This window comes from Paenibacillus agilis (assembly GCF_007786455.1).
In the GTDB taxonomy this organism is placed as follows: Bacteria; Bacillota; Bacilli; order Paenibacillales; family Paenibacillaceae; genus Paenibacillus_B; species Paenibacillus_B agilis.
In genome coordinates this window covers 2,872,344-2,930,014 of the sequence record NZ_VNJK01000001.1, presented here as the reverse complement: position 1 = coordinate 2,930,014, position 57,671 = coordinate 2,872,344, and the positions used below count along the sequence as shown (strand labels likewise).

56 protein-coding genes and 1 riboswitch (2 of these 57 cut by a window edge) are annotated in these 57,671 nt (G+C 42.0%); of the genes, 43 read left to right on the top strand and 13 right to left on the bottom strand.

All coding sequences use genetic code 11. The features are described 5' to 3' along the window. The 11 genes from FPZ44_RS12830 to FPZ44_RS12780 all read left to right on the top strand — a co-directional run. Positions 1-1,224 carry the 3' portion of an ATP-grasp domain-containing protein gene (locus tag FPZ44_RS12830; protein WP_186786040.1) on the top strand. 75 nt of this gene lie to the left of the window's left edge, so 1,224 of the gene's 1,299 nt are visible here — the last part of the coding sequence; its start codon lies beyond the left edge, outside the window; it ends in the stop codon at positions 1,222-1,224. Next, positions 1,221-2,333 (top strand): glycosyltransferase family protein, encoded by a 1,113-nt coding sequence (locus FPZ44_RS12825; RefSeq protein WP_144990753.1) that lies wholly within the window; start codon positions 1,221-1,223, stop codon positions 2,331-2,333. The genes FPZ44_RS12830 and FPZ44_RS12825 overlap by 4 nt, the downstream gene beginning before the upstream one ends. Positions 2,334-2,486: 153 nt before the next feature. After that, complete coding sequence (locus FPZ44_RS12820) at positions 2,487-3,596, top strand: radical SAM protein (protein WP_144990751.1); 1,110 nt, start codon at positions 2,487-2,489, stop codon at positions 3,594-3,596. A 1-nt stretch (position 3,597) separates the two neighbouring features. Then, a complete protein-coding gene (locus FPZ44_RS12815) occupies positions 3,598-4,623 on the top strand; it encodes a Gfo/Idh/MocA family protein (RefSeq protein ID WP_144990749.1) in 1,026 nt (341 codons plus the stop codon). An 11-nt stretch (positions 4,624-4,634) separates the two neighbouring features. Then, positions 4,635-4,889 carry a phosphopantetheine-binding protein gene (locus FPZ44_RS12810; protein ID WP_144990747.1) on the top strand — a complete coding sequence of 85 codons (255 nt, stop codon included), beginning with the start codon at positions 4,635-4,637 and terminating at the stop codon, positions 4,887-4,889. Positions 4,890-4,940: 51 nt separating this feature from the next. Continuing rightward, entirely contained in the window at positions 4,941-6,113 is a 1,173-nt protein-coding gene (locus FPZ44_RS12805; RefSeq protein ID WP_144990745.1) for a radical SAM protein, read from the top strand. A 29-nt stretch (positions 6,114-6,142) separates the two neighbouring features. Then, a complete protein-coding gene (locus FPZ44_RS12800; protein ID WP_186786039.1) occupies positions 6,143-7,114 on the top strand; it encodes a 3-oxoacyl-[acyl-carrier-protein] synthase III C-terminal domain-containing protein in 972 nt (323 codons plus the stop codon). Next, a complete protein-coding gene (locus FPZ44_RS12795; RefSeq protein ID WP_144990741.1) occupies positions 7,115-8,143 on the top strand; it encodes a hypothetical protein in 1,029 nt (342 codons plus the stop codon). A gap of 391 nt (positions 8,144-8,534) precedes the next feature. After that, complete coding sequence (locus FPZ44_RS12790; protein WP_144990739.1) at positions 8,535-9,728, top strand: MBOAT family O-acyltransferase; 1,194 nt, start codon at positions 8,535-8,537, stop codon at positions 9,726-9,728. A gap of 26 nt (positions 9,729-9,754) precedes the next feature. Further along, complete coding sequence (locus FPZ44_RS12785) at positions 9,755-10,915, top strand: hypothetical protein (protein WP_144990737.1); 1,161 nt, start codon at positions 9,755-9,757, stop codon at positions 10,913-10,915. Then, the gene (locus FPZ44_RS12780) at positions 10,896-11,084 is read left to right on the top strand and encodes a hypothetical protein (RefSeq protein ID WP_144990735.1); all 189 of its coding nucleotides are present in this window, start codon (positions 10,896-10,898) and stop codon (positions 11,082-11,084) included. Before FPZ44_RS12785 ends, FPZ44_RS12780 begins: the two co-directional genes overlap by 20 nt. Before the next feature lie 89 nt (positions 11,085-11,173). Here FPZ44_RS12780 and FPZ44_RS12775 read toward each other — a convergent pair whose 3' ends face one another. Next, positions 11,174-11,722: a stage II sporulation protein M gene (locus FPZ44_RS12775; RefSeq protein WP_144990733.1), complete on the bottom strand. Its 549-nt coding sequence runs from the start codon at positions 11,720-11,722 to the stop codon at positions 11,174-11,176. A gap of 100 nt (positions 11,723-11,822) precedes the next feature. Further along, the gene (locus FPZ44_RS26470) at positions 11,823-11,990 is read right to left on the bottom strand and encodes a hypothetical protein (protein ID WP_186786038.1); all 168 of its coding nucleotides are present in this window, start codon (positions 11,988-11,990) and stop codon (positions 11,823-11,825) included. 342 nt (positions 11,991-12,332) lie between these two features. Here FPZ44_RS26470 and FPZ44_RS12770 point away from each other — a divergent pair, with 342 nt between their 5' ends. Beyond that, entirely contained in the window at positions 12,333-13,514 is a 1,182-nt protein-coding gene (locus FPZ44_RS12770; protein WP_144990731.1) for a cation:dicarboxylate symporter family transporter, read from the top strand. A 162-nt stretch (positions 13,515-13,676) separates the two neighbouring features. Here the strand turns inward: FPZ44_RS12770 and FPZ44_RS12765 are convergent, their stop codons facing one another. The 3 genes from FPZ44_RS12765 to FPZ44_RS12755 are packed head-to-tail and all read right to left on the bottom strand — an operon-like array spanning position 13,677 to position 14,919. Continuing rightward, entirely contained in the window at positions 13,677-14,048 is a 372-nt protein-coding gene (locus FPZ44_RS12765; RefSeq protein WP_272482989.1) for a DMT family transporter, read from the bottom strand. 26 nt (positions 14,049-14,074) lie between these two features. Further along, positions 14,075-14,389 (bottom strand): DMT family transporter, encoded by a 315-nt coding sequence (locus tag FPZ44_RS12760; protein ID WP_144990727.1) that lies wholly within the window; start codon positions 14,387-14,389, stop codon positions 14,075-14,077. Further along, entirely contained in the window at positions 14,389-14,919 is a 531-nt protein-coding gene (locus tag FPZ44_RS12755; protein ID WP_144990725.1) for a TetR/AcrR family transcriptional regulator, read from the bottom strand. The genes FPZ44_RS12760 and FPZ44_RS12755 overlap by 1 nt, the downstream gene beginning before the upstream one ends. A gap of 187 nt (positions 14,920-15,106) precedes the next feature. Here FPZ44_RS12755 and FPZ44_RS12750 point away from each other — a divergent pair, with 187 nt between their 5' ends. Continuing rightward, positions 15,107-15,814, top strand: a complete 708-nt coding sequence (locus FPZ44_RS12750) for a DsbA family oxidoreductase (RefSeq protein WP_144990723.1) — start codon at positions 15,107-15,109, stop codon at positions 15,812-15,814. A 143-nt stretch (positions 15,815-15,957) separates the two neighbouring features. Beyond that, positions 15,958-16,758: an aminoglycoside adenylyltransferase domain-containing protein gene (locus tag FPZ44_RS12745; protein ID WP_144990721.1), complete on the top strand. Its 801-nt coding sequence runs from the start codon at positions 15,958-15,960 to the stop codon at positions 16,756-16,758. Between the two features lie 229 nt (positions 16,759-16,987). Here the strand turns inward: FPZ44_RS12745 and FPZ44_RS12740 are convergent, their stop codons facing one another. Continuing rightward, positions 16,988-17,317 (bottom strand): hypothetical protein, encoded by a 330-nt coding sequence (locus FPZ44_RS12740; protein WP_144990719.1) that lies wholly within the window; start codon positions 17,315-17,317, stop codon positions 16,988-16,990. Between the two features lie 386 nt (positions 17,318-17,703). After that, entirely contained in the window at positions 17,704-18,342 is a 639-nt protein-coding gene (locus FPZ44_RS12735) for a metal-dependent hydrolase (RefSeq protein WP_144990717.1), read from the bottom strand. A gap of 224 nt (positions 18,343-18,566) precedes the next feature. On the opposite strand from FPZ44_RS12735, the gene FPZ44_RS12730 reads away from it, so the two are divergent. Further along, positions 18,567-20,198 (top strand): Na/Pi cotransporter family protein, encoded by a 1,632-nt coding sequence (locus FPZ44_RS12730; protein ID WP_144990715.1) that lies wholly within the window; start codon positions 18,567-18,569, stop codon positions 20,196-20,198. A 71-nt stretch (positions 20,199-20,269) separates the two neighbouring features. On the opposite strand, the gene FPZ44_RS12725 is transcribed toward FPZ44_RS12730, so the two are convergent. Next, positions 20,270-20,575 (bottom strand): hypothetical protein, encoded by a 306-nt coding sequence (locus FPZ44_RS12725; RefSeq protein ID WP_144990713.1) that lies wholly within the window; start codon positions 20,573-20,575, stop codon positions 20,270-20,272. Positions 20,576-20,642: 67 nt separating this feature from the next. Here FPZ44_RS12725 and infC point away from each other — a divergent pair, with 67 nt between their 5' ends. From infC to FPZ44_RS12705, 4 genes are all read left to right on the top strand, one after another. Then, entirely contained in the window at positions 20,643-21,119 is a 477-nt protein-coding gene (gene infC / locus FPZ44_RS12720; protein ID WP_144990711.1) for a translation initiation factor IF-3, read from the top strand. Beyond that, complete coding sequence (locus FPZ44_RS12715) at positions 21,116-21,763, top strand: response regulator transcription factor (protein ID WP_144990709.1); 648 nt, start codon at positions 21,116-21,118, stop codon at positions 21,761-21,763. Before infC ends, FPZ44_RS12715 begins: the two co-directional genes overlap by 4 nt. After that, the gene (locus tag FPZ44_RS12710; protein ID WP_261378311.1) at positions 21,744-23,141 is read left to right on the top strand and encodes a sensor histidine kinase; all 1,398 of its coding nucleotides are present in this window, start codon (positions 21,744-21,746) and stop codon (positions 23,139-23,141) included. Before FPZ44_RS12715 ends, FPZ44_RS12710 begins: the two co-directional genes overlap by 20 nt. Positions 23,142-23,271: 130 nt before the next feature. Further along, a complete protein-coding gene (locus FPZ44_RS12705; RefSeq protein ID WP_144990707.1) occupies positions 23,272-24,171 on the top strand; it encodes a metallophosphoesterase in 900 nt (299 codons plus the stop codon). Positions 24,172-24,292: 121 nt separating this feature from the next. On the opposite strand, the gene pdaA is transcribed toward FPZ44_RS12705, so the two are convergent. Then, the gene (gene pdaA / locus FPZ44_RS12700; RefSeq protein WP_144990705.1) at positions 24,293-25,108 is read right to left on the bottom strand and encodes a delta-lactam-biosynthetic de-N-acetylase; all 816 of its coding nucleotides are present in this window, start codon (positions 25,106-25,108) and stop codon (positions 24,293-24,295) included. A gap of 73 nt (positions 25,109-25,181) precedes the next feature. Beyond that, on the bottom strand, positions 25,182-25,964 hold the full coding sequence (locus FPZ44_RS12695; RefSeq protein ID WP_144990703.1) for a polysaccharide deacetylase family protein: 783 nt from the start codon (positions 25,962-25,964) through the stop codon (positions 25,182-25,184). 301 nt (positions 25,965-26,265) lie between these two features. Beyond that, positions 26,266-26,410: riboswitch (FMN riboswitch) on the top strand. A 139-nt stretch (positions 26,411-26,549) separates the two neighbouring features. Here FPZ44_RS12695 and FPZ44_RS12690 point away from each other — a divergent pair. The 12 genes from FPZ44_RS12690 to FPZ44_RS12640 all read left to right on the top strand — a co-directional run bounded on the left by FPZ44_RS12690 (position 26,550) and on the right by FPZ44_RS12640 (position 39,246). Beyond that, positions 26,550-27,470 carry a DMT family transporter gene (locus tag FPZ44_RS12690; RefSeq protein WP_144990701.1) on the top strand — a complete coding sequence of 307 codons (921 nt, stop codon included), beginning with the start codon at positions 26,550-26,552 and terminating at the stop codon, positions 27,468-27,470. Positions 27,471-27,675: 205 nt separating this feature from the next. After that, positions 27,676-32,562, top strand: a complete 4,887-nt coding sequence (locus FPZ44_RS12685) for a COG1361 S-layer family protein (RefSeq protein WP_144990699.1) — start codon at positions 27,676-27,678, stop codon at positions 32,560-32,562. Positions 32,563-32,829: 267 nt separating this feature from the next. Then, positions 32,830-33,015, top strand: coding sequence for an aspartyl-phosphate phosphatase Spo0E family protein (locus FPZ44_RS12680; RefSeq protein ID WP_186786037.1), 186 nt, complete (start codon positions 32,830-32,832; stop codon positions 33,013-33,015). Between the two features lie 248 nt (positions 33,016-33,263). Next, positions 33,264-33,392: a hypothetical protein gene (locus FPZ44_RS26865; protein ID WP_261378310.1), complete on the top strand. Its 129-nt coding sequence runs from the start codon at positions 33,264-33,266 to the stop codon at positions 33,390-33,392. Between the two features lie 227 nt (positions 33,393-33,619). Beyond that, a complete protein-coding gene (locus tag FPZ44_RS12675; RefSeq protein ID WP_144990695.1) occupies positions 33,620-34,270 on the top strand; it encodes a DUF2306 domain-containing protein in 651 nt (216 codons plus the stop codon). Positions 34,271-34,372: 102 nt separating this feature from the next. Then, on the top strand, positions 34,373-35,350 hold the full coding sequence (locus tag FPZ44_RS12670; RefSeq protein ID WP_144990693.1) for a quinone oxidoreductase family protein: 978 nt from the start codon (positions 34,373-34,375) through the stop codon (positions 35,348-35,350). 164 nt (positions 35,351-35,514) lie between these two features. Beyond that, a complete protein-coding gene (locus FPZ44_RS12665; RefSeq protein ID WP_261378309.1) occupies positions 35,515-35,898 on the top strand; it encodes a GNAT family N-acetyltransferase in 384 nt (127 codons plus the stop codon). A gap of 170 nt (positions 35,899-36,068) precedes the next feature. Next, complete coding sequence (locus tag FPZ44_RS12660) at positions 36,069-37,301, top strand: hypothetical protein (RefSeq protein WP_144990689.1); 1,233 nt, start codon at positions 36,069-36,071, stop codon at positions 37,299-37,301. 50 nt (positions 37,302-37,351) lie between these two features. After that, positions 37,352-37,828 (top strand): GNAT family N-acetyltransferase, encoded by a 477-nt coding sequence (locus FPZ44_RS12655; RefSeq protein WP_144990687.1) that lies wholly within the window; start codon positions 37,352-37,354, stop codon positions 37,826-37,828. Positions 37,829-37,881: 53 nt separating this feature from the next. Next, positions 37,882-38,430, top strand: coding sequence for a GNAT family N-acetyltransferase (locus FPZ44_RS12650; protein ID WP_144991826.1), 549 nt, complete (start codon positions 37,882-37,884; stop codon positions 38,428-38,430). 137 nt (positions 38,431-38,567) lie between these two features. After that, complete coding sequence (locus FPZ44_RS12645) at positions 38,568-39,014, top strand: MerR family transcriptional regulator (RefSeq protein ID WP_144990685.1); 447 nt, start codon at positions 38,568-38,570, stop codon at positions 39,012-39,014. Next, positions 38,989-39,246 carry a glutaredoxin gene (locus tag FPZ44_RS12640; RefSeq protein WP_144990684.1) on the top strand — a complete coding sequence of 86 codons (258 nt, stop codon included), beginning with the start codon at positions 38,989-38,991 and terminating at the stop codon, positions 39,244-39,246. Before FPZ44_RS12645 ends, FPZ44_RS12640 begins: the two co-directional genes overlap by 26 nt. A 117-nt stretch (positions 39,247-39,363) precedes the next feature. Here FPZ44_RS12640 and FPZ44_RS12635 read toward each other — a convergent pair whose 3' ends face one another. Further along, complete coding sequence (locus FPZ44_RS12635; RefSeq protein ID WP_144990682.1) at positions 39,364-40,713, bottom strand: lytic polysaccharide monooxygenase; 1,350 nt, start codon at positions 40,711-40,713, stop codon at positions 39,364-39,366. 872 nt (positions 40,714-41,585) lie between these two features. After that, complete coding sequence (locus FPZ44_RS12630) at positions 41,586-42,149, bottom strand: carbohydrate binding domain-containing protein (RefSeq protein WP_186786036.1); 564 nt, start codon at positions 42,147-42,149, stop codon at positions 41,586-41,588. A gap of 475 nt (positions 42,150-42,624) precedes the next feature. On the opposite strand from FPZ44_RS12630, the gene FPZ44_RS12625 reads away from it, so the two are divergent. Continuing rightward, positions 42,625-45,180, top strand: a complete 2,556-nt coding sequence (locus tag FPZ44_RS12625) for a metallophosphoesterase family protein (protein WP_261378308.1) — start codon at positions 42,625-42,627, stop codon at positions 45,178-45,180. A 100-nt stretch (positions 45,181-45,280) separates the two neighbouring features. After that, entirely contained in the window at positions 45,281-47,092 is a 1,812-nt protein-coding gene (locus tag FPZ44_RS12620) for an S-layer homology domain-containing protein (RefSeq protein ID WP_144990678.1), read from the top strand. Between the two features lie 141 nt (positions 47,093-47,233). On the opposite strand, the gene FPZ44_RS12615 is transcribed toward FPZ44_RS12620, so the two are convergent. Further along, on the bottom strand, positions 47,234-48,670 hold the full coding sequence (locus FPZ44_RS12615; RefSeq protein WP_144990676.1) for an aminotransferase-like domain-containing protein: 1,437 nt from the start codon (positions 48,668-48,670) through the stop codon (positions 47,234-47,236). Positions 48,671-48,799: 129 nt separating this feature from the next. Between FPZ44_RS12615 and FPZ44_RS12610 the strand changes: the two genes are divergently transcribed. From FPZ44_RS12610 to FPZ44_RS12565, 10 genes are all read left to right on the top strand, one after another. Next, the gene (locus tag FPZ44_RS12610) at positions 48,800-49,750 is read left to right on the top strand and encodes a DMT family transporter (RefSeq protein WP_144990674.1); all 951 of its coding nucleotides are present in this window, start codon (positions 48,800-48,802) and stop codon (positions 49,748-49,750) included. A 156-nt stretch (positions 49,751-49,906) separates the two neighbouring features. Further along, the gene (locus FPZ44_RS12605; protein ID WP_144990672.1) at positions 49,907-50,347 is read left to right on the top strand and encodes an SRPBCC domain-containing protein; all 441 of its coding nucleotides are present in this window, start codon (positions 49,907-49,909) and stop codon (positions 50,345-50,347) included. Positions 50,348-50,443: 96 nt separating this feature from the next. Then, entirely contained in the window at positions 50,444-50,950 is a 507-nt protein-coding gene (locus FPZ44_RS12600; protein ID WP_144990670.1) for a hypothetical protein, read from the top strand. 119 nt (positions 50,951-51,069) lie between these two features. Next, positions 51,070-51,423 (top strand): hypothetical protein, encoded by a 354-nt coding sequence (locus tag FPZ44_RS12595; protein ID WP_144990668.1) that lies wholly within the window; start codon positions 51,070-51,072, stop codon positions 51,421-51,423. Between the two features lie 97 nt (positions 51,424-51,520). Then, the gene (locus FPZ44_RS12590) at positions 51,521-53,275 is read left to right on the top strand and encodes a M20/M25/M40 family metallo-hydrolase (RefSeq protein WP_144990666.1); all 1,755 of its coding nucleotides are present in this window, start codon (positions 51,521-51,523) and stop codon (positions 53,273-53,275) included. A 185-nt stretch (positions 53,276-53,460) separates the two neighbouring features. Beyond that, complete coding sequence (locus FPZ44_RS12585; RefSeq protein WP_261378307.1) at positions 53,461-55,212, top strand: M20/M25/M40 family metallo-hydrolase; 1,752 nt, start codon at positions 53,461-53,463, stop codon at positions 55,210-55,212. Between the two features lie 248 nt (positions 55,213-55,460). Next, complete coding sequence (locus FPZ44_RS12580) at positions 55,461-55,769, top strand: antibiotic biosynthesis monooxygenase family protein (RefSeq protein WP_144990664.1); 309 nt, start codon at positions 55,461-55,463, stop codon at positions 55,767-55,769. Positions 55,770-55,839: 70 nt separating this feature from the next. Beyond that, positions 55,840-56,196 carry a hypothetical protein gene (locus tag FPZ44_RS12575; protein WP_144990662.1) on the top strand — a complete coding sequence of 119 codons (357 nt, stop codon included), beginning with the start codon at positions 55,840-55,842 and terminating at the stop codon, positions 56,194-56,196. 391 nt (positions 56,197-56,587) lie between these two features. Beyond that, positions 56,588-56,863 carry a hypothetical protein gene (locus FPZ44_RS12570; RefSeq protein WP_144990660.1) on the top strand — a complete coding sequence of 92 codons (276 nt, stop codon included), beginning with the start codon at positions 56,588-56,590 and terminating at the stop codon, positions 56,861-56,863. 230 nt (positions 56,864-57,093) lie between these two features. Further along, positions 57,094-57,671: the 5' portion of an inositol monophosphatase family protein gene (locus FPZ44_RS12565; RefSeq protein ID WP_144990659.1), read on the top strand. 223 nt of this gene lie beyond the right edge of the window; the window shows 578 of its 801 coding nt (coding positions 1-578); its start codon is at positions 57,094-57,096; its stop codon lies off the right edge, out of view.

Below are 57,671 nucleotides of genomic sequence, written 5' to 3'. Positions count from 1 at the left end.
ATGAATGATGATCAGGCGTGGAATACGAGCAAATATTTCCCGGTTTTAAATGATCCTGTGCAAGCACAGCTAGTCATCCAGCAGGAACAACAGCTGCTCTGGATTGCTGAGCATGGGGATACGGTGTTATTCCATCATAAACCTGAAGATGAATTTGTAGCCTATGTTGAAATGGTGCGAGGACAAGGAACGTTGCCCCACATTCATCTGTCGTTTATCGACGATTCAGATTTCAGTGCTGTACAGCATAAACAGGATAAAGAACCCGTGCTTCTTCCATTTCTATTAACAGAGCAAGTTCGACAATGGTCACAGAATAATGGCTGGACATTGCGGTATGACGATGCTGACTATGTTCGTAAGCTGAATGACAAATATCAGGTTCGGAGATTCGTAGAGAAGAACGGATTTGCTGTTACAAAGGGTTATTTCTGTCATACACCTGAACAATTAGAAGAAGCTTACCAAATGATTCGTGAGCAAGGTTTCACCCAGGCAGTCCTCAAATCGCCGCATGGTTCATCTGGGAAAGGTTTATCTATTATTGATAGCGAGTTGGCTTTTAAAAAGATGATTGCTTTTATTCGCAGGCGAGCTGCTACATTTGAGCTTTTGATCGAAGCTTGGCACCCAATCCAACGTTCCTTGAATGCGCAAATTTTCATTCAGCTGAAAGAAGTACATTTGTTGGCGATTACAGAACAGCGCATTCAAGAGCGCGGCGTATATGTAGGTACGGACTATGCCCCGCAAATCCCAACAGAACTGCGTGAAACCTATGAGAAAGAAATGCTGAGATTAGGTCATCTGCTCCAGCAGCAAGGATATACAGGAGTTATTGGCGTAGATTCGATTGTTGATGAGCTAGGAGATTTGTATCCGGTCATCGAGATTAACGGACGTTTCACGCAGGTGACGTATTTGCTTCCATTTGTGGATACGCAACTTCGCACGTATGCTTTCGCTGAAAGCCGTTATATACGAGTTGATGCCGAGCGTCAATATACATTTTCAGAGATGAAAGCATTGCTGGATGAGGCACTAGAACCAGATCCTCGTCATCGCTACGTCATCTATACGTATGCAGCCCATCTACATGCTGAACGATGGCACTATAGAGTGTTTCTACTATTTCTGGGACAAGATGCTGGTTCATTTCAACACATGATCGATCGATTCGAGCGGTTTACACTTACTCCCTTAGAAGGGGTGAATGGAAAGTGAGTGCATTCGTTACGGTACTGAGTGCAGCTAACTCCTTAGGCATTTATGTTCCTGCCAAGCTGCTGCAGCATCAGTTGAGATCTCAAGGGTTACAGGTTCAAATAGAAATGTTGGAGCAATTGTATCCGGCGGTAACGCGAGACAGCATCCCTCGCTATCGCAAAGCCTTCCATCAGAGCTTTCGAGTCGCAAAGACAGGCTATCACTTGGCAAAGAATTTGGGCGATACGTTGGAAACTGTTAAAGTTGAGGCTCTGCTGACTAAATGGAAGGATGAAGGCAGAAAGCATTTCATTGTGATGACGGGTTTCTGGATCCCTGTAATTGAGCGATACAAAGAAATAATGGGGGACACGCTTCTTACTATTCAATTGATTCGACTTGATGCAGGAGAATCTGCTTCTTATGCTGTGCATAAAGGGCTCGGAGACACTTATCGCAATGTATGGATGTTCGAAGGGAACGAGCAACAGCAGTTGTATCGGCAGCTACTTGTAAGTAAGGAAGCACCATTACCTTTTGAGTCACGTGCTGATCGCTATACGATTCATGGTGGGGGCTGGGGAATTGGCACGTATCAAAATATAATCGATCCAGCAAGACAGCAGCAGCTTGCCTTAAATGTAATCGCTTACTATGTCGACGACATTCCGGATAACCGGGATCTTCATCGCTACTATATGATCGATCCTGCCTGGAATCCTTGGGACATTAATGAACATGGTGAACATGGTTTTCCGCCATTTGCGGAGGTTGATGAGCAGGGGAATGCTGCCTTTCAAACATCCAGCGGCCGCTCTTATCCTGAAGTGTTCGATCTCATTCGTAACAGTCGTGCTGTTATTAGTAAGCCAGGCGGTGCAACTTTGGTAGATTCCTTGTCGGCGGCAACGCCCATCATTATGTTAGAACCATTCGGTAGTCATGAGGTAGCCAATATGAAGCTGTGGGAATCAGCAGGATTCGGCATTCGTTATGAGCTGTGGAAGGAAGCAGGATTTTCTAATGATTTGTTAAGAGAGATGCATGACAACTTAATGCGGGCACGCGAAAAAGCGATAGATGTTGTAGAAGAGCTTGTTGCCCATTTACAAGTACCTATAAATTAAATAATCCCCTGTCAGCGGCGTAAGTGTAAGCAGCCATGAAAGGAGGTGAGGATGAAAGAGACTGCAATTCGGATGTGACGTAGTATCGTTCGTTGTCTTGTCAGTAATATGTAGTTCAACCAACCTACTTTTATGATGAGGAGGAGATACAAGATGGCAATCCAGATAAACAAAGAAGGGGTACCGTCTGTAATCAACACGTCAACACCTCGATGGATATGGCTGCAATTGTTAGAGGCATGTAACTTACGCTGCAAGATGTGCTACGAATGGGGCGACAATGGTGCTTATAAAGAAAGACCGGTGCTCGCTCAATTAGACATTAATGTTGTGAAGCAAATTATCGAGGATTGCAGTCATGCGAAGCCGTACTATGATTTGTTCGGTGGCGAGCCTTTAATGTACAAGCACTTTGATGAGGTGCTTGAAACCTTAAAGTATTATGGCAGTCAGGTGGCCTTCCCTACCAATGGCACCTTGCTGGAAAAGAAAGCGGAAACGATTATTGAGCATGGGGCGCATCGAGTATGGGTTTCTATGGATGGACCAGAAGAAATCAATGATGCGCAGCGGGGCCCAGGCGTATTTAAGAAGGCTAGACGGGGCATAGAGAAATTATTTGACCTGAGGGAAGCAAAAGGCTTGGAGTTTCCTAAAGTAGGCATTATTTTTATCATTACCCCTTTAACTTATATGCATGTGGAGCGGTTGTTCTTCGAGCACATTGATATTACGAAGCTAGATCATATTAGTCTAGAGTTCCAGTCGTTCATTACTCCTGAAGATCATGTTGAATACCGTAACATACTGAAAAACAACTTCAATCTAGACACGAATGCGCAAGTTTCCAATGGATTTGTTCGTAAATTGTCTGAATTTAGTGAAATGGATAGAAAAGAGCTGTCTCGTCAAGTACGCAATATCGAGCGCTATTGCCAAGAAAAAGGCGTTTATTTCAACGCTTACCCACAAAATATGACCGAGGAAACGATCGAACTCTATTTCAGCGGCAACAGCCACGAGCTATCGCATGCGAAGAAGCGGTGTGAATTCCCTTGGCTCAGCACGGAGATTAATGCGCGCGGCGATGTTACCTCTTGCCACGCTTTCTACGACCTTACTTTAGGAAATGTAAATGAAGAGCGCCTTTTAGACATATGGAAAGGGCCTCGCTACAAGGAATATCGCAATTACTTGAAACGTAATTCTTTTCCTATTTGCCAAGCATGCTGTTTGAATTTCAAAACGAAGACGGAGAAATAAGATGAGTAGTATACAGATGAATGGTGGGCTTCGTATTGGCGTACTTGGCTGTGCTCGTATTGTGGGGAGAGCGCTGATACAACCATTACGAAGTGTGCCTAATTTAACGGTTCATGGAATTGCTAGTCGTTCTCTTGAGCGGGCTGAGCAATTTGCTTCAAAATATGCCATACCGCAAGCGTTTGGCAGTTATGAGCAGTTGTTAGCTTCACCAGATATCGATGTCGTCTATATTGCTTTGACCAATGAACAGCATGTGGAGTGGGTAATACGTTCTTTGCAGGCGGGCAAGCATGTGCTGGTTGAGAAGCCAATGTGCTTGACGATGAAAGAGTATGATCGTATTGCAGAGGAACAATTACGGAGCGGGCTTTACGTATTGGAAGGTGTTATGATTCAACATCATCCATGGCAATCGACGGTGAAAAGGTTTGTTGAGTCTGGTGAGTATGGTAAGTTGCATGCCGTGGACATGAATCTCAGTGTTAGGGTGGATAGAGAAGGAACGGATGATTATCGCATGTATCCAGAGCAGGGCGGTGGAGCTTGGTATGATTTCGGCACGTACTGGCTTCAAACGCTTCAAGCTATCGTTGGATTGAACATGGCACAGGCTGAAGCTAGCTCTAATTTCGATGGGCCTAATCATACGGATTGGACTTTTCGCGCAGATGCAACGTATGAGAATGGCTTGAAGGCCACTTTTAAAGGTTCGTTTGAGGAGCAGTATGAGGCAAGTGTTATCTTTCAATTTGAGCGCTGCAAGGTTGTGCTGCAAGATATTTTCCGCCCAGGTATTGCGCCCTGCAAGCTGGCTATGCATGTAGAGCACATCGAAAGTGAAGATGTTGAAAGTATTGGTTATGAGAAGCAGTCTTATTTCTCGAATCAATGGCAGTATTTCAGTGATGTAATTATAAATCGAGTTCCTAGTGATGCTTTCGCGCTCACAGGTGAACGAGTAAGGATTCTCGAGCAGCTGTACAATCAAGCGCGCATGCTATCAACGACGATCGTTATAGATTAGGAGGAGTCAAGGTGAATGATAAAATTATTGCTATCTTAAGTGAAGTGAAAGAAGATCCAGCTCTATTGCAAACGCTGCAGCCAACTTCAGATATTGTGAATGACGCGGGTCTTGACTCTTTGCAGATGATTAACTTTATGCTGGCTATAGAGGACGAGTTTGATATCCAAATTGACTTTGATACGTTTGATTATGACCATTTATCATCGATTGAAATTTTTTCAGCTTTCTTGCGAGTATCAAAGGCAGCTCAACCACAGACCTAGAGAGCCGGACTGTGTAAAAATAACACGTAGTAGTTGGGAAGGAGGAAGACGATGCAACCACGTACGCATGTTAAATTTGACCGAAATACGTTTCAAAATGTAAAACGAACCATTCGCAACATGTCGGTGTCTCGCAGAGCTCAGCGGCATGATCCTACCTTTGCACTGGATGTGCCAGATGATATTGGCATTAAGTTAAACAATGGTTGTAACTTACGCTGCAAACATTGCTTCGAATGGAACAGTGATGGATATCACCATGATATGTCGCGAGAGGTGAAAAACGCAGAGATTGATTTTGATCTGCTATGCCAATTGTTAAAGGATACGCAGCATCGAAGTTCACGCTTATTTCTTTGGGGTGGCGAACCGCTATTCTATACCCAATTTGAAGCATTGGCGGATTATTTAGCAGAAGATCCTCGTACGACAACGATTTGTACGAATGGTTTGCTTATTAAGGATAAATTAGATTCGATTTTGAAAATATCAGAAGGACTTACATTGCTAATCAGCCTTGAAGGGTTCGAGGCAGAAAACGATGCGATTCGAGGCAGAGGAACGTTTCAAAAAGTCGTTGAGCAAATGAATATGCTGCTCGAATTGCAAAAAGCGGGCACGTATAAAGGTCGGATTTCGATCAGCTTGACGATTAACGATGCAATGATCGGCAAGCTGTATGACTTTATGGAATATTTTGAGTCACTAGGTATTGATACTGTTTATTTTGTATTCCCATGGTACATCCCAGAAGATGTTGCCAACAAAATGGATGACTACTATCGCGAGCGCTTCAACTGGCTTGAGGCGGCGAAAATGCAGCAGCGATATAGTTGGCATTCATTTACGTTCCGCGTGTCTGAAGAAAATATTGAGCCGCTGAAAGAAGAGATGAAGCGGATCAATGCGCGAGTGTGGGACAGTCGTATACGTTTCCAGCCTGCACTTGAACCAGGAGAAGTGAGAGATTTCGTACTTGGCTCTGAAAAACCAGCCATGAAACGAACACAATGTCTATCCATCTCGAATCGCATCGACATTATGCCGGATGGAAAGGTTAATCCATGCAAGTTCTTTCCTGAATTTACGCTCGGTGATTTGAGTAAAGATGATCTGCAAGATGTCTTCCACAGTGATTCATTTCGACGTCATCGTGAAGTATTGGGTGAAGGACTAACTCCTGTCTGCTCCCGTTGCGTTCTACTGTATAATCATGGTAGATGAACGGTTTGTCGAATGAGGAGGTGTGGACGATGACAACCGAAACCGTTCATATTTCTGCATGGTCCTTGTATCAACCTGATAATGAGCCAATTCGTAATGTGATACAGGAGGCTAAGAGGGAAGGTTACGTCTTTACAAGGGACGAGGCAGAGTTCAATCAAGAAGGCATATACACGGTTGCGATGGAAAAGCATTTGACCCATCTTCAAATGATTGAGCGAGTAGTGGAGCCTTTGATCGAAAAATGCAGAAAAAAAGGAACCACGATAGCTGAAATATGGTTTGCCCAAACTTCCATGGTTGCCTGGCATGATCGGAACTTTTTTAAATCGGCATTAGCACGGTGGGGGCTAGAGCATGTGCCCATTTATGCGTTGGAGGAGTACTCTTGCTCTAGCTTCCATTCTGTGCTTAAAAATGCAAAAATCATGCTTGAGCATGCTCCCAACGAAGCCATTCTATTTATCGGCTGTGATAAAGGCAGACATCCGCTTGATTACGTAACCGATTATGTGTTCGTTGGTGATAGTTCATCTGCTTGCATTCTAGAGTACGGAAAAGGAGCGCATCAGCTTCTTGCCGTAGATTCCAAGCATGATAAAGTCATCTACGATAATGACGAAGAGAAGATTAAGCAGGCTTATCAATTGTACTATTTGCATATCCGGCAATTTGTTATCAGGATGATTAAGCAGAATGGATTAAAGGTTGAAGATATTAAACTCGTATTTTGCAACAACATGCCTAACTTCGTATGGGAGACGGTGGCGCGTACAACAGGCATACCACTCTCTAAATTTTATAGGCCCTCCTTGCATACTGGCTGCCATATGACGAACTCGGATGTTCTATTCAACTTGGAGCATGCGGTTATGCACGAAGCACTCGCTCCTGGAGACTATTATTTTTCTTTAACAACTGGGACAGGCGGAAGCTTCGGATGTGCTCTACATCGATATTGTCCACCCAATCATACTGACCAGAACCAGGGGGATTACTAAATGGTGCAAGAGCTTTCCTCACGCTTGTTTCTAAGCGATCTTTCCATAAAGAAACCTAATAGCTTCAAAACATTTGAGCAGTGCGGTGAAGCCATGGAATACGAGCTTGATAAGATGGCTGAAGAAAGGGAGCATTTGTTCCAAGCTTCTGGGGTTCCACCTTTGTGGCCTCCAGGTGCGGAAAGTCGTGTTCATGTTCATCATGCTAGTTCTGGCAGCACGAACCATTCAATGGTAGCAACGATAGCAACCCCTGTTCTCGTTCCTGCCTTTTATGAACTGCCGTACGATTCGATATGTTCGGAGGCGATTCAATCAGGACGTTACAATAACGCATCCTATTTGTGCTATTGCCATGAAACCGTCGTTCCAGCTATCATCTATATGCCTAGCTTTCAGCTTGCACAAGCGCTGGGGCATGCGAGGACAATGCCTTTGGCGATTGGTCAGCATGGTAGTCTAGCATGTATTCTAGGTTTGCGATGGCTGGAACGCATGCTGCTGAAAGATGAGTCAAGTCACGCGGTGCTTACGATCATTGACCAAATGGTTTATCCATTTAGCAGACGTCATTGGAATGGATATTTGAAAGCGGATATGGCTATGTGGTGTCGTGTATCCTCACAGGGCGGTGAATTTGAAGTACTGTCCTATGAGGACAAGCCTGCTTATCTGGCAACGGATATGTTTGATTGGACAAGCGAAGATTACGATCAAGCTATTGATGGCTTGGTTCAACAATTAGAATCGTCGATTAAGCAGAGAGAACATGTGCGGGCGGATTTAATGATCGTTCAGCATGTCTCAGCGAACTGGATGAGCGAGGTTGAACGTATAGCCGATCAAGCTGGCATAGCTCTCTATATAAGATCGGAATGGACAGAAGTGAACGGTCTCGGAAGTGATCCCTTTTTGACCCTACAAGAAGCTGTTAATACAGGCATGCTTGTATCTGGTCAAACAGCTTTGCTCGTATTTGCGAGTGTTGATTATGGAATAGGGCTCGTACGAATTAAGAAGGTGCGTTGAACTAGATTGTAGCCAAGTTTATAAATAATAAGTGTGAAGGTTCCATTACTCCTTATGGAGGGGCATGATAAATGAAACCTATTTACAGCTATCGAATGATAGATAACAGAGCTATAATAGCTTACTTTGAACCACAGTGCGGCTAACCGCTTGTGGTTTTTTGTTGCTTATTCATACAAAATTATCTAATACAAAAATTACAATTTACAAAACTTTTGGACGTTTCATGCATCTAACAGGTATACTCATATTTATGTGTATAAGTGGATTCCAGATTCCAAATCGATGTTAGTAGAGAGATTCAAGTGTAAATCTGTACTGATAAGGTGAATCTCGAATTACATAACAGTGGTAAAAATAGATTACAAAGTGGATGGTGGTAGCTGAGGACATGATCTATACAGATTGGCTATACTGGTTATTTGTACTTGCAACATGTATTTTATTTTATGTTGTGCCTTACCGAGTGAGACCTTACGTCCTGTTCGCAGGTGGAGTTACGTTTTATACGTATTACGCAGGCTCCTTTATATTCTTACTATTAAGTGAAGTTATCATTGCACTCTTGCTCATTTATTGGGCTTCCAAGAAATCTAGCAAATGGATATATCCTGCAGCTATACTAGGGGCTGTCCTTGTACTTGGTTATTTTAAATATAGTGGCATGCTGATTGAAACCTTGCAGGAGTTATTTTCGTTTATAAATCAGCCGTTTCTACCAACGGTAGAACAATTGATTTTGCCATTGGGTATTTCTTACTTCACATTTGAATTAATTCATTACTTGGTAGAGCGCAAGCGAGGAAATCTTCCCGAGCATAAGCCGATCGGGCTGTTGGCGTTCATCTTCTTCTTCCCGACGATGGTGGCAGGTCCAATTAAGCAATTCCAGGTGTTCTATCCACAGTTGCAGGCTCGCTTCCAATGGGAGAACATTCCCTATGGCATTGGGCGCATCGGAATTGGATTGTTCAAGAAACTTGTTCTAGCAGAGAGCATTAAGCTGATTGCAGCGCCTATATATACGGAGGCAGGAATTGCACAGTCGGATTTGTCCACGCTGTGGATTGCACTCATCGCGTACACGTTCGTTATTTATTTTGATTTCTCAGGATACTCAGATATTGCGATCGGTACGGCTAGACTGTTCGGTATCGTAGTACCGGAAAACTTCCGAAATCCATACATGGCCCGTAGTATTGCGGAGTTCTGGAATCGTTGGCATATCTCGCTCGGCGCATGGTTGACACGTTATGTGTATTTCCCGCTTGGGGGCAGCCGAGTGTCGCAACCGCGTGTTTACTTTAACTTGATGTGTACAATGACCGTGTCAGGGTTATGGCATGGTGCAGCATGGAACTTTGTCGTTTGGGGGATGTTCCACGGGGTCATGCTCTGTATTCATCGTTTCTTTGTGAAGGAAGTCAAGCCGAAGTTCCCTCCTGTTCCGAAATGGTTAAAACCGGGTACTACCGTATTGTCGATCGCGATTACATTTTTTGGCGTCACGATTAGCAGGGTATTCTTTGTTTTACCTATATTGGCAGGGTGGGAATTGACGCTGCGGTTGTTCGGCTTAAAATAATGGACTAAAGGAGTGAATGTTTAGCAATGGGTAACTTTTTTCCCTGGAAGTCGCTGTCGGTGTTAATGGTATCTATCGCAACGCTTGGTGTTGTTGGCATTAATCAGTGGGCAATGCCTATCGTAGACGATATGCAAAAGGAAGTCGTAAGCCATGCGAAAAAGGAACTACGTGTGCCTGCATATGATTCTATTGTCTATATGCCGCTATGGATCGAGCATCTGAAAGAGCAGCCAGATAATGGCCGTAAAAAAGTTGGTGTATTTGGACCATCAACGGTATTTGGTACGACGGTTAAGGATGGTAAGAACACGACAGCTGGGGTACTCCAGCTGCATATGAAAGACAAAACCGTTTATAATCTAGGGCTTACAGGTGGTCGTTTTACAGAGACATACGCTATTCTTGCATCGATGATCGATGAAATTGATTATGTCGTCTATGAGGTGAACTATGGTATAGCTGTCGTTACTGAGAATGAGCCTGATGTGATGGTTTATCCGACAATGGTTAGCAAGCTTGGTCAAAGCATTCCTAAAGATTGGTTGGATGAATTCCCTACAAAAAATAAAAGCTCTCTTCCAAGTGATGCGCATAACTGGATGACAGCAAATGTGTTAAATAACTGGACGCTGTTCCATGACCGTGATGCGCTTAGCTATAAATTTTTAAAAACACGTACACCGATGGAGAAAATGCGTCGGGAGTTGAAGAAACAGCAGGATGCCAAGAAAGGCGTTAAGCCGGAACCAGCTGTTTCTCCGTATCGTGCCTATGATTCATTCAGCAGCACCTATAAGGCAAAGGTAGATAAACACTTCAAGTCTCTCTATACATGGAAAAAACCATTTGACCCTAACAATAGCTTTGGCTTGTTCATGATGGAGAAGACGTTGGACTTACTTAAAGAGCATAATAAGAAAGCCGTTTTCTATTCGGCGCCGTTAGACAAGACGTTGATAACGAAAAGCAAGCTGCTGGATTGGAAAGATTACAACAAAGTAATGGGCTCTTATAAAAAGCTGATAGAATCTCGTGGATATCCATATATTGAGTTCAACGGCGGAAAGAATGTCGTGGATCATAAATACTATCACGATCCTTCGCATATGACGGATGCAGGCAATAAGCTGTTTGGCGAAATTCTATACAAGAGGTTGAAACAATATGGAATCACCAACAAGTAGTAGAGTAGAAAAGCATAAGGCCCAATCATTGCCGTTAGGCCAACAAATAGCTCGTTATTTGTTACTAGGGCTCGTTACACTTGCTGGTGCTGCAATGATGATTATCGTCGTATTAGGAGTCCTGTTCTTTTCGGGTGAAACAGCAGAATTTATTTATATGAATTTTTAGTAGAGCAGAAACTTAACAGATTAATAGATAGAGATCTTTTAAAATTACTCAGAAAAGCTTGTGGCGTATAACGCTGCAAGCTTTTTTTGTTAACGAGTCCATTCCATAATGTGCGGGGTAACATATGCCTCAATGAAACTCGCGCCAATGAGCAGAGTCGTCATGATAGCTAACAATAAGGTAATTCTGGTGCCTTCTTGTTTCCAGTTAACACGCTGCTTAAGTTTAATGAAGCGAGCTGCCCAGACTAACGGCTTCAAACCGATTGCGCCAGCAATGAGCAAGGCTGGAATTTCTAATATGCCATGGGGCAGCAAACCTGCCAAAATCGTTTCGACGGAGCTAAAGGAAGAGGCTAAAACGGAAACAAATCCGATCATAATCCCGTTAAATAACAAAAACATAATCGTCGGAATGGATAGTAAAATACCGCTAGCAGCAATAATGAGTCCCGTTACGATATTATTAAACGCTAGCGTATACCATTCAGGGTACTGCGGATTATAGTACGTTTTTGGATCGATATCGACATAGTTGCCCAATGAGATACCAAGTAGTAAACCAGCTATTAGGAACAAAGCAGCTAGTATAAGGCGTTTCTTTTCTTCTTGCCATACTTGTTTTAAGTTGATTTTCATGCTGTTTTTCACCTCATGATGTATTTTAATAGCTTTACTTTACATAAATGTACATAAGTAAAAGTACACCTAAATCTATCAGGTGTACTCATATAGGGGATTACAGAGCAACAGCAGTATCGATTAATCCAAGATTAATAAGGGTCTCAAGAAGTCCTCTAATTGGCTCGAGCTGAGGAGGAAGAATACCCGTATCGATAAGATTACGGATAATTTCAAGTGCTACCGAAAGATCAACACCAAGTAACTGCGCAACATCCAACATCATAGTTTTGCACCTCCTTTTCTGTGGAACTAAGACCAATCTATGAGGATTCTACTAGATTGGTTCCAAATTTAAGCAGCTCGTCCCATAGATTTAGATATGTCGTCCATGTCATATTGGACAAGTATCAGCTAGCTTAATCGTTATGCTTAATAGCTATGGAATCTGATCTGCTTTTCATGTGTTGAGTACTAGCTGGAGGGAATGTATGTATTAAATTGGCAGTGAAATTTTCGGGGATTTATGCTAATATCATTTTTGTTCTTGTTAGAAGAACAACTGTATTCCTACAGGAGACAAAATAGTGATTTTTCCATGAATAGAACATGCTAAGGAGATACAGCTATGAAACGGATTGGACTTTTTATGCGGATTATTATTGCGATAGCCCTCGGGATTGGACTTGGACTTGTGGCGCCGGACTGGTTTATTCGCATTTTTGTTACCTTCAACAAAGTATTTGGAAACTTCCTAAGCTTTATTATTCCACTTATTATTATTGGATTTATTATTCCTGGTATCGGGGAATTGGGGCGTGGAGCGGGTAAATTAGTAGGTTTAACGGCAGTCGTTGTCTACTTGTCAACGGTTGTTGCAGGCTTCCTGGCTTATTTCGTGGCTTATTCAACGTTTCCGAAGTTTCTTAGTGCCTCAAATGTTAATCAAGCGACTCATGGCACGGGGCAAAAGTTGTTAGTGAGTTATTTTGACATTGGAATGCCGCCTATATTTGATATTATGACTGCATTGCTGCTTGCTTTCCTGATCGGGATTGGGATTACAGTTGTACAGGCAGATGGCTTAATGAAAATATCGCTTGAATTGAAAGACATCGTTGGTAAAGTCATTTCCGCGATTATTATACCGCTGCTGCCTGTTCATATTGCGGGTATTTTTATGAACATGACGCAAGCAGGCGAAGTGGCAATGATTTTACAAGTGTTTGTTAAAGTGTTTGCAATCATTCTAGTACTGCACTTGATTATTTTGATTCTACAGTTTTCGATTGCAGGGGCATTAAATAAACGTAATCCGTTCCGCATGCTGCGTACTATGGTGCCTGCATATTTTACAGCACTAGGTACACAATCGTCAGCAGCGACGATACCGGTGACATTGAAGCAGGTAAAAGAGCTAGGTACAGATGAAGAAGTTGCTGACTTTGTTGTTCCACTATGCGCAACGATTCATATTACAGGTTCAACCATTACGCTTACCTCGGTGTCTGCAGCGATCTTGCTGTTGAATGGACATGCACTGTCACTTGAAGTGATGGTTCCCTTCATATTGATGCTGGGCATCACGATGATTGCCGCTCCAAGTGTCCCAGGTGGTGGGGTGATGGCTGCGCTGGGTTTATTTACATCCATGCTCGGCTTTGATGAAGCGATGATTAGCTTGGCGGTTGCGTTGTATATCGCGCAGGATAGCTTTGGTACAGCAACGAACGTTACGGGGGACGGAGCAATCGCACAAGTTATTCATTACTTTAAGAAAAAGGATAAGGTAACTGCTAGTAAGAGTTAAAGTTTTTACGAGTCAATTATCTAGTTATGTTGCAAATACTGCGACGTAACTAGTTTTTTTATATAGAAAATATAGGGTTAGGGGAAATAAGTTCCCCCAAACAATGACTGTTGCAAGGGGGAAGATATGAGTCTTTTCACGTAAATCGTTTTACTAAGGGGTTTAAACAACGTTGGATGTGGAGGATGCCGCTTCTTCGGAACTCTGATCACTTCTTGTTGTGCCTTTGTTCAGCATCATAATACCGACGACAACCAGCAGCAGGGCCACAATTTTCAGCATACTAATTTCTTCTTGAAAGAAAATAATACCGAGCACGACAGCTAATGCGGTGCCGATCCCTGACCATGTCGCATAGGCAGAAGACAGCGGTATTGTTTTTAACGAAAAACTCAAGAAGGTGAATGCCGTCAAATAACATATAGCAAAACCGAGTGTAGGATAAATAGCTGTGAAACCATTTGATAGTTTGAGCATCACAGTGCCTACGGCTTCTGAGATAATAGATATAGATAAGAAAAATATACCTCTCATAATTCGAACTCCTTACATAAATAGCGTTATTTTGTCATGTTCAACAGTATAAGACCCGTTACGAGCAGCACGATGCCGATAACACCTGTACGATTGATTCGCTCTTTAAAAAATAGAACGCCAACAAGCACGGTTAATATCGTCCCAAGTCCGCTCCAAGTAGCGTACACCGGACCTAAAGGCAGAAATTGAAGTACATTAGATAGTAGATAGAAGCATAGCCCATAACCAGCAACAACGCCGACGACAGGCCATGCTCGTGTAAATCCGTTGGAAAGCTTCAGCATAAAGGAGCCGAATACTTCAAATACAATTGAAAACAGTAATAAAACATAAGGCATTACGATAGTTCCTCCCTCAATAATTTCATCATATAATCGAACACGATCTGCTGATCCACATTAGCGACAGGATAGAGCTGAAACATAGATGAAAACCACAATCCATCACATAAGGTGCGAAGCACGACAGATTTCTCTTTGGACAACCCTTCTTGTTCCCAAGCTTGATGAAAACGCTCATATTCTTCGGCCCACAAATTCAAAAAATCTGAGTTGTTAGAAACGGCGGCTATCAAACTGGAGTTGACTAGAAGAAAGTCGGGATCAGCGGATGTTTTTATAGTTGCTTGTAAATAGGCCTGGCTGTAAGGGATGCCGGATTCCAACTCAGCTTCAATCATGTTACGGAAACAAGTGATGACATGAATGTTCAATCCTTTTATTAATTCGTCTTTGTTGGGGAAATGATACAGCAGACCACCTTTGCTAACACCAGCTTCTGCTGCTACAGCATCAAGCGTGAGTTGATTCGCCCCTTTGGTGGCGATAACTTGTGAAGCTGCATTCAAAATCTGTTCGCGTTTGGACATGTTTGCAACCACCTAACTGTACCGTCTGGACGGTTAATTTAAATTATTATAGTTGGTATGTTATGAAAATTCAACCTAGTTACGTTGCCAGATGATGTTCTGATTGGGTTTAAGGTTACATGAATATAGTTGCTTTCATATTAACAGTGTGATACTTTAAAGAAACAAGATGATAGGAGGGCTTAACATGCAAATCGAAATTTGGTCAGACTATATGTGCCCATTTTGTTATATTGGGAAGAAACGTTTAGAGACGGCCTTGCAGCAATTTGAGCATCGTGATCAAGTGGAGCTGGCGTATCGCAGTTTTGAGCTGGATCCTCATGCACCCCGTAATTTGAACCAGCGTGTAGTGGAAATGCTAGCGGCGAAATATGGCATGAGTATAGAGAAAGCGAGTGCCATGCAAAATCAGGTTGCAGAGCAAGCGCTCACAGTTGGTCTTACGTTTAATTTTGATTCGATGATCCATACCAATACTCGTGATGCTCATCGACTTACTCGCTATGCTTCGAATAGAGGCAAAGGAGCTCAAATGACAGAGCGATTATTTTATGCGGCATTTACGGAATCTCTACATGTCGGTGATCGTGCTGTGTTAACGAATTTGGCTGTTGAAATTGGACTTGATCGCGAGGAAGTAACACAGCTGTGGGAATCTGATGAGTATGTACAAGAGGTGCTGGCAGAAGAGCAGCGTGCTCAAGCGATGGGCGTTCGTGGAGTTCCTTATTTCTTAGTGGATGGCAAACTGGTGGTTTCAGGTGCACAGTCTAGTGAACATTTTGCAGAGGCGCTGCAATATGCTTGGCAGCATCGTGAGCAATCTAAAGAAGTTGCTTCGAATGAGGAATCTACTGGTTTGGGCTGTGTTGATGGAACTTGCTCCATATAGTGAATATAATAAAAAGTATCCTGTGCCGTTTTACTAGGAGCAGGATACTTTTTTTGTGCATGTAACGGATTATTTAGTAGATTCTAATCGCAGTTTGTTTGCAAAGTAGACGAATATTAGAGTGAGGTAATAGGAGTGATATCATGAGCCTGCCCACGAATCTTCCACGTGAAGTAGAAACATTACTCTTTGCATTTCAGCAAAGGTTACTGGCGGAGCTTCCTAATCAAATCTGCGGCATCTATTTATATGGATCGATTGCGCTAGACGCTTATAATTCTATGAACAGTGACATTGATATTATCGTGCTATTTGATACTAACCCAACAGAGTCAACTATACAAACGATTACCGATATTCATCAAGAACTGGCATCCACTCATCCATTAGCAAAGCGTATGGATAGCATGTACATTCCTCTTGATTACATAGGCAAACAGAATGATGATGTTCCGCCTTATATGTATGTTACGGATGGAAAGGTACGGCAAGGAAAGTGGGATCTAAATGCAGTGACGTGGTGGGTGTTGAAGCATCATGGCATTACGCTCTGCGGACCTAAGTGTATGGAGTTGAATATCAATATTTGCTGGGACGATGTCTTACAGACATTGGATTATAACCTTAATCATTATTGGAAGCGTAGATCAAACAGTAGGCTGTTGTTCATGCTGGATAGTGTTCGTGCAGACGCTGTATGTACGATGTGCAGGATTATGTACAGTCTAAAACAGCAACAAATTGTCCCAAAAGTTAAGGCTGTAAATCTTGTAATGAGTGAGCTTCCAGAGGAATGGCATTCACTCCTGTTGGAATCCATTGCAATTCGTGAGGGACATAGCAAGTCTCAGTCTATTTGGGGGCGCTGGAATAGGGCGAAGCAGACTCAAACTTTTCTCCGCTCGATGATTGCCAGAAGTTCGCAAAACTATTTACATAAGTGATCTACTATCAAGATGTAAGTAGGGACAACTGATACGTTTTATCCGGTTGACCCTACATCCTGTGTTTAGTGCTGCTGGCAATAGGAGTCGAACGATAGGAATACCTCGGTATTAGAGTGTTTTACGAGAAGCGGTAGTCTCACATAGTGAGCAGGCGAGGTAACTTCGGAGTATAGGCTGGATAAGTTATTGTGAGGACGCGCGGCTAGAGTAACGGCTGCTCGTCTTTTTACTTGAATGACTTATCACTGCTGGATTGCTTTTTGTTAAAGGAAAAGGTGAGCAACCAGATCACGATAATGACATATCCAATAGTAACGAAAATTGACCAGACTTGTCCTTCTTGCAATTGTTCAAACCAATACTCGAACTCATTTCCATCTCTTCCGATACTGTTGATTAACGATACGGCGGGTACTAACATGGTAACAACGGCCACGATGATGGAGAAAAAGGTGTTTTTCTTTCGGATAATACTAATAACCGTTGTTACTAGGGTGATAAATAAAAAGCTGTAATAAACCATCCACACCCAAGATGGCAATGTGTGTATATGCATTTCTTACTCCTACTCCTTTTCGACATCGTTAGCTAACGCATATCAGCTCGTGTCTTTATTTGTGTAATCTAAAGCCTATTATAACTAACTTTTTCCATAACGGAAGTAGATTTTAAAAAGTTTCGTTATTTTTATATAAAAGATGTAAGTTTTTTTGACATTTTTGTGTGATATTCAATAATTAATATGAAAATAACTATATAGGCATGTGATTACAACACGGAGCATTATTGATATGGTAAAGGAGGCGTATTGCTTGGGAGGGGGGGAATCTTTATCTCTAATATAAGCTTTCGTATAAAAAAGCGAGCGTACAGTTGTCGGTCATAATCCTCAAACTAACACGCTCACCAATATAATCTCAAGTACAAGCATTTGTATTAAAATTACAATCGAATTGACTTCTTATACAATGGATAGAACCACTTTACTCCTCGTGGGGTTAACGTATCAGCCACCAAATGAGATACGTATCCGAGCACAGCCACAACCATAATACCTTCAACTTGAAGCTGCTGTTCTAATCCATAGCCAATCATTCCCCAGAAGATGACCGCCCAAATCGTATGCGTCAGTCCTCGATGGCTGAGCCAAGGCGCCCAAGCCACAAACAGTCCGAATCCGATAAGCCAGTACATGTGGCTCTGCCAACCGATGAACATTAATACAGCTCCGATCAAGCTGACGATGGCGTTGCGGATAATCCCTTCCTTAGTGACAAAACCAAGTAAGAAAATAATAAATGCGCACATAGCCCATTCCATATTTACATGATCGTTTATCACGTATTGATAACCAAGACCAGCGACGAGTACAGCACCGAGCCATACAATCGACTCGCGAATCCAACGTGATAACTGTCCAATCCTTCTGCTTAACAGACTTGGCCCGTCTAGATCTGCACTAAGAGCAGAAAATGCAGAAATTGCTACATATAATCCTGCACTCTTAAAGGAGAATGGAAAATAAGCAGCAGCACCCATACCGATCGTGACACCAATTGCCAAGTGGGTAGTTCCTTTCATACGTCCTCCTACTACTTATGTATTACATTGATTTGATTATCGATTAACCAAACGTATGTTTGTGTTTATTATACATATATTTAAGATTGTAAACAATATATTCTATTGAAAAGGAAATAATAGGTTTGAAAACAAATGAATTAATTCAACAAATTTTTGCTTTAATATGATAAATTATTATAGGGAAGAAAGTGCCTAACAACTAGATTAGAGGAGGATCATCCTTGGATTGGCAAGATATTATTTTTAAATTTGTAGGTGGATTGGGTTTATTCCTGTTCGGGATTAAGTACATGTCCGACGGGTTGCAAAAATCAGCAGGGGATAAAATGCGGGGGTTGCTAGAGAAATATACTTCGAACCCGATACTTGGATTGTTGGTTGGTGTTGGAGTTACAGTACTGATTCAATCTTCATCAGGTACGACCGTAATGGCAATTGGCTTAGTAAATGCCGGTCTTATGACATTAAGACAAGCCATTGGTGTTATTATTGGTGCGAATATTGGAACGACGATGACCGCCTTTATCGTAGGTATTAAAATTGATGACTATGCGCTGCCAATTATTGCAGTTGGTGCGATATTCTTGTTCTTCTTCAGTAAAAAGAAGCTGCAGTACATAGGTCAAGTTATTTTTGGCTTCGGTACACTTTTCTTGGGATTGTCCACGATGGGCAGCGGCGTAAAGCCGCTTAGCAGTCTTCCTGCGTTTACTGATTTCATGATACAGCTGCAAGATCAGCCGGTTCTTGCTTTATTAGTAGGTACTGTATTCACACTTATCGTACAAAGCTCTAGTGCAACGATTGGTATTTTGCAAACGATCGCTGACGAAGGCATGATTAGTTTGATGGGTGCACTTCCGATCCTGTTTGGTGACAATATCGGAACGACGATTACAGCTGTTCTTGCTTCTATTGGTGCTACAGTTGTTGCGAAGCGTACAGCACTCGTACATGTTATTTTCAACGTTGTTGGTTCGATTATTTTCATGCTTTTGCTGCCGCTTGTACACAGTGTTGTGTTGTGGCTTGGAGAAGGCGTGAACATCCGAATGCAGATCGCGTATGCACATGGAATGTTCAACACGACAAATGCATTGCTCTTCCTGCCGTTTATTCCGGTTTTGGCATGGATTGTAACGAAGGTTATCCCTGGAAAAGTACAAGAAATCGAATTCAAAGCGATCTACTTGGACGAGAGATTGTTGGCAACTCCAGCGGTAGCATTTGGCCAAGCGCAGCATGAAATTTTGCGTATGGGTCAATTTGCACGTGAGACACTGAATGACTCTACTAACTTCTTCTTTAGCAGGGACGCTAAAGTTGGCGAGCTTGCTTTGCAGAAAGAAGCGCTTATTAACGAGTTGAACCGTAAGATTACGGACTACATGGTGAAAATCAATCAGCAAAATGGATTGTCTGAAGGGCAGTCAGAGAAAGCATCTGGCTGGTTCCAGTTGATCAACGACATTGAACGTATTGGTGACCATGCAGAGAATATCGTGGAGCTTTCTGAGTTCAGTATAAACAAGAAAGTAGATTTATCGAAGGAAGCTGGCGCAGAGCTGAAAGAGATGACAATTCTTGCTGATAAAACGGTAGAGAAGGCGTTGTTCTCCTTGGAGCACAATGATGCTCAAGCTGCGCAGGAAGTATTGGACTATGAGCGTGAACTTGATGAGATGGAGAAGAAATTCCGTAAAAATCATATTCATCGCCTTAATCAAAATCAATGCTCAGGCAGTTCTGGAGCTGTGTATCTCGATATCCTCAGCAATCTTGAGCGTGTCGGAGATCATAGTAAAAATATTGCTCAATTCGTTATTCACGAAGAAGAGTTATTGAAGAAATAAATGAAAAGCGTCGATCATTCTTGAAAAAGAGTGGTCGACGCTTTTTTCATTGTGTTATGAAAAGCTCTGTATTATTTCGCAGCAGAACGCTTTTGCATCTCTTCCGTTACAACAAAGGCGAGCTCCTCATTTCCAAATAAAGAGAGAACTGCGAGTACAGTATCATCAGGAATATCTCCTGCCTCTTCCTTTGATACGGTCAATCCCATTGCTTGCTGGAGCAACTGATTATCTTCTTGTTTGGGGTAGGCTTTTTGATATAGCGCTACAGGATCGAGCTTGTTATTGATGCACCATTGTGCAAAAACAAGAATCATCATGTTCTCTTCCTGTTGATAGGTCCGGATAATTTGTTCTTCCATTTCTTTCGTGTTCATTGATAAATCTCCTTACAATAAGGTAATATGGGTTCATTCATTATAACGAAGGAGCAGGTGGTATACAATGATTATCAACAACAAGATTAAAGCTGCTGAAGTTCAATTGACAGGTATAGACGGAGAGGATCTCGGGATCGTACCTACGTCAGAGGCGCTGGCAATGGCCAAGAAGCTGAAGGTTGATCTCGTTTGTACATCGCTGATGAGTAGTCCACCGCCGTGTAAGCTAGTGCGTGCAGGAGCGGCTAAGGAAGAAGCACAGCAAGTCCGTAAACGAGAGCAGAAGGCAAAAGTAAAAGAGATTCGTCTTACTCCTCAAATTGAAGAGCATGATTACGAGACGAAAAAGCAGCAGGCAGAACGTATTTTACGAGCTGGGGATGCCGCTCTTCTCGTCGTTCGTATTTCAGGCAAGGAAGGCGAGAAGGCGAAAAAGTTGCTTGAGGAGCTGCTGCGTGATTTGGCATCGGTCGGCGTGAAGCAATCGGGCATTCAACTAAGCGGCAAGCAGGCAGCTGTACAGGTGAATCCGATTGCATGAATATTTTAGTTGCAGATGATGAAATGCAGATGGTGAAGTTGATCCAAGTTTATTTTGAACAAGCAGGATTCGACGTGCATACGGCCAGCAATGGGGAAGAAGCACTTGAAATTGTCGAACAGCATCCGATTGATCTGGCGGTACTGGACTGGATGATGCCGATTATGAGCGGTATTCAAGCATGTAAAGAGATGAAGCGATATGGTCAAATCAAAGTGTTGATGTTAACCGCAAAAGGTGATCACGATGCAGAATTCCAGGCGTTGGAAGCGGGGGCGGATGATTATGTGAAGAAGCCTTTTGATCCGCGTGTATTGCTTTTACGAGCCAAGAAGCTGCTGCAAATAGACGGACGAGCTCGAATTGGAGATTTAGTTATCGATATGGAAGGCCATAAAGTGTGGAAAGCAGACGAAGATTTAAATGTAACAAAGAAGGAGTTTCAACTGCTGAAATGTTTTATGAACAATCGAGGACGTGTGCTTACACGAGAGATACTGCTGAATCAAGTATGGGGTATTGATTATGTTGGTGAGGATCGGACTGTCGATACACATATTCGTAGGTTGAGAGAAAAGATCGGTGAAGAGTGGATTATGACCCACAGAGGGCTTGGATATAGTTTTGAACATAACCATGAATAAAATTGGCCGCAAGCTGTTTCTAAATATCGCGTTCATAATCGCATTTGTTTATGTGCTGTCTTTTTTGGCAAATACGTATCTGCTGCCGTCTTATTTCTTGCATGAGAAAAAAACGAATATGGCTGAAATTATGGAGCAATTAGATTCGATGTCTGCTAATAGCTTAATTGCCGATGCAGAACGAATTTCTTACGAGCAGGATGTAACGATTGTATATGCGCATCACTATGGAAACGTTGACGACCTTAACGGAACACTGCGTGATAAGTTCAGCAGTCGTGGTATCGCTATGAGTAAGTTCTGGATTACAGGAGAGAGTATTGAGAAGCTGAAGAGCGGTGTGCATGTTAACAAGCTGTACGATCAAGAGAAGCTAAAATCGAGAGTACTCGTTTCATTTGTGATGAAAGACAATACTGTATTTGCTGTGGCGGATTCGATTGCACATGCAGCAGAAACGATAAATATGGCGAATCAATTCCATACTTGGATTTTGCTCGGTGCGTTAGTCTTGACGCTTGTACTCGTTGGCCTATTTTCGCAACGGCTGTTACGTCCCCTTGATAAGTTAAAGCGTGCGACGGAAGATATCGCTAACTTGAATTTCCGCAGAGTAGAAATTAAGACCGGAGATGAAGTGGAGTCACTTGCACATAGCGTGAATGAAATGAGTGACAAGTTGCAGCAAGCGCATCAAGAGTTGGCGATTCGCAATCAGAATCTTCAAGGCTTTATTTCAAACGTGTCTCATGAACTTAAGACGCCGATTGCTTTGATCAAAGCTTATGCCGCTGGGATGAGAGATGGTTATGATGACGGCAGCTATTTGGAAGTGATTGAGAAGCAGACGGATGATATGACGACGATGGTAGAGACGCTTCTTGAGCTGTCTAGACTGCAAGTTGAGTCCTATGAAGCTGCTTCATTTGATATGAGAGAGCTAGTTGCTCAGGTAGTTGATACGTATACATTGACGCTTGAACAGCGAGGCATAGAGCTGGCCATGCATGAGAATAAAGATACAGCGTATATGGTCTTTGCAGATAGAGCGAAGATGTTAACCGTGTGGAGCAATTTGATCCGTAATGCGATAAGTTACTCAACCAATCAACGTATTGATATTACGTTATCGCGGCAGGGCAGCGTGATATATTGCTCCATTAAAAATGGAGTAGAGTCAATTGATGCAAAACAATTGGATTTCCTATGGGAACCCTTCTATGTCGTGGAACAGTCGCGAAATAAACAATTAAGCGGGACAGGGTTAGGATTATCTATCGTCAAAACGATTTTGTTGAAGCATCAATCTAACTTTGGGGTTAGAACGTTCAATACTGACATCGAGTTTTATTTTGAGGTAAAGGCTTCAAGTAAGTGAGTTTGTCGGCAGTATCATAGGCAAGAAGATTAGGCAGCCGCAGAGCTGCCTTTTTTGTGTACTATTTTTGTTTCGTATTTGTGTCATATTGGTGTAACAAAGCGAGTGTATGCTTACTTTTGAGGTGAGAATGTTGCATGTAAATAAACGGCATCATGATTATAAAATAATTCGTCGAGTTGCAGTAACCGCAGGAGTAGGATTTATATTGTTATTGACCTTGCTAGCTTATTCAGCTTACATAGAGCCGAACCTCCTAAGAGTAAAGGATATTGATATAGCCAGTGAGCATATTCCACCTTCGTTTGATGATTTGACGATCGTACATTTCTCAGATACACATTTAGGTGAGTATTATGATAACGAAAAGCTAAAGAAATTGGTTGAGCGAGTCAATGAATTACACCCCGATATGATCATCTTTACGGGAGATTTATTCGACCATTACAGTAAGTATGGGACAAAGCGAAATGAGGCTCAGCAACTGCTCAAACAAATGAATGCTCATCTAGGCAAATATGCGGTATATGGTAACCATGATCGGGGTGGAGGCGGAAGCCGCAAGTATGAAGCATATTTGGAGGAAGCGGGATTTGAAGTGCTTGTGAATGAAACGCACTTAATCGAATTGCCTAACAGACAGAAAATTGTATTAGCAGGAATTGATGATGCGATATTAGGAAAACCAGATATTCCGAATACACTTAATCAGCTGAGAGCGGAAGATTTCAACATTGCAGTTGTGCATCAGCCAGACTTAGCAGATGATATTGCCAATTATCCTGTAGATTTACAGCTGTCTGGACATAGTCATGGCGGTCAAGTGCAAACACCGTGGTCAAAGCCGATTTATACACCGCCATTAGCAGTAAAATATGTAGAAGGAAAATATACGATCCGTGGTGGAGATAAGCCGATGCAGCTATATGTAAATCGCGGCATTGGTACAACTCGGCTGCCCATTCGATTTATGAATGTACCCGAATTAACAAAGATTACATTAGTTAGGAAGGGTGTTGAGTCTTATTGACGTAACACCCTGTTTGTATTTCATAAGCAGCTCAATATTGAGCGCAGGAAAGCAAAAGCCTCCTGCACGAAGCAAGAGGCAGACCAGCGAGCTTACAATTAAGTATCGGCGCCGAGAGGTATCATTTTACAGGCGCTGGAGCTGGTGCGCTTGGTACCTGGGGAGGAGCCATCATTTGGTCTAAACTTGCGAATTCATACCCTTGTCTGTGAGCTTCATCAATAATTCTGCCAAGAGCTGCCGCATTATCTTTGGATATAGAGTGGAGCAGTAGTACCGCTCCTGAATGCAGCTGTCTAACGACATTATCATAGGCATATTGGCCTCCGCGCTGTTGATTGACATCCCAATCTTTATAAGCGATGGACCAAAATACGTTGGTGTATCCAAGTTTATGACTAAGGGCTAGCGAGCGCTCATTAAAGATTCCGCGTGGTGGGCGAAGATAGCGCATTTGCTTCTGACCAGTTACAGCAGCTACCGCCGTTTTAACTTTCTCCAATTCTTCGGTGAGCCGTGCGTCAGAGATCGTTGTCATATCAGGATGGCTCCAAGAATGATTACCAATGAGATGGCCTTCGGCTATCATTCGTTTTAACAAATCAGGCTGCGTCTCAATATAATGACCTGTCACGAAGAATATGGCCGGAACTTTTTTGGATTTCAATGTATCGAGTATATTGGCAGTTAATCCATTTTCATAGCCATTATCGAAAGTGAGATAAAGCGTCTTTGAACGAGTGTTGCCAAGGAAAATGGAGTCGTGCTTTTCAATAACGTCTTTAAATCCTTCTTCATCAATGGAAGGAAGCTGACCGTTCTTGCTCTTTTTGAAGCCGAAATGGAAAGTTGGGCTGTAGGCAGCTTGTACAGATATTCCGTATGGAACAATCAAGATGGCAATTGCCAAGAGAGCTGCAAAATAACGTTTTAGCATAGGTAACTCCTTACGATAATGTACCGTTATGTGTGATTATTTGTATTACTATTTGTATATTGTCTGTGTTTATTCATAAGCGTGGCTGTTTTCGTCCTTCTTGGCGTTTTTGGTGAACTTTTCTTTGTGAGTCCGAGTGCTTAATCAATTCAGAAACCGTTACAAATTGATAGCCTCTTCGTTTTAATTCGGGCAAGATCATTTCGAGAGCTTGCGGGGTTTGAGTGCGCCCGTGTACATAATCATGAAACAGAACAATATCTCCATTGCGTGCGTTGTTTAACACTTTGTTTTTAATTTTGTTAACGCCAGGCAAATCCCAATCTCTCGTATCTTGGTGCCACGACCACATAATGCATTTCAAGCCCTTTTGCCTGCTCGTATCGACGATAAGATCGTTGTAATTCCCGCCTGGTGGTCGGAACAGAGTTGGTATTTGGCCAGTAGCCGTTTGGATCGCTTGTTGGGTCATTTGGATTTCTTTATTGATAAGATTGTGAGACGACTTGCGATTGAAATAAACATGATTGTACGTATGGTTGGCCAGTTCGTGACCATCTTCAACGATTCTTTTCGCGAGCTGAGGATATTTGGTTACGCGTTTGCCAATGACGAAGAATGTACTTTTTACGTCATATCGTTTCAAAATATCCAATATGGCCACTGTTTGTCTTGGGTCTGGACCATCATCGAACGTAAGTGCCATCATTTTGTGTTCTGTCTGTGCCTCCCATATAATTGAACCTTGTTGTTCATATTCTTGCCGACTTCTCTTTGTAGGCGTTGTAAATGCTGATTGGGTGGCAACAATGAAACACAATACGAGAAGGAGCCAGTAGCCTGATTGTTTGCGCATACGTATCACCTTATGTTTGATTAAGTATTTGAACACCAAGAACGGAATAGGTTGCTTGAATTCTCCATCTATTGTGTGACCACTAGTAGTCATTTAAACTGGATAATGATGGCGAAATAGGTGTGAATGGCGCTTATTACGTATTAACTTGAATTAGGGTGGTCAAAAATACAGGTGCAGCTATTGTCTCTCAGGCAGAAAATGCAATAAAACGAATCATTCCCAAAATGAAAAAATTTCGTTATAATAGTGAATAGAGCTTAACGGAGAAAAAATAAGCTACTATATATTCGTATTGAATATGGATCTTCAGGGCAAGGTGAAATTCCTTACCGGCGGTAAAAGCTGTTTAACAGCTCAAGCCCGCGACTCCCTGCGTTTACGTAGGGACTGACTTGGTGTGAATCCAAGGCCGACGGTTAAAGTCCGGATGGGAGAAGATCGCATAAGCGTTTCGCATGACCAATTGAATATTTTAGGTCTATTGTTGAGATCAGCTTATATCGAGTCATCCAATGACAGATAAGCGATGTTTGTCCTCTTCAGCTAAGATCCTATATTCAACGACCCAGGAGGTTATTGAATATGGACACGCATGCATTGGCTGATCAGCGGAGTACATTCTCAAGCAAAGGGGTGTGGCTCGTTGCACTTGGGGCCGCATTTTGGGGATTAGGACCGCTGTTCCGTGTACTTGTGTTGGAGTATTTAACATCCACACAAATCGTATTATTGGAGCATCTTGTATTGTTGGTGTTTGCTGCACCTATCGTGTGGAAACACCGTGCAGAGTTAAAAGGAGCCAATTGGAAACATTGGGGTGCTTTACTCTTCGTTTCTTGGGGAGGCTCTGTAATGGCAACCATTATGTTCACAGAAGCATTTGCAACAGGAAATGTGAACACAGTACTTCTGTTACAGAAGCTTCAGCCATTATTTGCCGTTATACTGGCACGCTTTCTTCTTAAGGAGAAGCTGCCGAATCGATTTGGTTATTTATTAGCTGTTGCACTTATCGGAACGTATTTACTTACATTCGGTTGGTCACTGCCGCAAGGCATGGTGAATGAGGTAGTAGGTGTCAGTAGTTTGCTGGCGCTGGGAGCCGCTTTATTATGGGGTGGATCTACAGTAATGGGTCGGTTCATGTTGGATAAAATGCAATATGAAACCGTTACGGCGCTGAGGTTTTTATTGGCACTCCCGTTATTGTTTGTCTTTACTTGGTCCGAAAATGCAAGCTGGAAAGTGCCGCCTGAGCAGTATGGATCGATTACGTTCTATATTATTTTGCAAGCGGTGCTGCTAGGTCTCTTTAGTATTTTACTGTATTACCGCGGTTTGTCAGAAACGAAAGCATCCTATGCAACGCTGGCGGAATTGTCATTCCCGCTAGTAGGTATGATGATGAACTGGATTGTTTTCAACCAAGTGGTTACAATTGCACAATTATCAGGCTTTGTCCTTATCTGGATTGCGTTATTCTATGTGTCCAGACAGCAGTAGGAAGGCCATTTATACGGATAAATAAATCAACGAAGGAGAGCGGGATGCTCTCCTTTTTTTCGTGTTTATGAAAAAGTTTTCGAATGCAAAATAAATAGATTTGTCCCCTGCAGCGGACGTGCAATTTGGAGACCCCATTTCAATATACATATAGATGATATCATGATGTTCATCGCATGAGATAGCGGTGAAAGGAGGTTAGGCGATGCCATTCGTACAGCGCTTCACCGTGACAAGTGCGGGCGCGCTCACATTCACAGGGAACGCTTTGTCTTTATCGAAAATAAGCAATCAACTGCTGCCAGGAACACTTGATGCTTCGGGGACATTTATTACGACGAATACAGCACTTGCAGTTCCAGGCTGGTTTCCTGGAACGACACTAGATTTTACGCTCAATTCCTCGTCAGCAGTGCTTCGAATTCCATCAGGCAGTACGATAGAGCATGCGGAGTTAATTTGGTCTGCGAACTACTCAACGAATATTGGGAACGTCACGCCTTTTATTCGAGATCCGATTCAATTTACAACTCCGCAAGGGACTTTTACTGTTACTCCGACAAACTTTTTTACGAATGCTAGCCCGGTTAATCCAAGTGTCCAATGGTATACCAATTCCGCTGATGTTACTTCACTTGTGCAGGCTGGAGGAACTGGTACCTATACAACGGGGAGTGTGCCAGCATTTATAGCGGCAGCTGATAATCAAACCACTCATTCCGGTTGGACGTTGGCGGTTTCCTATCGAAACCCTGCCTTTCCGTTCCGAAATAAATCTATTTTTGTAGGGCAAGATCAAGTTGGACTTGGGGTACCAAGAATCGATATTACCGTATCTGGATTCGCATCGCCGCAATTTGGTCCTGTAACAGGCCGCATCCTTCTATCTGCTCATGATGGCGATCCTTTCGCAGGAGGAGATATCGCTCAGTTTGGCCCGAATACATCCAATTTAGTTACCTTATCAGGGCCAAACAACTTAGCGAATAACTTTTTCCAAGCCCAAATCAACAACGACTCAGGCAATCTAGATACATCAGGTACATTCGGTACACGGAACGCAGTTGCAGGTAATCCCGGTTTCTATACGACAGGATCACGCTTAGCGTATGATATTACAAATGTTGATGGTTCTGCTGGATTGGTAAACGCACAAACGTCTGGTGTATTGAGGATTACGACATCATCGGATGTTATTTTGCCAAATGGTGTAGGCATACAGATTGACGTAAACCAACCGTTAATGTCCATAGATAAAACGAGCAATACGACAGCGGTGGTGGAAGGTGACATCATTACCTATACAGCAGTTGTCAGCAACAATGGAGCTGCTAATGCGGACAATGTTGTGTACACAGATGCAATTCCTGCGGGAACAACCTTTATCCCGAACACGGTTTCTATCGACGGAGGACCACCGCAAACTGGATTGAATCCCGCCACAGGCATTAATCTAGGAACGATCCCATTCGGCACGAGTAGAACCGTGTCATTCCAAGTACGAGTCAACTCTAGTGGAGTGCCTGCTCAGATTAGAAATACGTCAAGTGCTGAGTTTACCTTCCAAAGCGTGCCTGGAGGACCTGTCTTAGATGGCAGTGTTGTTTCCAATGAAACGATTGTGAACTTAATTGCGGTTAGTATTACGAAAACAGCTACACCAACGTCTGCTGCTCCAGGGCAAAGTGTTGTTTATACAATAACGGTCCAAAATATTGGGGCTGAGCCGCTAACCAATGTAAGATTGACGGATGCTACACTGGGGTTGAATGAGACTCTTTCTATTCTAAACCCCGGCCAGTCTATTAGTTTCGATGTTACGTTCACGATTCCGATTGGCACTCCGGCAGGTTCTATATTTGTGAACAGATCTTCAGTCATCACGAATGAAACTTCAGCTGAGGCATTTTTCCAAGTTTCGGTGCTGGCCGCGCCATCCCTTTCTATTGATAAAATCGCTGATCGTACAATCGTTGCAGTTGGTGATACGATATTTTATACCATTGAAGTGACCAATACAGGAAACAGCACATTAACAAATGTCACGGTGACTGATCCGCTGTTAGGTATTAACACAGTCATTCCAACGTTGTTGCAAGGAGAGAGTCAGTTTGTTTTTGGTGAATTTACAGTTCCAACTGGTGCGTCTGGCACGATAACGAATACGGTCACTGCCGTTTCGGATGAAACCGCACCTGTGAGTGATACAGAAACGGTAACTATAGTTCCTCAGCCTGCTTTGTTTATTCGTAAACGCGCATTACAACCAGCTGTTGAAGCAGGAACTGCAGCTATGTTTGAAATTGAATACGGGAATGCAGGTAATACAACGCTAACCAATGTAAGAGTTACAGATCCACAGATTGGGATTGATGAAGTTGTAGCCTCGCTGGAACCGGGTGAGTCATTTGTAGTGACAGGGGCTTTAGAAATACCGTTTACTACGCCGCCAGGTACGGTTATCACCAATACAGCAACGATAACTTCCGATCAAATCGGGCCAGAAACCGCACAAGCATCCGTTACAGTGCTTCAACCTCAGCTGCCAATATTAGAGCTAAATAAATTTGCGGATCGTGAAACGACAGCTCCTGGCGAGACGGTAGAGTATACGATTATTGTATCGAATACAGGCTTTGTCTCTCTGACGAATGTACATGTGATAGATACGTTGCTAGGTATCGATCAAGTTATCCCAGAAATTTTGCCAAGTGACTCTTTTATTATTGAATCCGAATTCCTCGTTCCGTTGGATACGCCAGATGGGTCATCAATTGTAAATACGGTTACAGCAACATCGGATCAGACGCTTCCAGAAGAAGCGACGAATGTTATCCCCGTGCAATCAGTATTTTCATTTGAAATTACGAAGACGGTCGAACCAACTATAGCTGTACCGGGGCAGGAAGTTGAATATACCATTACGGTGACCAATACAGGCAACCGAACACTTACCAATTTGCAAATTACCGATCCTACACTTGAGCTGGATACCGTAGTAGAGAATTTAGTCCCAGGTGGAATTGTGGAAATTACTACCTTCTTTGAAATTCCAGCTGGTTTAGTTATGGGTCAATTGTTTGAAAATACGGCTACCGCTGTAGCTGATAATGTAAATCCACAGTCCTTTACTTCGACGGTTGAAATTGGAACGGCGCCAGATCTAACGATTACGAAGACGGCAAGTGAAACGAGTGCAGCGCCTGGGGATACCGTTACTTATGCGATTGTAGTTAAAAATACTGGAACGGTACCACTCTCGAATGTGCATGTCGTTGATCCGATATTAGGCATTGATCAGACGTTCCCTTTACTTGCAACGGGTGGAGAGGAAACGATTCTTCATGACTTTACGATTCCGCCAGCTACTCCGCCATTAACCGTATTTCTCAACACAGCAACGGCTTCTTCGGATCAAACCGCACCGATTACGGCAGAGGCGAGAGTCATCGTATCACCTATTACAGGTTTAGTTGTCACAAAAACAGCCAATCCTACGTCAGCTTTGCCAGGTCAAACAGTTGAATATACAATCACGGTCAGCAATACATCTGGTGTTACGCTTACGAATATTGTCGTTGTCGATGAGGCGATTAGTTTCTCACAAACGATCCCTTCACTCGCACCAGGAGCTTCACAGGTATTAACGACGTCGTTCGTGATTCCAAGTGATCATTTGCCAGAATCGTTTGTCAATACGACAGATGCAACGGCGAATGAAACAGATGCGATTGAGGGGTCAGCTACAGTCACGGTACTACCATTATCCACGTTGTCGATCGCAAAGGTGCCTTCTGTTCTGGTTGCTGTTCCTGGTGAGCCGATTACTTACACATTCCGAATTACGAACACCGGCAACACCGATCTGACGAATGTGCACATTACCGATCCTCTGTTGGGGTTAGATAATACGATTAGTGTTATTCAAGTTGGTCAGACAGTGGAGCTGGAGATTCCATTTGAAATTCCACGTGACTTTACCGGAACGGTACTAACAAATACGGCAACGATATCTTCTGATCAAACACCTGCTCAACAAGTGGAAGCTTCAATCGAAATTGATCCACCTGTTACGGTGCTCTTCCAAAAGGTTGCAGATCGTACGGTAGCTTTACCGGGTGAAACGGTGCATTATACGCTGACATTGACAAATACGTCGAATGTACCGCTGACGAATATCCGTATTTTTGATCCTATCATTCAGCTTGAAGAGCACATTTCACGGCTGGAGCCGGGAGCTACTTTGACGTTCAGTGCTTCCTTTACAGTTCCATTAGGGACGCCTGCTGGGACAGTCATTTTAAATGAAGCCATATTTATGTCTGATGAAAGTAATATAGAGCGCGCCGCAGCAAGTGTCACGGTAGGTGCCAGCCCGAGTGTCGTATTGATCAAGGTAGCTTCACCACAATCTGCACTGCCAGGTCAACGCGTTCAATTTACGCTTCGAATTCGAAATACAGGCAATGTGGCGCTGTCAAATATCGTGATATCAGATCCGCTACTTGGGGTTAATGTAGTATTAAACACATTAGGGGTAGGAGAGTCGCGAGAAGGCATTGTGCCATTTACGATTCCAAGCACAGCTGCTGCCGGGTCCACGATTACGAATACGGTAACAGCATCATCTGCTGAATTGGGTACAGTCAGTGCTTCAGCAACTGTCACGGTTGCAGCATCTCCACTTCAAGTTGTGAAGTCTGCGAATCGTAAATTTGCTGTTGAGTGCGAAATTGTGACATACACGATTGTTGTGAAAAATACCAGTTCGACACTGGTTAGCAACATTACGTTAACGGATAACATCCCTGTAGGTTCAACTTTTGTAGTAGGAAGCTTGAAGCTTAATGGTATTCCAGTAACCAGTCAACAATTAGAAACGGGAGTATCGATCCCTGATCTAGCTTCTGGACAGCAGGCTGAGGTCACATTCAAAGTGAAAGTATCGCCTACTAAAAAATCCAAGCATGTTCAACTTGTCAATCAGGCTACAGTACAGTTTTCGTTCAGGGATGCGACGGGTAGGTTAATTACATCAACTACACGTTCTAATCAAGTCACCGTAACGATTAAAGAAGAACAAGAAGAGTAAATGGATATTATGCATAACAAATGAAAACGTTATAACAACAAAGCTCTCTCTATGCGAAGAGGGCTTTGTTTTTTTTGTATGGTATTGACTAAATGTGTGATTATAGTCGAGCTATGGAATTATAGATACACTACACATTTCGAGCAGATAATCGTTTCCTTAAAAACATATTGCAATATCCGATAGAAACTACTACTAAAATGGTAGAAAAAATGGAAATAATTCCATGAAAGCTTGGCAATTTGGTGAAAAATGAGGGAAATACCAGTGAGAAGATTTGATGTCGTTCAAAGAGAATTAGTTAAAGCGTTTGAAGAAAGAAAGAGTTTAACCGATCAGAAAGTGGTTTCCTTAAGTCAAGAATTGGACGACCATATTGTAACGCTGCAGAAGTTAAAGCAAAAGTCTGGGTGTTCAAACTTAGTAGCGAACAAGCTGCAAGAACGCTGCTGAACCTGAGGATCGATACTCCTATTCAATATGAGCAATCAAGTGCATTGTAAGCTTACATGTATATAAATCAACCTGCATAGAAGTTGGAATGGGAGGCTGGGGACGATTTTCATATCATTTGATGTTTAGCCAGTGAATGTGCATGCAAATGCCGTTTGCTGGCTTATTCGTCTGTCATCATGAAATCTGCACATATCGTATGAAAATAACTTCTTGGGCCCATCTTATGAACTGTGGAGGTGATAATAATGGCAGGAAGAAACAGCAAGCCGAAAAATAATGGGCCAGCTTCAAGCCCTAGCCGTATTGATCAATTTGGAGATAAGCTGGCAGTTGAGACGAGCTCCAAGTCAAAGCGCGAGGGTAATCCATCCTAAAGGCGCACGTATTATGCTGTGAATGAACATGCCTATAGAGGATAGCAGCTTTTCAAGGAAAAGCTCGCTATCCTTTATTTTTTATAATGAGTTAGGTTCTCTAGGCCTTGTACAGCAAGAGTTACTATTTTATACGAATATCAAGAAGCATCAGAAGAACACTTTGTCGTATAATGGGAGCTGTCATATAGGCTGTATGTGCATTCGAATAAAGAGGTGGTCGGAATTTGCTAAAAAGAAAGTCATTATATACGATATTAGCTTTGGTTTCATTCGGAATTATCGTTTATGCTTCCTATTTTAATTTTATTCATGATCCGCAGGCTGAGGCATTTCTAAGTCATAAAGAAGGCCTGAAGCGTCCACTCCAGCTCCCACTATGGCTGAATGTGATGTATGTACATGTTGTTTTTGCTTGTGTGACACTTGTATCCGGGCTGCTGAATTTTTCATCTCAATTGTTAAAGAGCAACCGTCAACTTCATCGAGTGAATGGCTACATTTATGTTGTATCCGTATTTATGGTCGCGCTCACTTCAGGATATATGGCACCTTATTCAACCGGTGGTAAAGCAAGCAGCATTGCATTTAACATGCTAAATATCATTTGGCCCTTCATGAACGGAATGGCGATAATAAGCATTCGGAAGAAGCGTCTCCTTCAGCACCGAAAATGGATGATCCGCAGCTTTGCATACTGCTTTACAAATACGCTTATCCATTTGATAACGTATGTTATGCATAAAGGCTTTGGTTTCGCCTATGTGAGCAGCTATACGATAAGCATTTATTGCTCCCTTATTATTCTTCCTATTTTAGCGGAAGTGGTCATTAGAACTACACTGCCACGCTCTGAGCAAGCCGTTCAAATGAAGTAAAATATATCCTGCATGATTCGTGACTTTCTCCTTTGGCAGCTATAAAATGGTAATGAGTAACAAGCTTTATTCTGCCAATCGACACAATCGAGGAGGAGTACGATGAAAGCTATAGTGGTTGAGCAATATGGCTCTACAGAACATATGAAATATGTTGATGTTGATCTCCCTTCTATTCACTCCAAACAAGTGTTAATTCGTGTTCGGCGCACAAGTGTAAATTTTGCGGATATTAAAGCTAGACACGGGAACAAAGGGAAAGGCAAACTTCCCTTCATTCCAGGGCTAGAAGCAGCGGGTGTCGTGGAACAGATTGGTCAAGAGGTGACATCTGTACGTGTCGGCCAGCGTGTTATTGCTTTTCCGCACCATGGATCATACGCTGAATATATCGTGGCAGATGAGAATTTAACATTTGCAGTACCCGATCATATTGAAGATGATACTGCAGGTGCATGCGGCATTGTTTCTTTGCTTTCCTATAAATTGCTGGCCGAAATAGCGCGTATGGAGGCAGGAGAAACGGTACTTATTCACTCCGCTGCAGGTGGTGTGGGGACGACAGCTATACAAATTGCTAGAGCGATGGGTGCAGCGAACATCATTGGGACAGTAGGCAGTGCACATAAAATAGAAGCAGCTAAAAGCGTTGGTGCTGACTATGTACTGCAATATGATTCCGAGAACTTTATAGAGCAGGTTAGTCAGCTTACAGAAGGGCGAGGCGTTGATATCATCTTAGATTCCGTTGGTGGAGAGGTAACCGAAAAAAGTATGCACTATCTTGCTCCGTATGGGCGTCTTATCGTGTTCGGTAATTCTTGTGGGAAGTATGGAGAATTGAATACGAAGGATTTTCATGCAAGCTGTCGCTCTGTGCTTGGATACAGCTTTGGTACGACGAGGAAAGAACGGCCTGAAAGCTTGCGCGAAGCGGCTGCACCAATATTTCGACTGTTCGAACAAGGGAAGTTGGATATAAACATTGGCAGTCGCTATTCCTTACAGGATGCCTCACTTGCGCATGAACTCGTGGAGAGCAGAAACAGTACGGGGAAAGTGCTTTTAGTTGTAGAATAGCAGTAATCAATAGATAATTACATGCATGCGGCGTTCTATTATGAAGAGAGGGGAGCAGGAGAGTAGTTGTGAAGCCTTTGATAAGTATGAGATGAACGTTAATCAATATGGTCTTAGGCGATTCATGAGTCAAGCTCCTGCGCATCTTTATGGAAATCATTTATATGGATACGAAAGAAATTCAAGCAGAAGATGTTTCACGTGTGTTTGAAACGTCTGGCATTAATAGACCTTATCAGGACTTAGAAAGATTGAAACGAATGATCGAGAACTCGGATATTGTTATTACTGCATGGGATGAGGGGAAAATGATTGGCATTGCGAGGGCATTAACTGATTATTCGTACTGCTGTTATTTATCTGATCTGGCGATAGACAAGGCTTATCAAAAAGGTGGTATTGGAAGGCAACTCGTCAATCTTGTAAAAGAGAAAATTGGTGAGGAATGCTCGTTGGTATTGTTATCGGCACCAGGTGCTATGGACTATTATGAAAAGCTTGGTTTTAGTAAAGCGGATAATGCTTTTGTCGTAAAAAGAGTGAAATAGTACAAACAATTAGGCATGTACATATGTAATAATCGCGTGGTAAAATATGTATCAATCATCACGGTATCGTTTACTGCATCAAGAGCCTTAGAAGTGGACATCTCGGTATCCTTTTCTAGGGCTTTTTGATTTTTCATCTGCCTGATGTATAGACATAAAGGGGGAATTCGATGAAGAAAAGCTTCTTGCTAGGGATGATGTTGTTAGCTCTGCTCGTTCTTGCAGGATGTACAAAATTACCATATCCAGAGGATGATGCGTATCATGCTCAATGGGATTACCCGTATATGTATGCCGGACAAGGTCTAGAGACAGCATGGACAAAGCAAGGCCATTATTTTTTGTTCAATAATTTCATTTATTTTATGAAAAATAATAGCACGAAACCGCAACTTATCGATACGCGTACCGAGCAGAAATGTACAGAAAGTCCAAACCGAAGCAATTGTAAAGCTTATGTACAAAGAACACATACGGCAGTAAAGAGAGGAAATATAACTTTCGAGCCGCCACGTTTTTTGCAGTACTATGATTCTCAACTCTATGTGTTGGAAAATGAACATAATCCTGAAAAGGAGAATGAGCAATCGTACTTAACGTGGACCTTAACTAGCATGAACGTCGACGGCAGCAATCGGGAAGTAGTGAAGACATTTGAAGCTCCACCCGATTCATTGGCGCTGCATCGCGGCTATCTTTATTATTCGATTTGGGAAAAGAATAAGGAAGGCAGTGAGCAAGTCAAAGTATTAAAGGCAAAGCTTACGGCACTCGACAAAAAGCCAGAAGTTATCTATAGCGAAACGGATAATATTGTATCAGTTACGACTATTACTCCTTATGGGAATCAACTGTATTGGACGATGCTCACAAAAGATAATTATAAAATCCAGCGGTATGATTTGAACAATGAAGAGATAAAGACTCTTTTTGACCGCAAGGATGGGAGCATTAACTTTTTGCTAAGTATTTCGGAGAATAGACTTTATTTCTCTTATTTATATCGAAAAATGGAGGACAAAAGGTCTCACAAGTTATATTCCTCTGATCTTCAGGGGAACAACATCGTAGAGGAGAAGATCGAGTATCCCCCAGTCTTTTCGTTCATGTACAAAGACAAGTCTTACTCTTATATCCATCCTTCGGGAGGCTATGTACGTTCTTACAAGTTGGATGTGCCGCTTACCTTAGCGATTTTTAAACAAAATAAAAAAATTCATGAAGTGGATATGTCCTCATTACCACTAGATCCTGAACTTGTCGCTGGTGATGAACGTTATATGTTTATGCGAATCAATAAAGGTACTAGCAGCTCGTTGTTATATTTGGATAAAAGTCAAATTGAATCTGGACAAGCTGCGTTCAAGCCGTTGCTAGGAGTTGATCCTAGTTTGGTGAAATAGACGATTTATGATGGGTTACACTAACATTTTATTACTAGGAGATGAATGTCATGAGTGCACAATTTGAAGCATATCAAGCAACGATACAAGATTTAGAGGCAATAGCGGAAATATTCGATCAATATCGTATATTTTATGGACAACAGTCGGATGTAGCTCAAGCTCGTGAATTCTTATTTGATCGGTTTGAACATCGGGAATCTATTATTTTCATCGTAAAAGATAAGAGTACAGGTACAATTGCTGGTTTTACACAGCTTTATCCTGTCTTCTCCTCAATTTCAATGGAGCGATCTTTAATTCTTAATGATCTGTATGTTCGTGAATCTCATCGAAGACAAGGAATAGCTCAACTATTATTGGATGAAGCCAAGAAATACGCTCAATTGATCAAAGCGAAGGGGCTAGAACTGTCCACAGCGATAGATAATGAGCAAGCGCAGCGTTTGTATGAGCGTAATGGATATGGCCGTGACGAACATTATTATCACTATTACCTAAGTGTAAAAGGGAATGTCCCTGTTTGATATAAATCTGGATTTATGTGTGAAAAAGTGCATGAGATAGGACTGTGAACGAAATGATGCTATTTCAAGAAAATGAACTTTCTATTAGGGAACTTGATCATAGTGATGTTGATTTACTTGTAAAATGGCTATCTGATCCTGCCGTGCTGATGTACTACGAAGGCCGTGATCGTCCGCATAATAAAGAGATGGTCATAGAAAGTTTCTTTGGTGATCAAGAATCCGAAGAAAAGCGGTGCATCATCCAATATGAATCCAAGGACATAGGGTATATTCAGTTCTATCCGATAGGTGAAGAAGAAATACAGAGGTATGGTTACGAGTCGTATCAGGGTCGTATTTATGGGATGGATCAGTTTATTGGGGAGACGGATTATTGGAATCGTGGGATCGGTACGCAGCTCATTCGAGCTACAGTTGCTTATCTCATTGAACATAAAGGTGCAACGAAAATCGTCATGGACCCACAGGCTCGTAATGAACGAGCGTTGAAAGTGTATGAAAAAGCGGGCTTTGTAAAGAAAAAGTTTCTAGAGAAGCATGAATGGCATGAGGGAGAAATGGGAGATTGTTGGCTCATAGAATATGATACGAAGAAGTAATCTGAATTTAGATGAATCGGGATTTACAAGCGATAAGAGATAAGTATCATTTCGTATCTTAATTTAGTATCAGAATAATTTTGTACTTGACCCTGTACTATGGTACAGGGTTTATGATTGCTGGGAAGGAGGAGGCTATGGTTAGGTTAACGATAAGTCAGGTTGCTGCGCAGTCTAATGTTCATCTTGAAACCGTAAGGTATTATGAACGACGTGGGCTAATCGCTAAGCCTTACCGCAATGCATCTGGTTACCGTATGTTTACTCAAGAGACTGTTGAAGATATTCAATTTATTAAAAGAGCACAGGAGATTGGATTTAGCCTTGAAGAGATAAGAGGACTGTTGACGATATACAGACAAGAGGACTACTTTCCGACTTATGAATTGTATCAAACTGCACTTTCTAAAATTCAAGAAATAGACGAACAAATAAAGCGATTGAGTCATTTCAAAGCTACGTTGGAAGCTGTAACACAACGTCCATCGTCAATGCATGCATCTTCAAAGTTACAATGTCCAATTCTTCTAAAATGCTCTAATAAGGAGGAAGATATTGATGGCAAAGATAGAGGTCTTTATTGACAGCAACCCTGCGAATGAGGAGTTTGTTGAAAAAGTAAAAGTGGCTGCTTGTTCGAAATGCGACATTGTTGTATATAAGCTCGATGAGCAAAATGAGGCTGCAGAGTATGTGGACAAAATAAAAGTCTATGGCATAAGTTCATACCCGTCAGTTGTATTAAATGGGAAGTTAGTTGATTTAGAAAAAATAAGTAAACTACATCTGCTCAAGTTAGTACTTATCGGCCGATAAGTATTTTCACTTCATATAATGATGAGGAAGATATCATGGCACGCAAAAGGAAAAGGGACTAGCACGTTGACTATAACGATGCTAGTCCCTATTTTTATCCGAAAAATGGAGAAACGATTACTGCAGCTGCCATAAAGAAGCAACGTTTGCAGGTTCCCAACCTACGAGTGAAGTATGCGGCTGACGACATTTATAGACAGCCCCATTATAAGAAACGAGTGTACCTGTCGTGTAAGCTGTATTTGGTGCCCACGCTGGGACCGTTGGTTGAGCAGTCGTTGTACCCGTTACCGTACTTGCAGTTGACTGATTGCCCGATGCATCTAACGCAAACACGTTAAACGTATAGGATGTGGATGGTGTAAGACCTGTTACTGTGTAAGAAGTTGTAGTGCCAGATATGGTTGCTACTAAAGTAGTGCCATTGTAGACACGGTAGTTGGTCACACCAATATTGTCTGTGGAAGGATTCCACATGAGCTGAATGCTATTGGCGGTTGGCGCTCCCATGACATGCAGATTGCCAGGTGCAGTAGGTGGTGTATTGTCTGGTACGAGCGGATTGGTCGTGACGGTAAGGCTGTTGCTATCAGGAGAAAGGTTACCTGCGGCATCGAAAGCCTTAATTTTTAGCGTATATGCTGTGTTTGGTGATAATCCCGTAACATTATAGTTCAAAGTACTACCGGTGACAGTTCCTACAAGTGTAGAGCCAGAGTAGACATTGTATCCAGTTACACCTACAGCATCTGAAGATGCGCTCCAAGTTAAGGCAATGCTATTCGTCGTTTTGGATGGAGATGCTAATGTTCCTGGAGCAGTAGGTGCAGTTGTATCGACTGGGTTGGAACCTCCAAAGTTTACATCGATAACATTATAGAAGGCATTACCTGTATCAGCAATTTCCCAAACGGCTAGAATGACATGATATCCGGAGCGGGATGGTACATTACACGTATCTGTATAGGTGGCAGGTGGCTGAGTGCGGTTATAAGGGACGTCGCAAAATGGCGTAAGATCGAAGGAATTGCGGCTAAGTGCGGCATTTGGATTCCAGTTTGGCTTCGTAATATAGTATTTCCAGCTTGCCGTTGAATGTCGTGCAGTGAGTGTCCATTTAAATGTGTTTGTTCCAGAAGAGATATTTACTTTCGCCCAGCGAGTGGAAGATTGTTCATCAAGCTTCGGAAAAATGCCACCTGCGCTGGCTATTTTGCCGTCAGCGGGACCGGCGGCTGGAAATCCTTTAGGTGCTTCTAAGCTTTGCGGCTCATATATAATCGCGCCACAATCTGTATTTTGTCCTAGTTTACATAGATAGGCTCGGCTTGCTGGTCCATCGACATAACCGTGCGCGGATACTTGTTGAGAGAACAGGGTGAAAGCAAGCAAAGCAACAATGGCAGCACCACAGCTAATGAATAAGTGTTTCATGGTAAAGCGGGACTTGCTAAATGATTTGTACATAAAACTACCTCCTTGTAATATGGGTTTTGATGATTTTGATTGTTAGTTTGATCACTCCTCCTTTCCACAACAACATTCTATTGAACGAGGTTGCATAATATGAGGGCAGTTTGAAGATTTAAGTCAAAAGCTTGTACCCAAAAAATCATTCTTTTGACGAATAGCATCATACAACGAGGAAGTAATTACAAGAATTTACTTTTATATTAGAGAGATACAAGTGGAGAGGTAGATTGTATACGTTTTATTCACTATGGAATAAAGAAGCGGGATGAAATTTGAAAATAAAAGTGATTTTCTCTCTGAACATTTGCAGACTTGTAAAGTCAGAATATATCAAATGTTAGTAGGTAAAGGTTTCTCGGGAATATATTTATAAATGTATAATTGAACAAAAAAATAGAATTTATATATTAACTAGAAAAATGTAAAGTTCGACGGAATAATAATTAATTATATTAATTGGTCATATTTCTATGAAAATGCTCTTTAGCTCTTGAAAAATTCATGCCTGATTTACCACTTTTTGAAGGTAGGCGAATTGTCCCAGTGATTTGTCATATGTTCCTGTAAATGCCATGCTGAGATGCCTCGTTAGGTCAAGGTTGTATTTTTGTAGAATGAGAGATATGAAAAAATGATATAGTCTAATGCTGAGTAAGCAGCTATAAACAAGCCTAAATGGAAAGGCGCGTAGGATGGTTTCTTTGTCGATGTAAAGTGCTTCATCTATAACCGTTAAAGAGCGTTTAAATGTGATGAGTTCTCCGTGCATGTAAAACAGCTGTGTCTATGACACAGCTGTTTGCGTGAAAGTTTAGTTTCGGAAATTGATCTAAATCAAATAACGATGTAGACATTACAATTGTAAGTCAACTGCCAAGCAGAGTAATGGAAACATCATCGACAGTTATATCTGTACCTATAGTAGAAGAAAATAAAAATATTTCTAAATCAAAAGAAGTAGCTCCTCTATCTCCCGGTATTTGAAATGCATCTATAAATTGTTTATACGTGTTCATAGGTATAGCATTTATTCCATAAATAGCTGGTGAACCACCAAGCCTCACTCTGACTTGACCGAGCGTAGATACAACATTTCTGCGCAGCCACATAGAAACTTGATAGCTTCGCCCTCGTTTTAAATTCGATATTTTTTGCTTAAGTGTCATAACTGTATTTTCTACACAAAGCATTCTTGCGGCTTGCAATCCACTATGCGGGGTAACGGTTGTTACAAATATTTGCCCAAATGGAGAAGGAGGGCCAGGATTCCAAGGACTCAGTGTTCTGTTTTCAAATCCAGGATTTCTAATGGTGGTTTGAGTAGGCTGCGCCAGCAGTAGAGGTTTATTGATTCGTGATGGCGGTACAATTGCTCCTTTATTTTTATGCTTATGAGCCGCTTTTCTAATACCTATTTTTCTACTTTGCATATTGGTTACTCTCCTTAGCATTGATAAGGTTCCAATCTATGACTATCATATTCATTTTTTGAATAGAGGTGAATAAATAGATTAAGCGCTAAAATAGGCTGGAGCGACAATGAAGCTACCGACTGCTACATTTAAGCAAATTAACAATGACCAAAGGAAAAGGATCGATATGGAGTTAATCTCTATCCGGTCTTTTTTATTTTGAAGGAAGTTTTGCTTCTTTTCGGTATTTGCAGACCAAAAGATAACATTGTAATTACATTTGCAAAAAACTTTAATGCTCTGTTAACAGTCGTTTGACACAATGCGCAATCAAGGAGGCTACAATAATTTTGTACGAAAATGGTGTGTTATGGAGGTGTAATTTATAGATTTTAAGAAAGATTGAACATTAATTTAAAATATAGATTTCTGGATTTTGTTTATTGCTTATCAAAAAAATTACCATTTTTATTCGAATAGAGGTGCTTGGTTCATGTTGAAATCTGCTCCTAGATACTTATCTCTAATGTTTTGTGCTGTCATTGCTTGTATGGCAATTTTTCAGACTATCCCTGTCCATGTGGCTGAGGCAGCTAATCAAACGATTACGATGGACAAAGCTGTGTATTTAGAAGGAGAGTCTATTTCCCTTTCCTATACAGGAGCTTCGAAAAAAGATTGGATCGGTTTATACCCAAAAGGGGCCATGCCTCAAGGTAGTAGTCCTTCACTGACATGGAGCTATACGGATGTAACAGGCCATTCTGATGGCAAGATGACCTTCACGAAAGCATTGCCACCAGGAGAATATGAAGCAATCTATATGGAGGACGGCGGCTATAACGTTTTTTCACGAGTGCCGTTGTCTATCATTTCGTTGAAGTCTCCTGAGAGACTGAGCTTTGTGGATACAGATTCTGATTCAAATCAAGTAGCAGGCGATGTGAAAATTAAAAATCCAATCGATGTATCTAACATTCTCAACTATAACTTGTACTGGGGCAATGATGTTGGGAAGCTATCTGCTCATCCAGTTATCGCTAACATACCTTTGACAGTAGCAGGAGCAACCTATGCGGAGTATGAAACCTATACGTTCGCACCTGATACTCCGATTCCGAATGGTGCTACGAAATTGTTTGCTTATTCCCATTCATTAGCGGGCGAATCGGCAGCAGGTGTTGAAGTTGCGATCCCAGGTATCCCTGTGAAGAAGCCATTGGTCAGCTTTGAAGTGATTACGGATATGCATATTACGAACAACAAGAGCCATGTCCATAACAAAAATATCGAAGATGCGCTGCAAGATATCATTGCTTTGAATCCAGACAGCTCCGGACTTATGATGGTCGGGGACAACACGGAAAATGGTACTGAAGCGGAATATAAAGAGCTAGAACGTATTTTCAATCTATATAAGAAAGACCTTCCAGAAACATATTTTGTACAAGGAAATCATGATGTTCGTTGGAGTGATTGGGGCAAGACTTCCGAATTGTTCGCGAAGTACACGAATATGAAATCGAATTATTTTGATGTATGGATTGATGGCTATCATTTTATTTTTATCGGTACGGAAAAAGGTTTGAAGGACTACTCTTATTTATCGGAAACGCAGTTAAAGTGGCTGGATGAGAAGCTGTCAGAGAATGCATCACCAGATAAGCCTAAGTTCATTTTCCATCATCAGCCTTTAAAAAATACAGTCGCTGGCGCGAATGAGGGGACGCTTAAAACGAACTATTGGTATGGAGTAAGACAGGATACGGAGTTGAAGAAAATTTTGACGAAGCATCCGCAGTCTATTTTGTTCAGCGGACATACGCATTGGGAACTGGGCGCCAAAGATACGATGTACAATGCGAAATATGCGACGATGTTTAACGCCGCAGCAACATCCTATTTGTACACTGATGAAAATAAGAGCAAGGATGGCAGCCAAGGCTATTTTGTAGAAGTTTACGATGATAAAGTGCTGGTAAAAGGCAGGGATTTCAGAAATGACAAATGGATCCCGAATGCGCAGTTCGAGGTAAGTCTTTCTACACAGATTCCGTTTGTTGATCCGGCGAATGACCCTGACTTAACGTTAAGCAATCCAACGATCAAGCTGGTCAAAGGCACGTATACGCCAGCTGAATCGGTACAGGTCGCTTATACAAGCTCAGTTAGAGAAGATTGGATTGGTATTTTCCCTGAAGGTACTGTATTGAACAAATCTGCAAAACCAATCGCGAAGCAAAAAACGAACACGATTCAACAGCCTAACGGCACAGCAACCTTTGCAGGCTTGAACCTTGCACCAGGCAAATACGATGCGGTGCTTGTAGGGGAATCGGAATACCGGACAGATAATGATAACTTGGAGCTTGGGCGTGTTACGTTCGAGATCGCAGAACAAGTGGTTGACCAGCCTGAGGCTCCGCAAGCTATAGCATTTACTGATACGGACACAGCTGCTGGGAAAATTGGCGGTGATGTGAAGATTACACCAGCTGCAAATGAGAATAACATCGAGAAATACGTATTGTATTGGGGGAATGACAGCGGCAAGCTTGCTGGTCTAGCTCCGATTACATCCGTTGTTAAGACTGGTGGCAGCATGACGTATGCGATTGCTGCGGGTACAAGCATACCAGCTGGCGCTACCAAGCTGTTTGCATTTTCTGAAGGTAAAGGAAAAGAATCGGTGAACTACGCTGAAGTGGATATTAGCGATACAGGTGTTGTACCACCAATTGAACGCCCATTTGTTGTGACTAGTGCAGCATTATCGACAAACTCAGCAATGGTTGATGCAACGATATCCGTGAAGCCAACTGGAAAATTGGACAAGGCTGTCGTTGTCTTCCAGCTGATGAAAGGTAATACACCGATTAGTATCGCAGCCTATGAAGCGAAGGTGCCAGCAGAAGGCAGTACGTTTAACGCCAAGTTTAATGTAAATCGTAAAGATGGTTATCAGGTTCGAGTATTCGTCGTTTCTGACTTCAACGCAGATTTGACGAATATAGGCACACTGCTAGCCGAGCCAGTAACGTTGAACTAATTTACGTCTATACGTAGGAAAAATTTATGTATTGCAGCAATATTAAAGGTTTTATGTGCGAATGCTGCGGCCTAAACAAACGAAGAAAGAGGAGATTTGCTTGGGAAACAAGAAGAGCTTTATTTCCTTCATCATGATGACCATGCTTATGGTCTCTATACCAGTAGTGGTAAGTGCCAAGGAAGCAGTGCCCGCATTAAAGCTGGATACATCTACGAAATATCCGGGCGATGCGATACAACTAACAGGAACTTCACTGCTCAGCGACGTCATCGTGAAGATTGTCCGTCCAGATGGAACTGTGCTGTACTATAACGCGGTGAAAGTTACGCAAGGCACGTATAAAGATTCGATCACGCTGCCAACCGATGCGATGCTAGGCAAGTATACGGTGGTCGTTGGACAAGGATCAGCAGATCAATTGCCACACCAAACGTTCACGGTTGCGAAGAAGCCAGATGGAGGAAACGGCAACTCCAGCGGAGGCTCAGGATCTTCAGGAGGCAGCTCAGGGAGTGGAAGCAGCGGTGGAACAGGTGGAAATGGCGGTAACGGAAATGAGGGTGGTACACCACCAATTACCGAAGGAGCTGCTATAACCGTTAAAGAGAATGGAAGCGCGATTACAGCTGTCCTTCCTTCTTCGGCCATGAATGTTACGAAAGTAAATGAAAATGGGGCAGCTTTAGCAAAAGTCACGGTAGATAAAACGATACTGTCAGAAGCTTTTGAGGCGTTGAAAGCAAAGCCTAATGAGAGCGGGAAAGCTTTAGTAGTTGGAGTAACGGTACCTAATCTTGATGGTGCTGTAGGTGCTAAGGTTGAGCTTCCAGCGGGTGTATTAAAAGATGCACAAAACATACTCCCATCTTCATTGATTTCAATACAAGCACAAGGAGCATCCATTGAATTGCCAGTTAAGGGGATTCATACTGCCGAGTTAGAGCGTGCTTTGAGCACTTCGGCTACGAACATTAACATTGTTGTAACTTCGCAGACGATGCCTGCGCTGCTTTCAGAGAAAGACAAGCAGTCCATGATGAATGAGGGGATCACCAAATTGTCAGATCCAATTTCCTTCCATGTAGCAGGGGTTGCTAATAACGGCAAGCAAGTGAGGATTGAATCGCTAGGAAACAGTTTTATTAACAAAACGCTGAGCATTCGTTCAACGCTCAACATCGATTCGAAAAATGCGACAGTCGTAGCGATCGATCCGAATACACGCAAAATGCGCTTCGTCCCATCTGTCTTCCAGACGACGGCAGATGGCGCCACGATGGTGCATATCAAGGATCACGTAGCAACTGAAATTTATATGCTTGTTTCATCCAAGCCGTCATTCAAGGATACGGCTGGACATTGGGCACAGTCTTCCATCGAGCATATGGCCGCGAAGCAGATCGTCAAAGGAGTTGGCGTCAGCGGCTTCAATCCGAACGGCAAAGTAACACGCGCTGAATTCGCAGCGATGCTTGTTAGAGCGGCTGGATGGAAGAGCAGTTCTGAGCTGAAATTGACCAATTTCAAGGATGTTCAGGCAGGTGACTGGTTTGCCGGAGCTGTGCAGGTAGCAGCGGAACGTGGATTGGTGAAAGGGATGCAGGATGGAACCTTCCAACCAGATGCACCTATAACGCGCGAGCAGATGGCTGTAATGATTGAGCGATTTATGGAACTTGTAGATACGGAGCTGCAAGCTAACTCAGAGACCAGCTTGAACTTGGGTGAGCGTTATAAAGATGCGAGCCATATCAGCAGTTGGGCGCAATCGTCTATGGAGCGGCTAGTATCCAGCAAGCTGATGGTTGGCTTATCAGCAGATAAGCTTGCTCCGAAGGCGCAGACAACTAGAGCGGAAACGGTAAAAATACTCGAACGCGGCCTTCGTTATGCGAAGTTGATTAATTAAAGATAGATACCCTGTCTTATAAAATCGCAATCCATACCTTTCTAGGGTAGGAACACGAATGTAGGATCAAAATTAAATTACGAAGCCATAGTCGCATACCTTGGAATTGGACCCCACATCCTTTTCCAAGGCATTTTTTATTTATATTTGTCGATGGTTCTGATCTACTTGCTCCGCTAATTGTACGAGCAGCTTCATACCTTCTTTGATTTGCTGCTCATTTATATACGAATAGCTTAAACGAATCCAAGACTGCAGCTCCTTAGACGGATCACATATCGAACCAGGCACAAATGAAATCGAGTGCTCGATACTTTTAGCGAGTAGCTTTTCCAAGGAAAGCGTTTCTGGCAGTTGAATCCATAAGTTAAGGCCACCACTCGGGCTGTCCCACTTCCAATTCGTTACCGAAAGTGCCTCTTCCATAACAGCTTTGCGAATACTTAACGCGGTACGAAGCTTTACAATATGCTGTTGCAGACGTTCGGACATAAAGTAATGAAGGAAAATCTTCTGGTTTAACAATGGTGTTCCGTTGTCCGCTAATGACTTCACGGTAAGAAGATGCTTCATAATTGTGGGCTGGCAGCAAATAGCCGCAATTCGCAGTCCAGGTGCAACGTACTTACTAAAGCTGCAAATATAAATGACACAGCCTTCTGTGCTATACGAAAAGAAAGGAAGCGGAGGCTTGTGATCAAAGTAAATATCATGCATCGGATCATCTTCGATAATTAAACAGCGATACTGTTCAGCGAGCTCAACGAGTTTCTTCCGCTGTTCAATGGGAACGGTGTAGCCCGTCGGGTTGTGGTAGGTCGGATTGAGATAGAATAATCGCGGCTTAAATTGCTTCATATAGGCTTCAACTTGTTCCAAATCATATCCATATGGATAAATATCAATCGGGACAATCTGCGCTCCCTGATTTCTAAACATATCAATGGCAGCACTATAAGTCGGGCGTTCCATGAGAACAACATCCATAGGCTGGACAAGCATGCGTGCTAGCAAATCAATCGCTTGTTGGGAGCCCGATGTAATCATAATGTCATTTTGAGTGAGATAAAAGCCGTATTTATTAGCGAAAAAATGAGCCAGTGACTGTCGCAGCTCCTCATCTCCTTGAGGTGTTGAATACGTGCTGAGCATTTTTGGGTAACGTTCAACGATCTCCAACATAGATTCGGAGAAATAGCGATTAGGCAGTAAATTCGGATCGATAAGTGCATACGAAAATTGATAGTTCGCAGGTACGCGATGAATTTCGGAAAGGTGACTTTTATGTACATAGGAAAATACGATGGGGCTTTCCAGATCGTCGAAAGGCATCGTTACACCTGGTTGAACATAATAGCCAGATTTATCTTTGACATAAACCTTTTTTTCTTCTTTAAGCTGTTGATAGGCTTTAAATACCGTTAAACGGTTGACCTTCATTTCTTCTGCAAGCACGCGAACCGAGGGCAGCTTATGATGTTCCAGCCATTCTCCGCGCTGGATTCGATTCCATACATATTCGTATACAAGGCTATGCAGAGGCTTGCCTTGTGAGCGGTCCAATTCGATATGGTTCATTTCAGAATGCCTCCTTAATGAAACGGATTATTATTTCGCTTCCATATCAAATCTGTTCTATCCAAACTAAACTGTTCTATTATCGCCTTATTATAATGATGTCAAGTGGACTGTCAAGGAGGTATAAAGATGATTATCGTAAATTTTGTTTTGATGTGTATGGTATTTGGCACGACTTTTTTGGCGATCAAAGTAGGTGTGGATGCAGGTGCCCCTCCTTTCTTTTCAGCAGGTATTCGATTTGTGATAGCAGGCTCGCTCATTCTCATATGGATGGTTTTGAAAAAGAAAGCGAGCTTTTCGTTGCTGGTTCGCAAGGAAATGTGGTTGATTGGAATCGGGCTCACGTTTGGTACCTTTTCCTTAGTGTATTGGGCAGAACAATACGTGAGCTCAGGGACAGCTGCCGTCCTTTCTGCCACAGCTCCAATCGTCATCATATTGATGCAGATGGTGTTGTATCGAAATCGTGTAGAGGGCAGAAAAATGATTGGCTGCTTCATCAGCTTGGCAGGGGTAGTTGTGCTTGTCCTTCCACAACTATCGCTAGGAACAGACACGTTGTGGCTGTTAGGATGTACCGCCATTTTAGTCGGACAGATCTTTTATGCTGGTGGTGCTTTGTATTCGAAAAAAGTGATCGGCCGTTTTTCCGAAACATCACCGATTGCTCAAAATGCAGCTCAAATGCTTTGTGGAGGTATTCTGCTGCTCGTATTATCCGCGTTTAGCGAGCGCATTCAACTGGAATCACTACTATCTATGCAAGTGATTGGTTCCCAAATCTATTTGATTGTCATTGGGTCTATGGTGGGGCACACGATCTTTTATTGGCTGGTTGCAAATACAAATCCGCTGTTTCCTTCCATGTGGCTGTACATTTCTCCATTTATTGCGGTTAGTATTGGAAGCCTTCTCTATAACGAAGCCGTATCCATCTATATGATAGTAGGTTCTGTTGCAACGATTGTTGGGCTTGTAGTTGCAAATACGGAACTGTTCAGCAGCCGTAAGAGACAGACATTTTTAGCTAAGGGGATGTCACCAGATAGAGTTGCTCATGAGCAAACCAAAGGATAACGGGTCGTATTGTAAGGGATAAGTGTATCTAAATAATATGGGACAATGCTTCGTGTTATTAGATTGGGGAGATGGCTGGTATGCTGCTTGTACTTGTGGGAAAATAATGAGTAGAAGTTGGGAGCCATTGGGCACTAAGTTGAAGGAGGAATACGCTTGAACAAGCAGCTAATTGTACATAATGAAGTCTCTATTGATGCACCAGCTTCTGCAATATGGGAGGTGTTGGTGAATCCGCAATTTATAAAGCAGTGGGATGATCTGCCCGAGGACTTTGGCAGTGCTCATCTTACGCTGGGAGGCGTCATTGATTGGGCTGGATATTCAAGATTAACGGTCGTGGATTTCGAACCAGAACAACGTCTACGATTTGCCCTTTACGTACCGAAGTGGCCGCATCCTGCTGAGCATTATAATATCGGTTATACGTACACGCTTTCACGGCAAGGCGATCACATATTGCTTACTTCAGAGATTGGAGATTTTGCTGCCATTCCAAATGGGGAATCTTATTACGAAGAATCGGTGAAGTTTGGCAATCAATCCGTGCAAAAAATAAAACAATTAGCAGAACAAATATCGCATCGAGGAGTATAAGGATGGGTATACGGTTTTGCATGAGGGGCATTTGATTTCCATAAGGATCAAGTGTCCTTATTTTTTTAACCATTATTGAAGGTAGGGAGGCATGCAATGAAGTTCTTTCCATACGATCAGTATATCGCTCTAAATATGGAGACGACGAGTGATGAACAGCTCGAACAATTGGAACGGCAATGGCAGCACAATGGCCAACAGTATGGTGAGATTTATCAGTCACTAGCTGAAAGGCTGCCTGAGGAGGTATACCTTCATTTTAGCAAATTGGGATTTCATGATTATCGTCTGCTCAAAGTGGATATCGAACACTCCAGTCTCCTTCGTTCGAATGCTCATTTCACATTAGCGCGAAATGGAGATGATATCGAAAATAGCCCACTATGGATGTTGAGTTTCGATAACATTTCATTCTTTCAATTTGAACATCACAACTACGACAATCCAAGACCGATTATCCATCCTGAGATAGACAATTGGTTGTTTGAAGAATTCACTCCCGTTAACGAATGCACGATATCATTGGAAGTTTTATTTGAATCGGGCGGCAACATTCGCATCCATTTTCCTGATAAATCAATACATATGAAGCGTATAAAATAAGCATAGTGGTCTTTGAAAAGCATACTTATTTGAATGGAACATACATACTGACATACATGTAGAGAAGCTTCTCCATTCAGAAGTTTCTCTTTTTTTATTGAGGAAAGGAAGTGTGACCTATGACACTACTAGGTATAGTTATCGCCATTGGCATTAGTTTTATTTCTGTTTATATAGCAGGTCCAATCGGCGGCGTAGTTATTCCAGCACTTATGTTTGGTCTTGTATTCAGCACGTATTTGAGAACGAAAGAAATCCATGAAGATTTGAAAGCGATCAAAGCCCATTACGGCATTTTGAATGAGGCAGAAAAGGCAGAGATTCAAATGAAACAGCAGCTAAGAAATTTGTATGAAAATGAGATAGATAATAAAAAGTATAGTCCTGAAATGGAAAGAATCAATCGTGAAATCGAGTTGGAATTAGAGGAATATCATCAGAAGGATAAGGATAAGAAGGATGGGGAGCATTAATGCTACACAATAAAGACATCTGCTTATGATACAGTGAATATCACACCATGGGATGACATGACGTACGCCACCATTTTCGCAGAGGAGCGATTCGTTCATGGAGAGAGTAATAAAGAAAGAACCGAAAAGGGGCCTAACGGGGATAAAGGCTGTATCGATAGCATTCGTGATTCTTGTGCTTATTGCAGCAACCTTATTTGTTGACCAACCACCACGACCTCAACCAAGTACAGCCCCAACTGAACAGTTTTCCGCAGAAAGAGCGATGCAGCATTTACAATTCATTGCCAAAGAAACACGTCCTTCTGGCTCCGAACGAATCAAACATGTGAGAGACTATGTAGTCGCGGAGTTAACGAAGCTAGGCATCCAACCACAAGTTCAACAGGAACAAGGAACGACCTATGACAACAAATCAATAGAACTGCACAATATTGTTGGTGTCTTAAAAGGCAAGAACAGCGAGGGTAAAGCTTTAATGCTTTCCACTCACTATGATTCCGTTTATTTCGGGCCGGGTGCTAATGATGCGGGTGTCAGTGTAGCGGCTTTAATTGAAACCGTGCGGGCACTTAAGAATGGAGAGCCGCTTCAAAATGACATTTGGATCGTCATTACAGATGGCGAGGAAATAGGACTGCTCGGTGCCAAGGCATTTTGGGATAAAGCGGAGCATCGAGAGAAAATTGGGCTAGTCGCTAATTTCGAAGCACGTGGTTCCAAAGGTGCATCGTTAATGTTCCAGACAAGCGAAGAGAATGGAGCACTGATTCAACATTTTGCACAAGGTGCGCCAGAACCGGTTGCGAACTCCTTTATGGGTGATCTATATCGTTTACTTCCTAACGATACAGACTTAACCGTGGCCCTTCATGCTGGTATTCCGGGGCTTAACTTTGCTTATATTGCCGGGTGGAGCGCATACCATACACCTAAAGATAATTTGGAAAATGTCGACCTATCCACGCTGCAGCATCAGGGGGAAAATGCGCTGGCCATGTCCAGACAATTTGGCAATGCTGAACTTGAACAGTTGCGCAGTCCAGATCATGTGTACTTCAGTTTATTTGGACAATTGGCCCACTATCCTAAGTCAATTGTAGCTCCAATCACCATTGTGCTGTGGCTCACAGCTGTTGCCTTAATCGTCGTTGCATTCAGACAGCAGCAAATTCGATTGAGAGGTATGATGATCAGCGTACTTGCTGTTATTGGCAGTGCCGTTCTATCTCTCAGTGTAAATTACTTGCTGTATCAGCTTGTCTATACATTGTGGGCGAAAAAGATGACCTTGTTCAATGGTGCTACCTACGACGCTTATTTGTACCATATCAGCTTCTTGTTAATAACCCTGTTCGTACATGCCTTATTGATGAAAAAATGGAACGCTCGCACAAATGTACTTGAGATAATGTTGGTTGGAATGGTATTATTCCTTCTCATTCTTACAGTATCTGTTATTTGGCTGCCTGGTGCGAGCTATTTATGGATGGTTCCGCTCATTATTCACTCCATCGTGATTGGCTTCTCGTTATACAAAAAGGATGCAGATAGGGTATTAAACGGAGTTCCAGCCATACTGTTAACTGCTTTTGCTCCTATCGTGCTCTTTACGACATTATTCCATCTGCTGTTTCATGCGATGTCTCCATCCATCACGTTAGTGGTTTCAATCATTTTTACGTTCATATTAGCATTGTTAAATCCAGCATTTAGATTGCTCTCAGCTCATCATCGCTGGTTCGTTGCAGTTCTATCCGTATGTCTTGTTGTGCTGCTTGCTTGGGGTTGGATGAACGCAGTCCCAAGCGAGGATCGGCCTGTGTATGAACATTTGCTTGATGACCATTGAGGGGATAGGACATAAAAATATGAGGGTAAGAAGGCGGAAGTGCATCAAGCGCTTCTGCTTTTTTGTTTTCAAAAATGGAAAAGAGGTCTAGTTTTCAACCGAAATCCATTTGGATATGGTACAGTGTAGATAGCAGCTAGCGAATACATGACGTACGCCAAATCTCGTAGAGGAGCGATTCGTTCATGGAAAGAGTAGTAACAAATGAAACGATAAGGAATCTAAAAGGGATCAAGATTATATCGATAGGATTAGCCATTTTTGTACTCATTTTTGCCACCTTACTCATCGACCAGCCCCCTCGACCTAAACCAAGTACAGCCCCTGTTAAAGAATTCTCAGCCGAACGAGCCATGCAGCATTTACAGCAAATTGCAAAAGATATTCACCACAGCGGCTCAAAGCAAATCGAAGACGTCCGACAATATTTAATGGCAGAGTTAACGAGATTAGGAGTGCAGCCATACACGCAGCAAGAAGTAGGGATAACCTATGACAATCAAAAGGTAGATTTACATAATATTATCGGTGTTTTAAAAGGAAAGAGTAGTGGTGGTAAAGTTCTTGTGTTAATGAGTCATTATGATTCGGTAGATATGGGACCAGGGGCTAATGATGCAGGTACAGGCGTAGCTGCTTTGTTAGAAGCAGTGAGAGCGCTTACGAATAATGAACAACTTCAAAATGATATTTGGATCGTGCTTACAGATGGCGAGGAGATGGGACTCCAAGGAGCGAATGGCTTTTGGAAGCGAGCAGAACATCTAGAACAGATTGGACTCGTCGTAAACTTTGAGGCTCGTGGTTCTAAAGGAGCATCGTTAATGTTTCAGACGAGTGAAGACAACGGAGTGCTGATCGAACATTTTGCACAAGCGGCGCCAGAGCCAGTTGCTAACTCTTTCATGGGTGATATTTATCGACTGCTACCTAATCAAACCGATTTAACCGTATCCCTCCGTGCAGGAATTCCTGGAATCAACTTCGCTTATGTTGATGGGTGGACCGCGTACCATACTCCGGAAGATAATTTGGACAATGTTGATCTATCCACATTGCAGCATCATGGTGAAAATGCATTAGCGATGGCCCGACAATTTGGCAATATCAATCTTGAAAATCTGCGTACGTCAGACCATGTATATTTCAATTTATTTGGCCTACTTATTCACTATCCTTCCTCGCTAGTTGTTCCTATAGCCTTTATTTTATGGGTCGCATTCTCAGCTTTGTTGTTTGTTGCCTCCAGACAGCAGCATATTAGATTGCGAGGAATGACGACCAGTTTGCTTGCTTTAGTTGGCAGTGCTCTCCTGTCACTTGTACTATCCTTTGTACTGTATCAACTGGTGTATATGCTTTGGGCCAGCAAGGTCACCTTGTTCAACGGCGCGACATATGATGCTTATTTATATCACATTAGCTTCTTATTACTAACCCTCCTTGTTCATGGCTTCTTATTGAAAAAGCTGCATGATCGCATCAATGAGTTGGAAATGATGTTGACCGGAATGTTGTTCTTTCTCCTCTTGCTTACTGCATCCGTCATCTGGCTCCCAGGGGCAAGTTATTTATGGATGATTCCACTTATTATTCATTCCATCGTCATAGGCTTCTCATTGTATAAAAAGGATGCGAAAGTATTAAGCGGAGTTCCTGCTATGCTTGTAACGGCTGTCGTCCCTGTGACATTGTTTACAAGCTTGTTCCACTTACTGTTTATAGCAATGCCGCCTTTCAAGACCATTGTAGTCACCATCATTTTGACGTTAATAATAGCTATGCTGAATCCTATTTTTAGGCTGCTGTCATTCCATTATCGTTGGTTTGTCACTATTGTTGCTGCAAGTATCGTTGTTCTGCTCGCATGGGGATGGATTCATGCTGTACCAAGTGAAGAACGGCCCGTGTTTGAGCACTTATATGAACGGTATTAATAGAGCTAGTTAGAAAATATGGATAGATCACCATAGCAAGTGGAATGAGAACGAGTCATAAGTATCGGAGACAATAGATATATCTGTTGTCTCTTTTTGTATTTTATATTGATAATAGAGGGAATGAACGCAAGGTTTGTCGAACTGATAGGAATGTCGTCCTTTAAGATGGTGGCTGCTCGTAAATACAAGAACGTTATCTGCAATTCGTAGATGAAGTTAAGTTCATTTATTAGAGGAGAATTAATATGATTCTTGAAGTAGCAATCTTATATATCAAGCCTAATTTGAATAGTGAATTTGAAAAAGCATTTAAAGATGCATTTAAAGATGCATCTAAGATTATTAAGAAGATGAAAGGCTATATTAGTCATGAGTTACAGAAATGTTTGGAAGAAGACAACAAATATATATTGCTAGTTAAATGGGGAAAACTCGAAGATCATACGATAGGATTTAGGGAATCAGCGGAATATCAGGAGTGGAAGTCTTTATTGCATGATTTTTATAATCCCTTTCCTGTGGTTGAACACTATACCAGCATTGATTTAGTTTAAAATAAATCAAATAACAAGAAAAATTTATATTAGAACGGAAAGAATATTTACTACAAGAGGGTTGATCTATGTGATAAGAAAAGGCTATTTCATTGACAAAGAGAAAAAACGGATTTATAACGATGAATTAATAGTTTCAAGTAAAATTTACGCTGATTATCCTTCGTTACAGGAACTTGAACAAATGATTTTTAATGGTGAGGTAGAAGAAATATTTATCTGTAACTATCAAACAGGACAAAAATGCGAATTAGAGCGTCTATCGATAAATGATTTTAAGGCTGATTGGAATGTAAAGTACGAAAATAATATAAGCCTTGATGATGAAGCGTATTTAGATGATTTCCCAAATGGATATTGCTTTTTTGTTGAGCTTTGGGAAAGCGAGAAAGGGATTCCTGTTTTGGTGTTATTCTATTGTCATTAAATATTCCATTAGTTTGGTAGTAGTTCAAAAGGAAAAGGACTTCATATAACAATGCATTCACGCATCGGGCTATCTGCACCCGGTCCGGCCGGAGTTCGATGTATCTCAAAGAGGGATTTCAGTAGACGAAGAAGCTGTAGCAGCCGGACACATCACACCACCTAACCACATCGTGGCCGCCACTTCTTGGCTTAAGGTGGTGTGACGTCGTGAATACAATAATGTTAGATGACATTCTTGCAACTGAGGATCAATAACAAGTGCAGTTAAATGCCGACTATAACTAGACGGTGCAGTTTTTGAATAGTTACTGAGTCATTAAAAAGCAGGAAGCAGTAGCAGATGAGATTTTGGTAAAGCTATTAAATCGTAGTGAGATAGGGAGAAAACATTGAAGAAGCTATTCATTTCATTATTAGGGAGCACAATAGTTTTTATCGTAATAGTTTGGGCATCTGAAACAAAATCTACAGGAGAAGTCGTTAGAATAAAAGAAATCAATCATGGATCAATTTTAGTTGAAAACTCAAGTGGAATAGAAAAAGACGTAGAAATACCAAAAATAATAACAAAACTAATTATCAAAAATGAAGAGTATTATATTTCATATAACAAGACAAGGTGGAGTGGATGGAAACTAAAAGAGATAGAACCAATAAAGATATAAAAGAGCTGTTAACAAAGATTATAAAGTCATCGAGATATCTATAGTAATTCGGGGAAGGTATTTCCTTCATATAACAAAATATTCATGCATCGAGTATAGGTCCTCGGTCCGGCTGAAAGATTTCGGGAAAACTGAAGCAGCCAGCCGGACACACTTGGCATTCGCTAAGCGTCGTGAATACAGGAACGTTAAAGGAAATCATTTTAATCAAAACCAAAAGAGGTGCTCATATGGATCATACAATAATTCAAAATGCAAAAGAGTTATCGGTAAGAATTATTCGCCAGGCTGGGCTAATTGCTAAAGAGAAATTTGATAACTTTGATGTATTGAGATCTAAAGATAACTATGGAGATGTAATTACGGAAGTAGATCTTTTGGCCGAAGAGATCATTGTAGAGCAAATTAGAATGGCATTTCCGAGTCATCAGATTCACAGTGAGGAAGCAGGGATGATCGGTAATGAGAACGATTGGCTATGGTTAATTGATCCTTTAGATGGCACTAATAATTTTGCAATTGGGTTGCCCGTCTTTACGACATCTATTACATTGCTGTACAGAAGAGAACCCGTGTTAGGTGTAATATATGAGCCATTGACAGATCGACTATTTGTATCTGTTTTAGGAGAAGGAACAACCTGCAACAATCGCCCCGTACATATTAAAAGTAACTCCAATTTATTTAAAGGAAATATTGGTTGGATTCAGGGACACAAAGTCCAGAACGACAGTAAGGCAGTGCAACTAAGGCAATATATAGATGTTAGATTTAAGAGAATGATGAGATTATGGGCGCCAACTCTCCA

Excerpts from the sequence above, each read along its gene's own strand:
- FPZ44_RS12585 (WP_261378307.1), top strand. The coding sequence starts at position 53,461 with ATGGAAAGAGTAGTAACAAATGAAACGATAAGGAATCTAAAAGGGATC.
- FPZ44_RS12640 (WP_144990684.1), top strand. The coding sequence starts at position 38,989 with ATGGCAAAGATAGAGGTCTTTATTGACAGCAACCCTGCGAATGAGGAG.
- pdaA (WP_144990705.1), bottom strand. The coding sequence starts at position 25,108 with ATGCTAAAACGTTATTTTGCAGCTCTCTTGGCAATTGCCATCTTGATT.
- FPZ44_RS12790 (WP_144990739.1), top strand. The coding sequence starts at position 8,535 with ATGATCTATACAGATTGGCTATACTGGTTATTTGTACTTGCAACATGT.
- FPZ44_RS12775 (WP_144990733.1), bottom strand. The coding sequence starts at position 11,722 with ATGAAAATCAACTTAAAACAAGTATGGCAAGAAGAAAAGAAACGCCTT.
- infC (WP_144990711.1), top strand. The coding sequence starts at position 20,643 with ATGATTATCAACAACAAGATTAAAGCTGCTGAAGTTCAATTGACAGGT.
- FPZ44_RS12725 (WP_144990713.1), bottom strand. The coding sequence starts at position 20,575 with ATGAACACGAAAGAAATGGAAGAACAAATTATCCGGACCTATCAACAG.
- FPZ44_RS12670 (WP_144990693.1), top strand. The coding sequence starts at position 34,373 with ATGAAAGCTATAGTGGTTGAGCAATATGGCTCTACAGAACATATGAAA.
- FPZ44_RS12690 (WP_144990701.1), top strand. The coding sequence starts at position 26,550 with ATGGACACGCATGCATTGGCTGATCAGCGGAGTACATTCTCAAGCAAA.
- FPZ44_RS12595 (WP_144990668.1), top strand. The coding sequence starts at position 51,070 with ATGACACTACTAGGTATAGTTATCGCCATTGGCATTAGTTTTATTTCT.
- FPZ44_RS12590 (WP_144990666.1), top strand. The coding sequence starts at position 51,521 with ATGGAGAGAGTAATAAAGAAAGAACCGAAAAGGGGCCTAACGGGGATA.
- FPZ44_RS12815 (WP_144990749.1), top strand. The coding sequence starts at position 3,598 with ATGAGTAGTATACAGATGAATGGTGGGCTTCGTATTGGCGTACTTGGC.
- FPZ44_RS12750 (WP_144990723.1), top strand. The coding sequence starts at position 15,107 with ATGCAAATCGAAATTTGGTCAGACTATATGTGCCCATTTTGTTATATT.
- FPZ44_RS12735 (WP_144990717.1), bottom strand. The coding sequence starts at position 18,342 with ATGAAAGGAACTACCCACTTGGCAATTGGTGTCACGATCGGTATGGGT.
- FPZ44_RS12740 (WP_144990719.1), bottom strand. The coding sequence starts at position 17,317 with ATGCATATACACACATTGCCATCTTGGGTGTGGATGGTTTATTACAGC.
- FPZ44_RS12765 (WP_272482989.1), bottom strand. The coding sequence starts at position 14,048 with ATGAGAGGTATATTTTTCTTATCTATATCTATTATCTCAGAAGCCGTA.
- FPZ44_RS12760 (WP_144990727.1), bottom strand. The coding sequence starts at position 14,389 with ATGCCTTATGTTTTATTACTGTTTTCAATTGTATTTGAAGTATTCGGC.
- FPZ44_RS12655 (WP_144990687.1), top strand. The coding sequence starts at position 37,352 with ATGAGTGCACAATTTGAAGCATATCAAGCAACGATACAAGATTTAGAG.
- FPZ44_RS12645 (WP_144990685.1), top strand. The coding sequence starts at position 38,568 with ATGGTTAGGTTAACGATAAGTCAGGTTGCTGCGCAGTCTAATGTTCAT.
- FPZ44_RS12625 (WP_261378308.1), top strand. The coding sequence starts at position 42,625 with ATGTTGAAATCTGCTCCTAGATACTTATCTCTAATGTTTTGTGCTGTC.
- FPZ44_RS12635 (WP_144990682.1), bottom strand. The coding sequence starts at position 40,713 with ATGTACAAATCATTTAGCAAGTCCCGCTTTACCATGAAACACTTATTC.
- FPZ44_RS12630 (WP_186786036.1), bottom strand. The coding sequence starts at position 42,149 with ATGCAAAGTAGAAAAATAGGTATTAGAAAAGCGGCTCATAAGCATAAA.
- FPZ44_RS12800 (WP_186786039.1), top strand. The coding sequence starts at position 6,143 with ATGACAACCGAAACCGTTCATATTTCTGCATGGTCCTTGTATCAACCT.
- FPZ44_RS12770 (WP_144990731.1), top strand. The coding sequence starts at position 12,333 with ATGAAACGGATTGGACTTTTTATGCGGATTATTATTGCGATAGCCCTC.
- FPZ44_RS12615 (WP_144990676.1), bottom strand. The coding sequence starts at position 48,670 with ATGAACCATATCGAATTGGACCGCTCACAAGGCAAGCCTCTGCATAGC.
- FPZ44_RS12820 (WP_144990751.1), top strand. The coding sequence starts at position 2,487 with ATGGCAATCCAGATAAACAAAGAAGGGGTACCGTCTGTAATCAACACG.
- FPZ44_RS12695 (WP_144990703.1), bottom strand. The coding sequence starts at position 25,964 with ATGCGCAAACAATCAGGCTACTGGCTCCTTCTCGTATTGTGTTTCATT.
- FPZ44_RS12660 (WP_144990689.1), top strand. The coding sequence starts at position 36,069 with ATGAAGAAAAGCTTCTTGCTAGGGATGATGTTGTTAGCTCTGCTCGTT.
- FPZ44_RS12795 (WP_144990741.1), top strand. The coding sequence starts at position 7,115 with ATGGTGCAAGAGCTTTCCTCACGCTTGTTTCTAAGCGATCTTTCCATA.
- FPZ44_RS12610 (WP_144990674.1), top strand. The coding sequence starts at position 48,800 with ATGATTATCGTAAATTTTGTTTTGATGTGTATGGTATTTGGCACGACT.
- FPZ44_RS26865 (WP_261378310.1), top strand. The coding sequence starts at position 33,264 with ATGGCAGGAAGAAACAGCAAGCCGAAAAATAATGGGCCAGCTTCAAGC.
- FPZ44_RS12685 (WP_144990699.1), top strand. The coding sequence starts at position 27,676 with ATGCCATTCGTACAGCGCTTCACCGTGACAAGTGCGGGCGCGCTCACA.
- FPZ44_RS12650 (WP_144991826.1), top strand. The coding sequence starts at position 37,882 with ATGATGCTATTTCAAGAAAATGAACTTTCTATTAGGGAACTTGATCAT.
- FPZ44_RS12600 (WP_144990670.1), top strand. The coding sequence starts at position 50,444 with ATGAAGTTCTTTCCATACGATCAGTATATCGCTCTAAATATGGAGACG.
- FPZ44_RS12580 (WP_144990664.1), top strand. The coding sequence starts at position 55,461 with ATGATTCTTGAAGTAGCAATCTTATATATCAAGCCTAATTTGAATAGT.
- FPZ44_RS12745 (WP_144990721.1), top strand. The coding sequence starts at position 15,958 with ATGAGCCTGCCCACGAATCTTCCACGTGAAGTAGAAACATTACTCTTT.
- FPZ44_RS12665 (WP_261378309.1), top strand. The coding sequence starts at position 35,515 with ATGGATACGAAAGAAATTCAAGCAGAAGATGTTTCACGTGTGTTTGAA.
- FPZ44_RS12805 (WP_144990745.1), top strand. The coding sequence starts at position 4,941 with ATGCAACCACGTACGCATGTTAAATTTGACCGAAATACGTTTCAAAAT.
- FPZ44_RS12755 (WP_144990725.1), bottom strand. The coding sequence starts at position 14,919 with ATGTCCAAACGCGAACAGATTTTGAATGCAGCTTCACAAGTTATCGCC.
- FPZ44_RS12780 (WP_144990735.1), top strand. The coding sequence starts at position 10,896 with ATGGAATCACCAACAAGTAGTAGAGTAGAAAAGCATAAGGCCCAATCA.
- FPZ44_RS26470 (WP_186786038.1), bottom strand. The coding sequence starts at position 11,990 with ATGATGTTGGATGTTGCGCAGTTACTTGGTGTTGATCTTTCGGTAGCA.
- FPZ44_RS12705 (WP_144990707.1), top strand. The coding sequence starts at position 23,272 with ATGTTGCATGTAAATAAACGGCATCATGATTATAAAATAATTCGTCGA.
- FPZ44_RS12785 (WP_144990737.1), top strand. The coding sequence starts at position 9,755 with ATGGGTAACTTTTTTCCCTGGAAGTCGCTGTCGGTGTTAATGGTATCT.
- FPZ44_RS12715 (WP_144990709.1), top strand. The coding sequence starts at position 21,116 with ATGAATATTTTAGTTGCAGATGATGAAATGCAGATGGTGAAGTTGATC.